The sequence below is a fragment of the Williamsia serinedens genome (assembly GCF_024171725.1).
GTDB classification, from domain to species: Bacteria; Actinomycetota; Actinomycetes; order Mycobacteriales; family Mycobacteriaceae; genus Williamsia_A; species Williamsia_A serinedens.
In genome coordinates this window covers 515,515-573,185 of the sequence record NZ_JAMTCG010000004.1, presented here as the reverse complement: position 1 = coordinate 573,185, position 57,671 = coordinate 515,515, and the positions used below count along the sequence as shown (strand labels likewise).

At 69.7% G+C, this 57,671-nt stretch carries 56 protein-coding genes (2 of these 56 only partly in view); 33 read left to right on the top strand and 23 right to left on the bottom strand.

The window, feature by feature from the left end; all coding sequences use genetic code 11:
• The 4 genes from LX12_RS13500 to LX12_RS13485 form a co-directional block, all read right to left on the bottom strand.
• Window positions 1–790 carry the 5' portion of an EAL domain-containing protein gene (locus LX12_RS13500; protein WP_253655056.1) on the bottom strand. The gene continues 386 nt to the left of window position 1, outside the view, so 790 of the gene's 1,176 nt are visible here — the first part of the coding sequence; it begins with the start codon at window positions 788–790; its stop codon lies beyond the left edge, outside the window.
• 60 nt (window positions 791–850) lie between these two features.
• The gene (locus LX12_RS13495) at window positions 851–1,708 is read right to left on the bottom strand and encodes a GAF and ANTAR domain-containing protein (RefSeq protein ID WP_253655055.1); all 858 of its coding nucleotides are present in this window, start codon (window positions 1,706–1,708) and stop codon (window positions 851–853) included.
• Between the two features lie 130 nt (window positions 1,709–1,838).
• Window positions 1,839–3,443: an AMP-binding protein gene (locus tag LX12_RS13490; protein ID WP_253655054.1), complete on the bottom strand. Its 1,605-nt coding sequence runs from the start codon at window positions 3,441–3,443 to the stop codon at window positions 1,839–1,841.
• A 53-nt stretch (window positions 3,444–3,496) separates the two neighbouring features.
• Complete coding sequence (locus LX12_RS13485) at window positions 3,497–4,174, bottom strand: class I SAM-dependent methyltransferase (protein WP_253655053.1); 678 nt, start codon at window positions 4,172–4,174, stop codon at window positions 3,497–3,499.
• 49 nt (window positions 4,175–4,223) lie between these two features.
• On the opposite strand from LX12_RS13485, the gene LX12_RS13480 reads away from it, so the two are divergent.
• A complete protein-coding gene (locus tag LX12_RS13480) occupies window positions 4,224–5,195 on the top strand; it encodes an NADPH:quinone oxidoreductase family protein (RefSeq protein WP_253655052.1) in 972 nt (323 codons plus the stop codon).
• A 24-nt stretch (window positions 5,196–5,219) separates the two neighbouring features.
• Complete coding sequence (locus LX12_RS13475; protein WP_253655051.1) at window positions 5,220–5,501, top strand: DUF2277 domain-containing protein; 282 nt, start codon at window positions 5,220–5,222, stop codon at window positions 5,499–5,501.
• 24 nt (window positions 5,502–5,525) lie between these two features.
• On the opposite strand, the gene LX12_RS13470 is transcribed toward LX12_RS13475, so the two are convergent.
• From LX12_RS13470 to LX12_RS13445, 6 genes are read right to left on the bottom strand one after another with little or no spacing between them, the layout of a single operon-like run.
• Window positions 5,526–6,782, bottom strand: a complete 1,257-nt coding sequence (locus LX12_RS13470) for a cytochrome P450 (RefSeq protein ID WP_253655050.1) — start codon at window positions 6,780–6,782, stop codon at window positions 5,526–5,528.
• Window positions 6,779–7,423, bottom strand: coding sequence for a PaaI family thioesterase (locus tag LX12_RS13465; RefSeq protein WP_253655049.1), 645 nt, complete (start codon window positions 7,421–7,423; stop codon window positions 6,779–6,781). Before LX12_RS13465 ends, LX12_RS13470 begins: the two co-directional genes overlap by 4 nt.
• Entirely contained in the window at window positions 7,420–7,797 is a 378-nt protein-coding gene (locus LX12_RS13460; RefSeq protein ID WP_253655048.1) for a carboxymuconolactone decarboxylase family protein, read from the bottom strand. Before LX12_RS13460 ends, LX12_RS13465 begins: the two co-directional genes overlap by 4 nt.
• Window positions 7,794–8,645, bottom strand: coding sequence for an NAD(P)-dependent oxidoreductase (locus LX12_RS13455; RefSeq protein WP_253655120.1), 852 nt, complete (start codon window positions 8,643–8,645; stop codon window positions 7,794–7,796). The genes LX12_RS13460 and LX12_RS13455 overlap by 4 nt, the downstream gene beginning before the upstream one ends.
• A 44-nt stretch (window positions 8,646–8,689) precedes the next feature.
• Window positions 8,690–9,427 carry an SDR family oxidoreductase gene (locus tag LX12_RS13450; protein WP_253655047.1) on the bottom strand — a complete coding sequence of 246 codons (738 nt, stop codon included), beginning with the start codon at window positions 9,425–9,427 and terminating at the stop codon, window positions 8,690–8,692.
• A gap of 37 nt (window positions 9,428–9,464) precedes the next feature.
• Window positions 9,465–10,988, bottom strand: a complete 1,524-nt coding sequence (locus LX12_RS13445) for an aldehyde dehydrogenase (protein ID WP_253655046.1) — start codon at window positions 10,986–10,988, stop codon at window positions 9,465–9,467.
• 65 nt (window positions 10,989–11,053) lie between these two features.
• On the opposite strand from LX12_RS13445, the gene LX12_RS13440 reads away from it, so the two are divergent.
• The 9 genes from LX12_RS13440 to LX12_RS13400 are packed head-to-tail and all read left to right on the top strand — an operon-like array spanning window position 11,054 to window position 19,634.
• Complete coding sequence (locus tag LX12_RS13440; protein WP_253655045.1) at window positions 11,054–11,641, top strand: TetR/AcrR family transcriptional regulator; 588 nt, start codon at window positions 11,054–11,056, stop codon at window positions 11,639–11,641.
• Window positions 11,642–11,670: 29 nt separating this feature from the next.
• Window positions 11,671–12,882: a cytochrome P450 gene (locus LX12_RS13435; protein ID WP_253655119.1), complete on the top strand. Its 1,212-nt coding sequence runs from the start codon at window positions 11,671–11,673 to the stop codon at window positions 12,880–12,882.
• The gene (locus tag LX12_RS13430) at window positions 12,882–13,688 is read left to right on the top strand and encodes an SDR family oxidoreductase (RefSeq protein ID WP_253655044.1); all 807 of its coding nucleotides are present in this window, start codon (window positions 12,882–12,884) and stop codon (window positions 13,686–13,688) included. Before LX12_RS13435 ends, LX12_RS13430 begins: the two co-directional genes overlap by 1 nt.
• Entirely contained in the window at window positions 13,685–15,031 is a 1,347-nt protein-coding gene (locus LX12_RS13425) for a cytochrome P450 (protein ID WP_253655043.1), read from the top strand. Before LX12_RS13430 ends, LX12_RS13425 begins: the two co-directional genes overlap by 4 nt.
• 5 nt (window positions 15,032–15,036) lie before the next feature.
• Window positions 15,037–15,228 (top strand): ferredoxin, encoded by a 192-nt coding sequence (locus tag LX12_RS13420; RefSeq protein WP_253655042.1) that lies wholly within the window; start codon window positions 15,037–15,039, stop codon window positions 15,226–15,228.
• A 38-nt stretch (window positions 15,229–15,266) separates the two neighbouring features.
• Window positions 15,267–15,818, top strand: a complete 552-nt coding sequence (locus tag LX12_RS13415) for a nuclear transport factor 2 family protein (protein WP_253655041.1) — start codon at window positions 15,267–15,269, stop codon at window positions 15,816–15,818.
• Window positions 15,819–15,822: 4 nt separating this feature from the next.
• On the top strand, window positions 15,823–17,076 hold the full coding sequence (locus LX12_RS13410) for a hypothetical protein (protein WP_253655040.1): 1,254 nt from the start codon (window positions 15,823–15,825) through the stop codon (window positions 17,074–17,076).
• A gap of 12 nt (window positions 17,077–17,088) precedes the next feature.
• On the top strand, window positions 17,089–18,717 hold the full coding sequence (locus LX12_RS13405) for an AMP-binding protein (RefSeq protein ID WP_253655039.1): 1,629 nt from the start codon (window positions 17,089–17,091) through the stop codon (window positions 18,715–18,717).
• Complete coding sequence (locus LX12_RS13400; protein WP_253655038.1) at window positions 18,714–19,634, top strand: SDR family NAD(P)-dependent oxidoreductase; 921 nt, start codon at window positions 18,714–18,716, stop codon at window positions 19,632–19,634. Before LX12_RS13405 ends, LX12_RS13400 begins: the two co-directional genes overlap by 4 nt.
• Here the strand turns inward: LX12_RS13400 and LX12_RS13395 are convergent.
• Window positions 19,628–20,077, bottom strand: a complete 450-nt coding sequence (locus LX12_RS13395; protein ID WP_253655037.1) for a nuclear transport factor 2 family protein — start codon at window positions 20,075–20,077, stop codon at window positions 19,628–19,630. The two genes, LX12_RS13400 and LX12_RS13395, sit on opposite strands and share 7 nt — an antisense overlap.
• Window positions 20,070–21,257, bottom strand: a complete 1,188-nt coding sequence (locus tag LX12_RS13390; protein WP_253655036.1) for a cytochrome P450 — start codon at window positions 21,255–21,257, stop codon at window positions 20,070–20,072. Before LX12_RS13390 ends, LX12_RS13395 begins: the two co-directional genes overlap by 8 nt.
• Window positions 21,258–21,411: 154 nt before the next feature.
• On the opposite strand from LX12_RS13390, the gene LX12_RS13385 reads away from it, so the two are divergent.
• Window positions 21,412–21,960 (top strand): TetR/AcrR family transcriptional regulator, encoded by a 549-nt coding sequence (locus LX12_RS13385; RefSeq protein WP_253655035.1) that lies wholly within the window; start codon window positions 21,412–21,414, stop codon window positions 21,958–21,960.
• A 34-nt stretch (window positions 21,961–21,994) separates the two neighbouring features.
• Here the strand turns inward: LX12_RS13385 and LX12_RS13380 are convergent, their stop codons facing one another.
• On the bottom strand, window positions 21,995–22,621 hold the full coding sequence (locus tag LX12_RS13380; RefSeq protein ID WP_253655034.1) for a TetR/AcrR family transcriptional regulator: 627 nt from the start codon (window positions 22,619–22,621) through the stop codon (window positions 21,995–21,997).
• 105 nt (window positions 22,622–22,726) lie between these two features.
• On the opposite strand from LX12_RS13380, the gene LX12_RS13375 reads away from it, so the two are divergent.
• The gene (locus LX12_RS13375; protein WP_253655033.1) at window positions 22,727–23,746 is read left to right on the top strand and encodes an aromatic ring-hydroxylating dioxygenase subunit alpha; all 1,020 of its coding nucleotides are present in this window, start codon (window positions 22,727–22,729) and stop codon (window positions 23,744–23,746) included.
• A 14-nt stretch (window positions 23,747–23,760) separates the two neighbouring features.
• On the top strand, window positions 23,761–24,849 hold the full coding sequence (locus LX12_RS13370) for an NAD(P)H-dependent amine dehydrogenase family protein (RefSeq protein WP_253655032.1): 1,089 nt from the start codon (window positions 23,761–23,763) through the stop codon (window positions 24,847–24,849).
• A gap of 15 nt (window positions 24,850–24,864) precedes the next feature.
• Here the strand turns inward: LX12_RS13370 and LX12_RS13365 are convergent, their stop codons facing one another.
• The 3 genes from LX12_RS13365 to LX12_RS13355 form a co-directional block, all read right to left on the bottom strand.
• Window positions 24,865–25,887, bottom strand: a complete 1,023-nt coding sequence (locus tag LX12_RS13365) for a DUF6297 family protein (protein WP_253655031.1) — start codon at window positions 25,885–25,887, stop codon at window positions 24,865–24,867.
• Window positions 25,888–26,019: 132 nt separating this feature from the next.
• Window positions 26,020–26,631: an ABC transporter ATP-binding protein gene (locus tag LX12_RS13360; RefSeq protein ID WP_253655030.1), complete on the bottom strand. Its 612-nt coding sequence runs from the start codon at window positions 26,629–26,631 to the stop codon at window positions 26,020–26,022.
• Window positions 26,632–26,710: 79 nt separating this feature from the next.
• On the bottom strand, window positions 26,711–27,061 hold the full coding sequence (locus LX12_RS13355) for a hypothetical protein (protein WP_253655029.1): 351 nt from the start codon (window positions 27,059–27,061) through the stop codon (window positions 26,711–26,713).
• Between the two features lie 52 nt (window positions 27,062–27,113).
• Here LX12_RS13355 and LX12_RS13350 point away from each other — a divergent pair, with 52 nt between their 5' ends.
• From LX12_RS13350 to LX12_RS13310, 9 genes are all read left to right on the top strand, one after another.
• On the top strand, window positions 27,114–28,034 hold the full coding sequence (locus tag LX12_RS13350; RefSeq protein WP_253655028.1) for a PaaI family thioesterase: 921 nt from the start codon (window positions 27,114–27,116) through the stop codon (window positions 28,032–28,034).
• A gap of 332 nt (window positions 28,035–28,366) precedes the next feature.
• Window positions 28,367–29,164 carry a TIGR03084 family metal-binding protein gene (locus LX12_RS13345; RefSeq protein WP_253655027.1) on the top strand — a complete coding sequence of 266 codons (798 nt, stop codon included), beginning with the start codon at window positions 28,367–28,369 and terminating at the stop codon, window positions 29,162–29,164.
• Complete coding sequence (locus LX12_RS13340; RefSeq protein WP_253655026.1) at window positions 29,161–30,888, top strand: acyclic terpene utilization AtuA family protein; 1,728 nt, start codon at window positions 29,161–29,163, stop codon at window positions 30,886–30,888. Before LX12_RS13345 ends, LX12_RS13340 begins: the two co-directional genes overlap by 4 nt.
• Complete coding sequence (locus LX12_RS13335; protein WP_253655025.1) at window positions 30,885–32,045, top strand: acyl-CoA dehydrogenase family protein; 1,161 nt, start codon at window positions 30,885–30,887, stop codon at window positions 32,043–32,045. The genes LX12_RS13340 and LX12_RS13335 overlap by 4 nt, the downstream gene beginning before the upstream one ends.
• Window positions 32,042–33,640 (top strand): acyl-CoA carboxylase subunit beta, encoded by a 1,599-nt coding sequence (locus LX12_RS13330; RefSeq protein ID WP_253655024.1) that lies wholly within the window; start codon window positions 32,042–32,044, stop codon window positions 33,638–33,640. Before LX12_RS13335 ends, LX12_RS13330 begins: the two co-directional genes overlap by 4 nt.
• Window positions 33,641–33,650: 10 nt before the next feature.
• Window positions 33,651–35,642, top strand: a complete 1,992-nt coding sequence (locus LX12_RS13325) for an ATP-binding protein (RefSeq protein ID WP_253655023.1) — start codon at window positions 33,651–33,653, stop codon at window positions 35,640–35,642.
• Window positions 35,639–36,835: an acyl-CoA dehydrogenase family protein gene (locus LX12_RS13320; protein WP_253655022.1), complete on the top strand. Its 1,197-nt coding sequence runs from the start codon at window positions 35,639–35,641 to the stop codon at window positions 36,833–36,835. The genes LX12_RS13325 and LX12_RS13320 overlap by 4 nt, the downstream gene beginning before the upstream one ends.
• Before the next feature lie 5 nt (window positions 36,836–36,840).
• Entirely contained in the window at window positions 36,841–37,662 is an 822-nt protein-coding gene (locus tag LX12_RS13315; protein ID WP_253655021.1) for an enoyl-CoA hydratase family protein, read from the top strand.
• A complete protein-coding gene (locus LX12_RS13310; protein WP_253655020.1) occupies window positions 37,659–38,261 on the top strand; it encodes a TetR/AcrR family transcriptional regulator in 603 nt (200 codons plus the stop codon). The genes LX12_RS13315 and LX12_RS13310 overlap by 4 nt, the downstream gene beginning before the upstream one ends.
• A 181-nt stretch (window positions 38,262–38,442) precedes the next feature.
• Here LX12_RS13310 and LX12_RS13305 read toward each other — a convergent pair whose 3' ends face one another.
• Genes LX12_RS13305 through LX12_RS13275 form a run of 7 tightly spaced genes read right to left on the bottom strand, consistent with a single transcriptional unit; the run spans window position 38,443 to window position 45,129 of the window.
• Window positions 38,443–38,889 carry a nuclear transport factor 2 family protein gene (locus tag LX12_RS13305; protein ID WP_253655019.1) on the bottom strand — a complete coding sequence of 149 codons (447 nt, stop codon included), beginning with the start codon at window positions 38,887–38,889 and terminating at the stop codon, window positions 38,443–38,445.
• Window positions 38,879–40,666, bottom strand: coding sequence for an N-acyl-D-amino-acid deacylase family protein (locus tag LX12_RS13300; RefSeq protein ID WP_253655018.1), 1,788 nt, complete (start codon window positions 40,664–40,666; stop codon window positions 38,879–38,881). Before LX12_RS13300 ends, LX12_RS13305 begins: the two co-directional genes overlap by 11 nt.
• 57 nt (window positions 40,667–40,723) lie before the next feature.
• On the bottom strand, window positions 40,724–41,092 hold the full coding sequence (locus tag LX12_RS13295) for a DUF427 domain-containing protein (RefSeq protein ID WP_253655017.1): 369 nt from the start codon (window positions 41,090–41,092) through the stop codon (window positions 40,724–40,726).
• Window positions 41,093–41,129: 37 nt separating this feature from the next.
• Window positions 41,130–41,900, bottom strand: coding sequence for a phytanoyl-CoA dioxygenase family protein (locus LX12_RS13290; protein ID WP_253655016.1), 771 nt, complete (start codon window positions 41,898–41,900; stop codon window positions 41,130–41,132).
• Between the two features lie 49 nt (window positions 41,901–41,949).
• Window positions 41,950–43,044: a glycosyltransferase gene (locus LX12_RS13285; protein WP_253655015.1), complete on the bottom strand. Its 1,095-nt coding sequence runs from the start codon at window positions 43,042–43,044 to the stop codon at window positions 41,950–41,952.
• 35 nt (window positions 43,045–43,079) lie between these two features.
• The gene (locus LX12_RS13280) at window positions 43,080–44,126 is read right to left on the bottom strand and encodes an alpha/beta fold hydrolase (protein WP_253655014.1); all 1,047 of its coding nucleotides are present in this window, start codon (window positions 44,124–44,126) and stop codon (window positions 43,080–43,082) included.
• 31 nt (window positions 44,127–44,157) lie between these two features.
• Complete coding sequence (locus tag LX12_RS13275) at window positions 44,158–45,129, bottom strand: DMT family transporter (RefSeq protein ID WP_253655013.1); 972 nt, start codon at window positions 45,127–45,129, stop codon at window positions 44,158–44,160.
• A 437-nt stretch (window positions 45,130–45,566) separates the two neighbouring features.
• Here LX12_RS13275 and rpsL point away from each other — a divergent pair, with 437 nt between their 5' ends.
• The 10 genes from rpsL to LX12_RS13225 all read left to right on the top strand — a co-directional run.
• The gene (gene rpsL, locus LX12_RS13270; protein WP_253655012.1) at window positions 45,567–45,941 is read left to right on the top strand and encodes a 30S ribosomal protein S12; all 375 of its coding nucleotides are present in this window, start codon (window positions 45,567–45,569) and stop codon (window positions 45,939–45,941) included.
• Window positions 45,941–46,411, top strand: coding sequence for a 30S ribosomal protein S7 (gene rpsG / locus LX12_RS13265; RefSeq protein ID WP_253655011.1), 471 nt, complete (start codon window positions 45,941–45,943; stop codon window positions 46,409–46,411). Before rpsL ends, rpsG begins: the two co-directional genes overlap by 1 nt.
• Window positions 46,412–46,495: 84 nt before the next feature.
• Window positions 46,496–48,601, top strand: coding sequence for an elongation factor G (gene fusA / locus LX12_RS13260; protein ID WP_253655010.1), 2,106 nt, complete (start codon window positions 46,496–46,498; stop codon window positions 48,599–48,601).
• A 112-nt stretch (window positions 48,602–48,713) separates the two neighbouring features.
• On the top strand, window positions 48,714–49,904 hold the full coding sequence (gene tuf, locus LX12_RS13255; RefSeq protein WP_253655009.1) for an elongation factor Tu: 1,191 nt from the start codon (window positions 48,714–48,716) through the stop codon (window positions 49,902–49,904).
• 264 nt (window positions 49,905–50,168) lie between these two features.
• Window positions 50,169–51,461 carry an NDMA-dependent methanol dehydrogenase gene (mdo, locus tag LX12_RS13250; RefSeq protein ID WP_253655008.1) on the top strand — a complete coding sequence of 431 codons (1,293 nt, stop codon included), beginning with the start codon at window positions 50,169–50,171 and terminating at the stop codon, window positions 51,459–51,461.
• A gap of 84 nt (window positions 51,462–51,545) precedes the next feature.
• A complete protein-coding gene (locus tag LX12_RS13245) occupies window positions 51,546–52,814 on the top strand; it encodes an AAA family ATPase (RefSeq protein WP_372505007.1) in 1,269 nt (422 codons plus the stop codon).
• A 3-nt stretch (window positions 52,815–52,817) separates the two neighbouring features.
• On the top strand, window positions 52,818–54,347 hold the full coding sequence (locus LX12_RS13240) for a VWA domain-containing protein (RefSeq protein WP_253655007.1): 1,530 nt from the start codon (window positions 52,818–52,820) through the stop codon (window positions 54,345–54,347).
• Window positions 54,344–55,450, top strand: coding sequence for a Nickel transporter NicT (gene nicT, locus LX12_RS13235; protein ID WP_253655006.1), 1,107 nt, complete (start codon window positions 54,344–54,346; stop codon window positions 55,448–55,450). The genes LX12_RS13240 and nicT overlap by 4 nt, the downstream gene beginning before the upstream one ends.
• Before the next feature lie 88 nt (window positions 55,451–55,538).
• The gene (locus LX12_RS13230) at window positions 55,539–56,756 is read left to right on the top strand and encodes an iron-containing alcohol dehydrogenase (protein ID WP_253655005.1); all 1,218 of its coding nucleotides are present in this window, start codon (window positions 55,539–55,541) and stop codon (window positions 56,754–56,756) included.
• A protein-coding gene (locus tag LX12_RS13225; protein ID WP_308214006.1) for a MadS family sensor histidine kinase crosses the window boundary here: on the top strand, window positions 56,743–57,671 show its 5' portion. Its footprint extends 430 nt past the window's final position; only the first 929 of its 1,359 coding nucleotides appear in the window; it begins with the start codon at window positions 56,743–56,745; its stop codon lies off the right edge, out of view. The genes LX12_RS13230 and LX12_RS13225 overlap by 14 nt, the downstream gene beginning before the upstream one ends.

Below are 57,671 nucleotides of genomic sequence, written 5' to 3'. Positions count from 1 at the left end.
GCGACTTGCCCCCTCGGCGCGGGCGATGCGTCGCCGCGACGATGCCGAACGGTGTCCGGTCGTCGCGCCCCGGCGGGACACGGTGCCGGGGGAGCGGGAACGCCGATCCGCGGACGATCGGGCGGACGGCCGTGAAGTGCGCGCCGACGCCGTAGTGGGCACCGAGACTGATCGCGGTGTCGACATCACCGTCGCCGTCGATGCCCTCGGCCACGACCGCCGCCGTGGAGCTCTCGAGGTGCGCGGCCATCTCCTGGACGAGCCGGGCGACGGCGGGGTCACCCACGCGCCGGACCACCTCGGCCCGCAGGATCACCACGTCGGGGTCGACGACGGGGAGCACCGCCGGCCCGAGGTCGTCGAGACCGATCCGGACGCACACACGCCGACCGTCGACGCGCGCCGCGTCGACGGCCTCGACGGATCGTCGCGGTCGCATCGCGACGTCGTGGGCGTCCACCGACATCGACAGCTCGATCGAGTGGTCCCGGCGTCGGGCAAGCGTCTCCGGATCCACCAGCGTCATCACCGGGAGGTCGTCGGGCAGGCTCAGGTCACGACGGAACCCGATGGCGTAGTCGTCGAGCGCCGCGGTCTGCTGCATCACGGCCGCGACGCGTCGGAGGGCGTCCTGCGACTCCAATCGGCTGCCGACCGGCCCGGACAGTCCCACGACCCGCGCCGCGAGGGCGCCGTCGGACAGGTGGTGGACACCGCGGACGCGGGCGGTCACACCGAGTGCGGCGAGAGAGGAGTCGGCGGCATCGCTGGGTGTCCCGTGAGCGGACATGTCCCACCTCCTCCGACGACGGTGCCCGTGGCGCCGTCGTGGGGAAGAGGCCTCGTCAGCTTACGGTGCGTCGGTGGTGCGGGAGGCGATGAGGTCGTCGGCGATGTCGCGGACCCGACGGTTCGTGTTCTGGGACTGCGATCGCAGCACCGCGAAGGCCCGGTCCGCGTCGACCCCGTGGTCGGCCATGATGATGCCCTTGGCCTGCTCGATCGGTGCCCGGTTGTGCAGGGCAGCGCGCAGCGCGTCGGCGACGTCGAGGGCGGAACGGAAACGCGCGAAGTCCCCGATGGCGCGACTGACGGTGGTCGTCAGCAGGTCCAGGATGTCGGCGTCGAGTCCGTCGAAGGCGGCCGCGGCGCCGCCGTACAGGTTGAGCGCCCCCAACGACTGCCCGCCCGCGGACAGCGGTGCCGCGAGGAACGAGTGGATCCCTTCGTCGGCCGCGGCGGCGGCGAACCGTGGCCACCGCTGTTCGGAGGCGGTCACGTCGACCCGGACGACCTCACCCGCGTGCGCGGCCTCCAGACAGGGGCCGTCGCCGGCGTCGTACTGCTCGGTGTCGACGCGCAGCGTCCGTGTGTCGGTGTGGACGGCGGTGAAGGTCCGCCCGCCGAGGTCGATCGTGATCCCGGCGCAGTCGGCGCCGTCGATCACGTCGTGGGCGACGTCGACGACGCGCTGCAGCAGGACGACCAGGTCGTCCTCGTCGGCGATGCTGCCGCCGAGGGCGACGAGCATCGCGGCGAGCGACGCCGCGTCGGGCGCGGTGTGCGCCGCTGCCTTCGCGACCTGCGCGGCGTGCTCCGTGGTGCCCTCGGGGGTCGCGGCGAGCAGGGACTGGCTCGTCCGCGGGTCGAAGGCGGGATCCTCCGCCGTGGTGTCCTGTGTCCGGTCGTTCGCTCCCGGTGCGGTCATCGTCGACGACCTCCCGTCTCGACGTCGGCGACGAGGATCTCCCGTCGCTGCCGTCTGTGTAGTCGCAGGCGGAGGGGTCGAGGGCACGCTGCGGCGGCGGTGATGTCGGACACCGCCGGGGTCACGGCTGTCAGGCCCGCGCGGTGGCGCGCAGATGCGGCTTGTTCACCTTGCCGGCGGGGTTGCGGGGCAGTTCGTCGACGACGAGGACGTCGGCGGGGTGCTTGTAGCGGGCGAGGCGGGTGTCGAGGAACGCACGCAGGTCGGCGACCGTGGGCGACGCGGCGCCCGCATGCACCGCCACGACGGCGACGGCGACCTCTCCCCAGCGGTCGTCGGGGCGGCCGATCACGGCGACCTCCCGGATGGCGGGGTGTGCGGCGAGGGCGTTCTCGACCTCGACGCAGTAGATGTTCTCCCCGCCGGAGATGATCATGTCCTTCGCCCTGTCGACGACGTACACGAAACCCTCGTCGTCGAGGCGGACGAGGTCCCCGGAGTGGAACCACCCGCCGGCGAAGGCCTCCGCGGTCGCGTCCGGTCGGTTCCAGTATCCGCTCATCAGGTTCGGCCCGCGGTAGACGATCTCGCCGACCTCGCCCGGGGCGACGTCGTGCATGTCGGGGTCGACCACGCGCGCGGCGATCGTCCGCAACGGTCGTCCCACCGACCCGATCTTGCGGTGCGTGTCCTCGCCGGTGAGCGCGCACGTCACCGGCGACATCTCCGTCTGCCCGAAGACGGCGCAGATCGTGGCGTCGGGGAACGTCTCCGCCATGGACGCGAGCAGCGTCCCCGACGCCGGGGCCGCACCCCACCACAGGAAACGCAGCGCCAGATCCCGCGGGCGCTCGCGCTGTTCGGCGATGACCAGCTGCCACTGGGCCGGGACCATGAACATGGTCGTGATCTGTTCGCGCTCCATCGCGTCCAGGGTCGCCGCGGGGTCGAACTGTCTCAGCGGGAACAGGATCGTGCCGACACCGTCGAGCAGACACGTCGACAGGACGCCGAGGGCGGCGATGTGGAAGACGGGGACCGCGATCGCCGAGATGGCCTCGTGGTCGACGACACCGGGCGCGACCATGTTGTGCATGGCCTGCGCCTGCAGGTTGATGTGGGTCAGCACAGCGCCTTTCGGGCGGCCGGTGGTGCCGGAGGTGTACATGATCGCGGCGGGAGTCGTCTCGGGGACGTCGACGGCCCGCAGGTCGAGACCCTCTTCGACGAGGGACTCGTAGTCGACGGCGTCGCCGCGCCCACCGTCGACACGGATCCGGAGATCCACGGCGCCGCCGGGCGACTCGACCACGGCGTCGACGAGGGCGTCGAAGGCCGGCTCGTACACGATCGCGCGGGCCGTCGTGTCCGTGACGAGGTGCAGCACCTCCGGTGGGGCCATCCGGAAGTTGACCGGCACGACGATGGCACCGAGGGCGTTGACGGCGAGCACCGTCTCGAAGAACTCGACCCGGTTGAGCGTGAGCACCAGGACGCGGTCGCCGAAGCGGACCCCGCGGGCGTCGAGTGCCGCGGCGAGCCGGCTCATCCGCGACTCGAGGTCGCGCCACGTGACGGTGCGTCCCTCGAAACGGATCGCGAACTCGTCGGGACGCATGATCGCGTGCATCCGCACCTGGTTGACCCAGGTGTGGCGTTGGGAGATCAGTGGCTCGGCATCACGCGGGAAGGGCTCTGCGGAGGGAGCGGCGGTGGGGTCCGTGACCGAGGTCATGGTCGGACGGTAGCGCCGTCGACCCGTCCGGCGAGCGCGTTCGGGCGAGACCCTCAGGAGGCCGGTCGGACCCGTTCCAGGACGCGGAGCGAGCCGCGGACGCCGACCTCGGTGAAGTCCCCCGAGGCGAGGGCCTTCTCGTAGATCTCGAAGGGCGGCCGACCGCCGTCGGCGGGGTCCGGGAAGACGTCGTGGATGAGCAGCGCGCCGCCGAGGCGGACCCACGGCGCCCAGCCCGCCAGGTCGTTCTGCGCGGCCTCCGAGCTGTGGCCGCCGTCGATGAACACGAAGTCGGCGGGTCGTCCCCAGACGCGGGCCGTCATCGTCGACGACGCGAGGACGCCGATGACCGTGGACTCCAGGCCGGCGTCGTACATCGTGCGTCGGAACCGCGCCGACGTGTCGAGCGTGCCGGTGTGCGGGTCGACCAGAGCGGTGTCGTGGTACTCCCAGCCGGGCTGGTGTTCCTCGGATCCGCGGTGGTGGTCGACGGTGACGACGAGAGCGCCGAGCGGTTGCGCGGCCGCGCCGAGCCAGACCGTCGACTTCCCGCAGTAGGTGCCGATCTCGACGCCGAACCCGACGGCGTCGGCATCGGACAGGTATTGCCGTGCGACCGCGTGCAGCGCGGTCGCCTCGTCGACCGGCATGAACCCGGGGGCCTCGTCGAACGCCCGTCGTTGCGCATCGGACAGGGCGGTGGCGGGGGCGTCGGCGCCGGTCGGACTCATCCCGCGATCCTATCGGCCGGGCCACGCCGCCCCGCGTAGCGTGACCGGCGTGAAAGCGCAGATCCTCACCGCCGAGACCGGTCCTGACGCCCTCGAGCTCCGCGACGTCGACGACCCGACGCCGACCGACGAGCAGCTCCTCGTCGACATCCGTTCGTGCGGGGTGTGTTTCCCCGACCTGCTGATGTCGCAGGGGAAGTACCAGATGCGCGTGCCGGTCCCGTTCACGCCGGGAACCGAGGTCGCGGGGGTGGTCGCGTCGGCGCCGGCGTCGTCGCGGTTCTCCGAGGGCGACCGGGTGGTGGTCACCTCGCTGATCGGCGGGTTCGCCGAGCGCGTCGCCGCGGTGGACTCGCAGGTGCTGCCGTTGCCCGACGACCTGTCGTTCGACGAGGGTGCGGCCCTGGGCATCAACTTCCAGACCGCGCTGTTCGCCCTGGACACCCGCGCACAGCTGCAGCCCGGTGAGACCGTCGGGGTGCTCGGCGCGGCCGGCGGTGTGGGCGTCGCGACCATCGCGGTCGCCAAGGCGCTCGGTGCACGCGTCATCGCGATCGTGCACCGCGAGGGTGCGCAGGACATGCTGCGCGAGGTCGGTGCCGACGAGGTGGTCCCGCTGCGGGAGGGCTGGGGTGACCGGGTGAAGGAACTGACCGGCGGCGGCCTCGACGTCCTGATCGACCCCGTCGGGGGTGAGGTGTTCGACGAGGCGCTGCGACAGGTCGCGCCGGACGGACGGTTCGTCGTCGTGGGGTTCGCCGCCGGTGGGATCCCGAGCGTCAAGCTCAACCGCGTGCTGTTCCGCAACATCTCCGTCGTGGGTGCCGCGTGGGGCGAGTATGTTCGCACCCACCCCGACCTCCCCGAGCAGCTGCACGAGCGCCTCTCGGCGATGGTCGCCGAGAAGGGTCTCCGCCCGCCGGTGAACGTCACCTACCCGCTGTCGGATCTGCCGCAGGCCTTGCAGGACCTCGCCGACGGGAAGATCCTGGGCAAGGCGGTCATCCGCATCAGCGAGTGACCCACCGTCACCGGAGGAGCCCCCATGTGCCGCAACATCACCGAGCTGCGCGGGCTGGAGCCGCCCGCGTCGGCCGTCGAGATCGAGGCCGCCGCGCGCCAGTACGTCCGCAAGGTCAGCGGCGTGCAGAAGACGTCGGGCGCGAACGCCGAGGCCTTCGAGAAGGCGGTCGCCGCCGTCACCGAGGTGACCCGCGAACTGCTGTCGACGCTGCCCGCCCGACGCCAACCGCCGAAGACGGTCCCGCCCCTGCGACGCCCCGAGGTGCAGGCGCGGATCGCCGCACGGGCGGCCGCGTCGTCCTGACGGGTCAGGACGCGGTGTGGGAGTTCAGGGCGCGGTGTAGGACACCTGCAGGTCCTTGACCCCGTTGATCCATCCCGATCGCAGCCGCTGCGGTTCGGCGAGTTTCGTGATGTCAGGCGCCAGGTCGGCGATGGCGGTGAACATCAGCTCGATCTCCATCCGTGCGAGGTTCGCGCCGATGCAGTAGTGCGCCCCGCTGCCGCCGAAGGACAGGTGCGGATTGGGGTTGCGGGTCACGTCGAAGCGGTGCGGGTCGACGAACACCTCCTCGTCGAAGTTGGCCGACGAGTAGAACATCCCGACGCGCTGGCCGGCGCGCACGGTGACGTCGCCGAGCTCGATGTCGCGGACCGCGGTGCGCTGGAAGCAGTGCACCGGCGTCGCCCAGCGGATGATCTCGTCGACGGCGGTCGACGGGCGGTCCCGCTTGAAGAGCTCCCACTGGTCGGGGTTGTCGAGGAAGGCGTTCATCCCGGCGCTGATCGCGTTGCGGGTGGTCTCGTTGCCGGCGACGGCCAGCAGTACGACGAAGAACCCGAACTCGATCTCGGTCATCGCCTCCGCGCCGTCGGGGCCGCCCTCGGTGTGCACGAGCATCGACACGATGTCGTCGGTCGGGGTGGCCCGACGGGCCTCGGCCATCGCGTAGGCGTACCCCATCAGCTGCGCGTTGGCCTCGGCCGGGTCGACTCCGGCGAACTCGGGGTCGTCGGTGTTCATCACCGCGTTGGACCAGGCGAACAGCTTCTCGCGATCCTGCTCGGGCACACCGATCAGGTCGGCGATGGCCGACAGTGGCAGGTCGACGGCGACATCGTGGACGAAGTTGCCGGTGCCACCCGCGACGGCCTTGCCGACGATCGCCCGCGCCCGTTCGTCGAGGATCGTGTGCAGGGCGTTCACCGCGCGGGGGGTGAACAGTCGCGACACGACCTTCCGAAGCCGGGTGTGCTCGGGCGGATCGTGGTTGATGAGAAGCGCTTTGGTGTACTCGAGCAGTTCCGGCGTCACACCGTCGGGCAGGCGCATGACCGCGCCCTGCGTGGTCGTCGACCAGTCCACGCTGTTCTTGGAGATCGCTCGGATGTCCGCGTGGCGGGTCACGACCCAGTAGCCGTCGTCCTGGAAGGGGGTGCTGCCGGGCTCCTGGTCGATCCAGAAGATCTTTCGAGCCGCCCGCATCTGCGCGAGTTCGTCGACGGGGAGACCCCTCTCGAGGAGTCCGGGATCGGTGAGATCCCAGCCGGCGCCGAACGGGCAGCGGGTCGGTAGATCGGTCACTGCGGTGCCTCCTGAGGGGGTGTGGCGCGAGCCCAGCGGGGGATGACGAAGACGGCGTCGGCCACGACGCTGGGGCCGTCGGCGTCGGAGAGGGTGCCGGTGACGAACTTCTTCGGCCCGTCGTAGCGGTCGGTGCGGGCCTCGAGATGTACCGGGCCCAGGCGGGTCTCGCGCAGGTACCGCACCGAGATGGTGCCGGTGAACGAGGGCGTCCCGTCGGCGCCGGCCGCCTCGCCGAGGAGGTGGTCGAGCAGCAGCGCGCAGATCCCGCCGTGGACGAGTCCGGGCGGCCCCTCGTAGGCGGCGCCGAGACGGACGTCGGCCCAGCGCAGTCCGTCGTCACCGGCCTGGACACGCATGGGCGGTGCGACGGCGTTGCGGACGCCGACGGCCGGGTTGCCCCAGGGCATCCCGGTCCCGGCGCGGGTGTAGCGCACGCCGTACGGGCCGTCGCTCTGGCGCGACCGCAGGCGCTCGGTCACCGCGCGGACCGCAGCGGTCACGTCGGGGATCTCGCCCTCGGCGACCTCGGTGCGGATGACGGCGTCGACGAGGTCGCGGACGGCGTCGGTGAGCGGTTCGACGACCGACCGCCGCCGTTCCATCTCGACGTCGTCGATGTCCTCGAAGACGAACGTCACGACCGGGACTTCTTCGCGTGCTGGTCGATGACCTTCCCGAACGTGAAGTTCAGCTTCGTGCCCAGTGGCCACCCGATGTAGTAGCAGAGGAACAGGGCGATCTCGCGGAGCTGCTCGGGTTCGAGCTCGCCGTTGCCGAGGGCCGCGCCCGCCTGGATCTCGGCGACGTCGTCGAGACCCGACGCCGCGAGGGCACCGATCAGCAGCAGGCGACGGTCCCGGATGGACAGGCCCTCCCGCGACCAGACCTCGCCGAAGAGGTGGTCGCAGGTGTGGGCGAAGTAGTCGCCCGGACCGTCGCTCATCTCCCAGCCGTAGACCTCGGACATCTTCGCCAGACCGCGGGCGCGACGGTCGTCGGGTGTGTCGCTCATCGTGTCGCCTTCTCTCGTGCGGCCGCAGCCAGCGGTCCGGGTCCCACGCCGAGGCCGTCGCCCAGCTGGTCGAGTGCGAGTCGGCCCAGGGGGAGGTCGACGCCGAGCTCGGCGGCCAGCGCCAGCGCGAGGGAGACGTCCTTCTCCCCGAGGCCGCGCACGTGTGTGAAGACCCCGTGCCAGAAGTCGTCCTCGGCGATCGGGGCGGTGGTGTCGCGCAGCATGATCGCGCCGGCGCCGCCGGTGATCGCGTCGGTGTGGCGGACGACCTTGCCCAGCTTCACGAGGTCGACCCCGGCCGCCTCGGCGAGGCGGCTCGCCTCGGCGGCGGCGGTGAACGAGATGAAGTGGAGCAGGTTGCGGGCCACCTTCATCCGCGTGCCCGCCCCGACCGGCCCGGCGTGCATCGTCATGTCGGAGGTGAGGGCGAACACCGGCTTCACCGTCTCGTAGGCACTGCGCTCACCGCCGACCATGATGGCCAGTCGCCCCTGTTCGGCGCCGGGCGCCCCGCCGGACACGGGGGCGTCCACCAGGTCGACGCCCTTCTCCGCGCACGTCGTCGCGAGCGCGACCGCGGTGTCCGGGGCGATGGTGGAGTGCACCGCGACGACGGTCCCCGGTCGCGCCGTCTCGAGGACGCCGCCGGGCCCGGTCACGACCGATCGCACCTGCTCGTCGTCGACGACGGTGATCGACACGACATGGGCGACCGCGGCCACCTCGGCGGGTGTCGCCACCGCGCGGGCGCCCGCACCGACGGCCTTCTCGGTCGCCTCCGGCCGGGCGTCGCACACCACGAGTCCGCCGGGCCACGCCGTGAACCGTTGTGCGATGGGAGCACCCATGCTGCCCAGGCCGATGAAGCCGACCGGGTCGGCGGAGCTGACCGTCACGATCGGATGATCTGTCCGCCGTCGACGTTCAGGATCTGACCGGTGATCCACGACGCGTCGTCGGACAGCAGGAACAGGAGCGCGTCGGCCATGTCGTCCGGGGTGCCCATCCGGGACAGCGGCAGCTTGGACACCATGTCCTTCACCATGTCGCCGGGTGTCGTCGACTTCGTGGCCTCGGTGTCGGTCGGTCCGGGGGCGATCGCGTTGACCCGGATGCCCTGGCCGCCGAGCTCGGTGGCCAACTGCTGCGTGAGGCCGTTGATCCCGACCTTGGCCAGTCCGTAGAAACCGCTGTAGAGCCATGCGGCGGTGGAGGACTGATTGACGATGGCCGAACCCCGTGGCATGTGCGGGTAGACCGCGCGCGTGACGTTGAGCGCGCCGTCGAGGTTCACGCCCATGAACTTCTTGTAGTAGTCCCACGGCACGGTGATGAGGAAGTCGAGCTTCATGCCGCCGTAGATCGCGGCGTTGTTGACGAGGCCGTCGATGCGGCCGTGTGCCTCGACGGCGGCCGCGGCGAGCTGCTGCGCGGACTCCGGGTCGGAGACGTCGCAGTGGACGTAGGTCCCTCCGATGTCGGCGGCGACCTTCTCGCCCGGCTCGTCGGCGACGTCGGCCACGACGACGCGCGCCCCCTCGTCGGCGAGGCGTCGGGCGTACACCTCACCGATGCCGCCGGCCGCGCCGGTCACGATGACGACCTTGTCGTCGAAACGCTGTTGTGTCACTGGGTGTCTCCTCGATGGGTGAGCGGGCGTGTGGTCGTCACTTCGGTGTGGCGACGGCCTTGGTCTCGAGGTACTCCTCGAAACCGGCCACGCCCATCTCGCGGCCGATGCCGGATGCCTTGTAGCCGCCGAACGGGACGTCGGCGGAGTACCAGATGCCGCCGTTGACGCCCATGGTCCCGGTGCGGACCGAGTCGACGACGTGCTGGATGCGGCCGGGGTCGCTGCCGTAGACCATGCCCGACAGGCCGTAGGTCGACTCGTTGGCGATGCGGATCGCGTCGTCGTCGCCGTCGTGCGGGATCACGACCAGGACGGGTCCGAAGATCTCCTCCTGGGCGACGCGAGAGGTGTTGTCCAGGCCGGAGATCAGGGTCGGCTCGATGAACCAGCCCTTCTCCTGTCCCGCGGGTCGGCCGCCGCCGACCTCGATGGTCCCGCCCTCGCTGACCGCGAGGTCGATGTAGGACTGGACGCGATCCCGCTGGCGTTCCGAGATGAGCGGCCCACACACGGTGCGCGACCGCCGCGGGTCGCCGGGGGCCAACCCCGCCATCGTGTCGCGGGTCGCGGCGACGGCCTCGTCGTACCTCTCGCGCGGTACGACGAGTCGCGTCGTGATCGCGCACCCCTGACCGGCGTGGGTCGCGACCGCGAATCCGGCCATGGCGCAGGCACCCTGCAGGTCCGCGTCGTCGAGGACGATGAACGCCGACTTGCCGCCGAGTTCGAGGAACACCTTCTTCAGGGTCGACGCCGCCGACGCCATGACCGTGCGGCCGGTCTCGGTCGACCCGGTGAAGGAGACGATGTCGACACGCGGGTCGGTGCACAGCTGAGCGCCGAGTTCGTGGTCGGTCGAGGTGACGACGTTGAGGACGCCCGGCGGCAGGTCGGTCTCGCGGGCTGCGATCGCCCCGACGACCGCGGCGCACCATGGGGTGTCGGGGGCGGGCTTGAGGACCACGGTGCAGCCGGCGGCCAGCGCGGGACCGATCTTGGCGAAGTTGATCTGGTGCGGGAAGTTCCACGGTGTGATGGCCCCGACGACACCGACCGCCTCACGCTGGGTGTATCGGGTGGTGGGGATCCCCATCGGGGAGGCGTCACCGAGTTCCGTTCGCCACGAGTAGCTCTCGGCGAGATCGGCGAAATACCCGAGGTCGGCGATGGGGCCCTCGAGCTGCGGACCGCTCGTGAGCATCTTCGGGGCGCCGACCTCGGCGATCGTGATGTCCCGCAGTTCCTCGATGTGTCCCTGCAGGGCATCCCGCAGTTGCCGCAGGCAGTGGGCGCGGAACGCCGGGTCCCTCGACCACGACGTCGTGTCGAAGGCGGTGCGCGCGGCGGCGATCGCCGCGTCCATGTCGTCGGCGGAGGCGTTTGCGGCGTGGCCGATGACCTCCTCGGTGGCGGGGTCGACGACGGCGAAGGTGCCGTTCGCGCCGGGGCGCAGCTCGCCGTCGACGAGAAGAGACGACGTCCCGTCGGGAAGCAGCGACGACGCCCCGTCGGTGACCAGGGGAGTAGCCGAGCGGTGCTGGTCGGCGGTGGTGGACATCGTGGTCGACTCCATTCTGGACACGTGTCTGGACTGGTGCTCAAACGTAATGTAGCGTGGCCCACATGTCCAGCCCCTCGTCCCACGAGTCGACCCGTCGCCGGTTGACCGACCAGCAGGCCGAGACCGTCCGCCGACTGACCGAGGCAGCGCGAGAAGTGCTGCACGAGGACGGTTTCGAGGCGATGACGGTCCGCATGGTCGCCAAGCGCGCGGGCGTCGCCCCCGCCACGGCCTACACCTACTTCAGCTCGAAGAACCACCTCGTGGCCGAGCTGTTCTGGCGGATGCTCGTGTCGTCGGTGCCCGCGCCCGACCCGTCTCTCGACATCACCGAGCGCGCGGCCGTGGTGCTGCGCGACGTGGCACTCGTCGTCGCCGGCGAGGAGCAGTTGGCGGGTGCGGTGACCGTCGCGCTGCTCGGGTCGGATCCCGATGTGGCGCACCTGCGCATCCGCGTCGGCGGCTTCATCCGCGAACGGCTCGCCACGGCTCTCGGTCTGCCGGTCGACACCGACGACGAGCGCGTCGAACTGCTCGAGATGCTGTACTCCGGGGCGCTGGTGCGCGCCGGGATGGGCTATCAGACCTACTCCGACATCGCCGACAGGCTGGCCTCGGCGGCCAAGCTGCTGCTCGAGGAGCACCGGTGACCACGGGGACCGAGGCCGGCGTGCCCGGCATGCAGGACCGGGTCCCGTTCGACCCCTACGACTACGCGTTCCACGACGACCCGTACCCGACGTACGCACGGCTGCGCGCGCAGGCGCCGGTGTTCTACAACGGTGCCCTCGACTTCTGGGCGTTCAGCAAGCACGAGGACGTGCGCACGGCCTTCCGTGACGCGCAACGGTTGTCGAACAGCTGGGGTGTCTCGATGGACCCGGCTGCCTACGGACCCGACGCCCACCTGTCGATGTCGTTCCTGGCCATGGACGACCCGAAGCACATGCGCATCCGCAAGCTCGTGTCGAAGGGGTTCACCCCGGCGCGGGTCAACCACCTCGCCGACCGCGTCCGCGAGATCACCCACCAGCACTGGGACAAGTGCCTGGAGCTCGGCGAGTTCGATTACGTCGCGGAGTTCGCCGGGCTGCTGCCGATGGACGTCGTCAGCGAGCTGATGCTCGTCCCCGTCGCCGACCGCGCGCGACTGCGGGAACTGTCCGACGCGCTGATCCATCGGGACGAGGGTGTCTTCGACGTCCCCGAGGCGGCGGTGAATGCCTATTTCGAGCTCGTCACCTACTACGCCGACCTGATCGCCGACCGCCGACAGAACCTCGGCGACGACCTGGTGTCCGCGCTCATCCGCGCGGAGATCGTCGACGACGAGACCGGTGAGCCGACGACGCTCACCGAGGGCGAGATCATCGGCTTCATGATCCTCATGATCGTCGCCGGCAACGAGACGACCACGAAACTGCTTGCGAACGCGGCGTACTGGGGCTTCCGCAACCCCGAGGAGCTGGCCAAACCGCTGACCGACCCCGATGCGGTCCCGCAGTGGACGGAGGAGACGCTGCGCTACGACAACTCGACGCAGATGGTGCTGCGTCGGGTCATGGAGGACGTCGAGTACGGCGGGTACACCATCCCGGCGGGACAGCGCGTCCTGCTCCTGGTCGGCTCGGCCAACCGCGACGAGGACGTCTTCGACGCACCCGACGAGTACCGCATCGGCCGGGACAGCTCACAGACCCTCACGAGTTTCGGTCTGGGGACGCATTTCTGCCTCGGCGCGCACCTCGCGCGACTCGAGGCGAACGTCGCGCTCGGTGAGATCGTCCGGTCGGTGCGCTCGTTCGAGCTCGACCTCGACCGCGCCGAGCGGTTCCACTCGATCAACGTGCGCGGTTTCGCGACGTTGCCGATGTCGGTGAGCGTGCGCTGATGCCGCGGTTCGGACCTCATCCGGAACGCCGCCCGGTGCTGATCGCCGGCGGGTCGTCGGGGATCGGCGCCGCGACGGGCGTCATGCTCGCCGCGGCAGGGTATCCCGTCGCCCTCGGTGCCCGCCGTCTGGAGAAGTGTCAGGAGTTCGTCGACCAGATCACCGACGCCGGCGGCGAGGCCGTCGCGGTGTCCCTGGACGTGACCGACCCGGCGTCGATCGACGACTGCGTGCACAAGGCGGAGGCCGCGCTGGGCGCGGTAGAGGTCGTCGTGTCGGGAGCCGGGGACATGGCACCCGGCCGGACGTTCGAGGCGACCACCGACGAGTTCGCCGCACAGGTCGCCATCCACCTCACCGGTGCGCAGCGACTCTTCCGACGCGTCGTGCCCGAGATGATGGACCGTCGCCGTGGGGATTTCGTGTTCATCTCCTCGGACGTGGCGGTCGACCCCCGCCCGCACATGGGCGCCTACGCGGCCGCCAAGGCAGGCCTCGAGGCCTTCGCGCTCACCGCGCAGATGGAGGTCGAGGGCTCCGGTGTCCGCGTGAGCCTGGTCCGTCCCGGACAGACGCTCACCGGGATGGGGATGAACGTCGACCCCGAGGTCACCACCGCGATGCTCAACGACTGGATGCCGTTCGGCTTCGCGCGCCACGGCAACTTCATGCGCCCCGAACATCTCGCGCAGGCCATCACCGCGGTCGTCGGCATGCCTCGGGGAGCGCACATGCGACTCGTCGAGGTGGAGGCCGAAGCCGCCCTCACCCGAGTACCCGACCCCGAGTCAGGAGACCCCCGATGACACTCACCAAGCCCGCCCGCGTCTCCGGCGGCGAGGGCGAACACGGCCATCTCGAGGAACTCGCGACGGATCCGATCGGCCTGTTCTGGCGTGTCCGCGAGGAGTGCGGCGACGTCGGCCAGTTCCAACTGGCCGACCGCGAAGTCGTCCTCGTCAGCGGTGCCGCGGCCAACGAGGAGTTCTTCCGCGCCCCCGAGGAAGACCTCGACCAGGCGGCCGCGTACCCGTTCATGACACCGGTGTTCGGTGAGGGCGTCGTGTTCGACACGAGTCCCGAGGAGCGGTCGTCGGCGATCCACAACGCCGCCCTCAAGGCCGACCACATGAAGCGTCACGCCGTCACCATCCCGAACGAGGTCGAGCGGATCATCGCCGACTGGGGCGACGAGGGCGAGATCGACCTGCTCGAGTTCTTCGCCGAGCTGACGCTCTACACCTCGTCGTCGTGCCTGATCGGTGGGAAGTTCCGCGAGCAGCTCGACGGACGGATCGCGCATCTGTTCCACGACCTGGAGAAGGGCACCGACCCGATCGCGTACGTCGACTTCCACGCCGACATCGAGAGCTTCCGCAAGCGTGACGAGTCCCGCGCGGAGCTGGTCGAATTCATCGAGGGCGTCATGCGCGAGCGGATCGCGAACCCGCCGGCCGAGAAGGCCGATCGAGATCTGATGGACGTGCTGGTCTCGGTCGGGTTCGACGCGAACACGATCACCGGGATGTTCATCTCGATGATGTTCGCCGGCCACCACACCACGTCGGGTACCGCCGCGTGGACCCTCATCGAGTTGCTCCGGCATCGCGAGTACATGGACCAGGTCATCGCGGAACTCGACGAGATCTACGGCGACACACCGGCGGGGGACAGGCCGGAGTACACCTTCGCCCACACGCGGCAGATGCCGAAGCTCGAGGCCGCGCTGAAGGAGTCGCTGCGCCTGCACCCGCCGCTCATCGTGCTGATGCGGGTCGTGCAGAACGACATCCACATCGAGGACGTCGAGATCACCGCCGGGCAGACGGTCGCCGTGTCGCCGGCGGTGAGCAATCGTCTGCCCGAAGACTTCCCGGACCCGGACGCCTTCGACCCCGACCGGTACCAGAAGCCGCGCCAGGAGGACCTGGCCAACCGGTGGACGTGGATCCCGTTCGGTGCCGGTCGGCACCGCTGTGTCGGGGCGCAGTTCGCCATGATGCAGCTCAAGGCCATCTTCTCGGTCCTGTTGCAGAACTACGACTTCGAGATGCTGCAACCCTCGGAGTCGTACCGCAACGACCATTCGAAGATGGTGGTCCAGCTGCAACAACCGTGCCGGGTGGCCTACCGGCGTCGGGCGCGGTGACCGGGGTGAGGATCGAGGTGGATCTCGACCTGTGTCAGGGGCACGGGGTCTGCGAGATGGAAGCCGCCGAGTACTTCCGCGCCCACAAGGACCACGTCGAACTGCTCCGCACCGAGGTGGACACCGACGACGTCGACGACGTGGAACGCGCCGTCGCCTACTGCCCGACGCAGGCCCTCCGGCTCGTCGGTGACTGACAGACACATCCCCGACGAAGTGGAAGGTGCCCATCCCCATGGCTTTCGATCGCGCTGAGATGGACGAGATGGTCGAACGGTGGCTGCAGGCCAACCGGGACGCCGAGAAGGCCGGCGACTGGCGTCCGCTGGCGGAGTTCTACGCCGAGGACGCCACCTACGGGTGGAACTACGGGCCGAACGACGACTTCATGGCCGTCGGCCGCGACGAGATCCGGGACTTCGCGATCGGCTACGAGATGGACGGTCTCGACGGCTGGACGTACCCCTACCAGTCGTGGGTGATCGACGAGAAGTCCGGCGACATGATCGGCTTCTGGAAGCAGATGTACGACGGAAAGCGACCCGACGGCACGCAGTACGGGCTGGAGGGCATCCAGGGCAGCTGGTTCAAGTACGGCGGGAACTTCCAGTTCGTCTGGCAGCGTGACTTCTTCGACTACGGGAACGTCATCGCGCTCTTCATGGAGATGATGAAGAACGGCGACCTCTCCGAGGGGATGAAGGGGCGGATGGACCGCGTCGCGAACGCGAAGGAGCCGCTGCCGGGGTGGTACCCGCTCGGCAAGACCCCCGTCCCGTTCTGGTGAGTCGATGACCTACAGCGACCTGAGTCGGGAGCAGCTCGCGATCCTGCTCCCCGAACTGCTGCTGTCCGGTCAGTTGATCGACCGCAGCGGAATGGCCCATGTCATCGGCGCCTTCGGGCGTGAGGAGATGGCGCAGGTGGCCATCGAGGAGTGGATGGCGGCGAGCCCGGTCTACACGGCCCGGATGCGTGCCGCGATGGGCGTCGCCGGGAACACCGTGCCGGACATGTTCAAGTGCCTGCAGCTGGACATCGGTGCGCCACCGCAGTTCATGGACTTCCGCTACGAGGTGGTCGACGACCACACCGGCCGGTTCGTCCTCGACCACTGCGGGGCCCTGCTCGACGTCGAACCACTCGGCGACGACTACGTGACGTCGATGTGCCACACGATCGAGGACCCGACGTTCGACGCCACCGCGGTCGCGACCAACCGCAAGGCGCGAATCCGTCCGGTCCACCGGCCCCCGCGCCGTCCCGCGGACCGGACGCCCCACTGCGAGTGGACCGTCACCATCGACGAGAGCCGCGAGGACCTGGAACTGCCGGACTACACGGCGGCCATGTTCGACACCGCGGCGGCGAGCCTGACGCTGTCCGCCATCGACCACGACGAGCCCGGGTGGACGGACTACTCCGGCGACCTCCTCGACGACCTGCAGTTCCGAGACTGGGCGCGCAGCACGCTCATCCGTGCTGCGGAGGAGGTGGCGCTGCAGCATCAGCTGCTGGCCCTCGGCTACATCTGGGCCGTCCGTCGCCGTACCGACGAGGCCGGCGTCGACAAACTCGTCCGCAAGCAGCTGACCGGCATCTCTGGGCTCGCGGCCGACCGCATCCGCGCCGCACTCGACCTCCCTCGTGACGCCGAGGGACTCGCGCGGGTGTTCGAGCTCCACCCCGTGCTCGGCCCGCATCAGTACGTGGGGATCGACGTCGAACGGTCGGCCGACGAGAAGTCGGTGTCGGTGCGCATCCCGCAGCGCGGTCCTGCCGTGGACGACCGCGGCTGGGTCACGTTCATCGACCCCGACCATCTCGGACCGCTGCAGGCGATCGCGACCGCCGTCGACCCGCACTGGGTGATCGAGGGCGCCCGCGTCGACGACGGTGCCCTCACTGTCGACTTCGGTTGGCAAGACGACGAACTCGCCGAATCCGGCGAGGTCGCCGTGGCCCGATTCAGCGGGGGCGCGACCTTCGCGTTCACCGACCGTGGGACGCCGCGACCGCTGCTCCCGATCACCCCTGTCGGCTGACGAGGAGGCCCGGTGGCCCAGAATCTCGCGGACCTGTTCGAGCATGCCGTCGACGCGGTCCCCGATCGTGTGGCGGTGATCGACAACGGTCGGCACCACACCTTCGCCGACGTCGAGGGCCGGGCCAACCGGCTCGCGCATCTCCTGGCCGAGTCCGGGGTGGGCGAGGGCGACCACGTCGCGGTGCACATGCACAACGACGTCGATGCGCTCGTCGCGTTCCTGGCGTCGTACAAGCTGCGTGCCGCGGCAGTGAACGTCAACCACCGCTACCGCGTCGAGGAGGCGCGGCACGTCTACTCCGACGCCGCAGTCAGGGCCGTCGTCACCCAGCCGGATCACGCCGACGTCGCACATGCCGCTGCCACCGCGATCGGTGCCACCGTGGTCGTCAGCGGCACGGAACTCGACACCGCGCTCGAGGCGCAGTCGTCGGAGCGGGATTTCGGCGAGCGTCGCGACGACGATCGCTTCCTCATGTACACGGGTGGGACGACGGGCGCGCCGAAGGGCGTCATATGGAACCACTCCGACATCTGGCGGGTGCTCGGCGGCGGGATCGACTTCTACTCCGGGGAACTGCTCGCCGACGAGTGGCAGCAGTCGAGATCGGCTGCGGAGTCCGCGGCCGCCGGCGCCACGCAGGGCATGCGGTTCCTGATGCTGCCACCACTCATCCACGTCTCCGGCCTGCTGCCGTCGCTGGGGGCACTGTTCTCCGGCAACACGGTGATGTACGAGCCGCGGTTCGACGCCTCGTCGGTGTGGGACGTCGTCGCCCGTCAGGAGGCGAACATCCTCGTGATCACGGGCGACGCGATGGCGTTGCCCCTCATCGAGGAACTGCGTTCGCGTGCCGCGGCGGGCACAGCCGTGTCGGTGCCGTCGCTGCTCGCGATCAGTTCCGGTGCGGCACTGTTCTCCCCGGCGCTCAAGGCGCAGATGCTGGAGCTGCTGCCGACCGCGGCGATCAGCGACTCCATCGGGTCGTCGGAGACCGGCTTCGGTGGCATCACCGTCTACTCGTCGGCGGACACCTCGTTCGCACGGTCCGCCTACAGCGGCGGACCGCGCGTGCCTGCCGGTCGGGGCGCGACGGTGATCGACGACGACGGCGTCCTGGTCGACGCACCCGGCGAGGGATGGTTCGCCAAGACGGGTTTCCTCCCTGTCGGATACCTGAACGACCCGGTGAAGACGGCGACGATCTTCCGCGAGCACGACGGTGTCCGGATGGTCGTCAGCGGCGACCGCGCGCGCCTGGAGTCCGACGGGTCGATCACGTTGCTGGGCCGCGGTTCCCAGGTGGTGAACACCGGTGGGGAGAAGGTCTTCGTGGAGGAGGTGGAAGGCCACCTCAAGGCGCACCCGGGGATCGTCGACGCCACGGTGGTGGGCGTGCGTGACGAGAGGTTCGGGCACCGTGTCGCCGCGGTGGTGAGCGTCGTCGGTCCCGCCGTCGACTTCGCCGACGTGGAGGCCCACCTGCGGGACAGGCTCGCGGGGTACAAGATCCCGTGTGCGTACTGGGTGGTCGACCAGGTGCAGCGGACCCCGAGCGGCAAGCCGGACTACCGGTGGGCCACCGAGATCTCGCGGGGTGGCGCCCCGACGCACGACCGACTCCACCCGGCCACGTGACCGACGCCCCCGACACGTTGTCGGGACAGGTCTTCGCCGTCGCCGGGTCCAGCCGTGGGATCGGGGCCGCGCTGGTGGTGCGTCTCGCGGAGCTCGGTGCGGCCGTCGTCGTGAACGGCCGTGATCGGTACGTCGTCGAGGCGACGGTCGAGGCGATCCGGTCGTCGGGCGGTCGGGCGGAGCCGGTCGTCGGCAGTGCCTCCGATGCCGCGGTGGCGCACGCGCTGGTCCGGACCGCGGTCGAGTCGTTCGGTCGCCTCGACGGTGTGGCGAACTGCGCGGGAATCGCCGAGCCGCCGGGGTCGTCGGTGCTCTCCATGGACTCCGAGGTGTTCGCCGACGTCGTGGCAAGCCATCTCACCAGCGCTTTCGAGGTGACCCGGGCCGCGGCGCCGGTCCTGGCCGAGGGCGGCGGAGGATCGATCGTCCTCAGCGGATCCGCCGCGGCGCTGGGGATCTTCGGCGGGTCGGCGTATCCGGCCGCCAAGGCCGGGGTCACGGGCCTCGCGCTGGCCGCGGCCGCAGATCTCCGGCATCTCGGGGTGCGGGTGAACGTCGTCATGCCCGGCGCACGCACGCGGTTGTCGACCGGTGAGGACTACCACCGCCACATCGACGGCCTGCGGGACCGAGGGATCCTGGATGCCGGGACACACGCCGCTGCAGCCGATCCCGCCCCGGCGGCGTACGTGACGAGCACGTACGCACAGCTGCTGTCCCGGATGTCCGCGCCGATCACCGGCGAGGTGTTCAGTGCGGCAGGCAACTTCATCGGGCGCTACGCGCCGGCCGAGTTGCAGCTGCTCGCCTACGCCGACCATGTCGAGACCCCGCCGATGACGCTCGCCCAGGTGGGGCAGGCGATGGCGGCCGTGTCCGGCCCCGAGGTCGTCGGTCGGGCGTCCGCCGATCACTGAGGCTTCTGCGGGGCGCGGAGATGTCGGGAGGTGTCGCCGACGTAGGTGATGTGGCCGTAGTCGCGGCTCGCAAAGCGCCAGGCGCCGTTCTCGACCGTCATCACGTCGTGGTGGTGCCCGACCATGACGACGTGTGCCCCGACAGGACTCGCCTGCAGCACGGTGTACTGCGACCGAACCGTGGCGCGAGAACTGTCCGCGACGTCGATCGCGGGCTGCGCGATGACGTGCCGGGTCCGCGGGGTCCCGTCGGCGTGGATGATCACGGCGCTCCGCAGGAACTCCTCGACGAGGCCCCGCCCGGATCCGATCTCGGTGCCGGACACCAGGATCTCCGCTCGGGCGAGCAGGTCCGCCACGCCGCCGAAGTCTCCCGCGTCGAGGCGGCGTGCGTAGTCGTGCAGCAAAGACGTGATGCCCGAGAACGCCGGGACTCTAGGCACCGACCTGCACCGGCAGATGACGGAGTCGACGCACGAGCAGGCTGCGTTCCCAGTCGGGGTCCTCGGTGTCGACGGTGAAGCCGTTCGGGGTCCGGTCGAGGAGATGGTCGATCGCGACCCGTCCCTCGAGGCGTGCCAGGGCTGCTCCCACGCACAGGTGCAAGCCCTTCCCGAACGCCATGTGCGAACGTCGTGCGGCCGGATCGAGGTCGATGTCGTCGGGCTGGTCGAAGGTCGCGGGGTCCCGGTTCGCCGCGCCCCACATGAGATAGAGATGCGAACCGGCGGGCAGGTCGACCTCACCGAGGGTCGTGTCGGCCACGACGTGGCGGTAGTGCCCACGGAACGGGGACTCGAGACGGAGCGCCTCCTCGACGAACACCGGCACGAGATCGCGGTCGTCGCGGATCGTCTCGACCACATCGGGATTTCTGCCGAGGAGGTACACGGCGCTCCCGAGGAGGCTGACGGTCGACTCCGCGCCGGCGGCGACGAGCTGCAGGCTGATCATGACAGCGGTGCCGTGGTCGAGCGTCCCGGCGACGACGAGACGGGCGAGATCGCCCAGGACGTTCTCGCCCGGGTTCGCCATCGCGCCGTCGAACGCCTGGGAGAGGTACACGCTCAGCTCGCCGACCGCGTCGGTCGCGGTCTCGAGTTCGGCGGCGGTGACGACGCCGTCGAGCAGGATGGTCGCGGCGAACGACCACCGGACGAGGTCGTCGATGTCGTAGGTGGGGAACCCGAGGAGTTCGGCCACCACCGCCATAGGAAGACGCTGTGCGACGTCGGTCATCCAGTCGAGTCGGTTCCCGTCGACACCGTCGGTCCACAGTCGTTCGAGGGTGTGGTCGATGAACGGTTCGAGGGCACGGACACGCTTGGCCACGAGCGACGGCATGACCACCGCACGGTGGGCCTTGTGCTCGGGGTCGTCGGCGGTGGCCAGGACGTGGATCGGCGAGCCGAGTTCGGCGATCGGGTACTCCTCGACCGTCCCGTCCTCCTTCCAGACCATGGTCGCCGTGAGATTCGACGAGAAGTCGTCGGTGCGGGCGACGGCCTCGGCGATGAGGTCCCAGCCGGTGACGGTGAAGAACGACGAGTCACCGATGCGGCTCACGGGCTCGGTCTGCGTCAGCCGCCGCAGACCGGGGTAGGGATCATCGAGATCGAACACGTCACCAGCGTGGATGCCGTACAGCCCCGAGCGCAACGGTGTCGGCGATGTCGACATCGCACTGTGCGGGGTCGGTGCGTCGCGCGTCTCGTCGCGCCGCGCTGACCGGCCCCCCTCCTTGCGACATCCCGAGTATCTGTCTCACCATGAGATCGTGACTCGCGACTGGCTGGTGGACGACGATCGAGCGGATCGCGCCCGCGAGCGTCTCCTGGGCGAAGCCGCGGCGATGATCCGGCAGAACGGTGTGGACCGGTTCGACATCAACGAGTTGGCGCGTCGCGCCCATTGCTCCCGTGCGACGGTCTATCGGCACGTCGGCGGGAAGGACGCGATCATCGAGGCCGTGCTGACGATCTCATCCGCGACCGTCACCACCGCGGTCGCCGAGCGCATCGCGGGGCTGTCAGGCCGGGAACGCGGGGTCGTCGCGATCGCCGCGGCGCTGCGGGAGATACGCGCCGACACGCTGACTCGTCAACTCCTGACGTCGCGGCGGCTGCAGAGCGCGGTGCCGGCTGCGGTGGCGTCAGCGACGATCATCGGCATCGCGATCGAGTTGATGGGTCTCGAGTCCGGAGACGTCGTCTCGGCCCAGTGGCTGATCCGCGGGTTCCTCGCCCTCGCCCTGTGGCCGTTGCCCCCCGACCACGAGGCCACGGCCGTGCGGGCGTTGGTGGCCGGTGTGATCGGCGAGGGGTGATCAGGCTTCGACGGCCCGTCGACACCGGACTCTGTCAGGCCGTTCCTGGGTCGAGGTAGGCCACGATGGCGTTCGTGAGTCCGGTGCGCGCGAGGTCGAGGTCGCTGTAGGACCCCAGCTGCCGCTCGGAGACGATGCCCCGCATGGCGCCCGGGATGAAGGCGGCCACCTCGGCCAGGCGGTCGGGGTCGACGCCGAGTCCGGCGAAGGCGCGGCGACACGTGTCGAGCCACGCCTCGCGCCAGGACGCGAATTCGGCTGCGGTGAGCGGGAACAGGCGCTCGAACTCGTCGCGGTCACGGGGCATCGCCGCGCGCAGTGTCTCGATGGCGCGGGAGTCGGTGCCGGACAGGCCGTCGTACAGGTTGTCGACGATCGTCGCCACGCGCTCGTGCAGGGTCGCGCCCGGGGCTGTCCTGGCGGGGAGGTCACCGCGGCGCTCGGCGGTGTACCGCAGGACCGCTGCCCACAGGCCGTCGATGTCCCCGAACTGGTATTTGATCGCGCCCCACGTCGCTCCGGCGTCCTTGGCGATCCGGTTGCCCGACACCGACGCAGGGTCGCCGGTGGCCAGAGCGTGCAGCGCCGCGTCGAGCATGGATTCACGCGTCGCCTGGCCGCGCTTGTTCGCGCGGCGTTCCGCCACGCCCGTCTCGACCATGCCCGAAGACTACTGGTCACGGTGTTTCGAAGACACCTCTGTCTTTTTTTTCACAGACCCTTCTATGGTCGAGGTCGTCGCACGCACGTGAGCGGAAGGACACCGATGGCGAAGACGCCCCTGCCGATGAAGCCGACCGGCTGGTTCCAGGTCGCGTGGTCGGCCGAGATCGCTGTCGGCGCCGTGCATCGAATGCACTACTTCGACACCGAGATGATCGCCTGGCGATCGGCCGCCGGCCAGGCCACCGTCATGGACGCCTACTGCGAACATCTCGGCGCCCACCTCGGATTCGGCGGCACGGTGGACGGGGAGATCATCCGGTGCCCGTTCCACGGATGGGAGTGGAACTCCGAGGGCCGCAACGTCTGTGTGCCCTACGAGAAGCGTCCGAACAAGGGTCGGAGGATCCGCACCTATCCGGTCGAGGAACACAGCGAGTCGATCTTCATCTGGTACGACGAGCAGCGCCGGGATCCCTACTTCGGCGTCGCCGCGGCGCTCACCGGGTTCGACGACGGGAAGAGCGAGGCCGACTACTACCCCGCGTACGGCCACAGCACGCTGTACGAGCCCGGCGTCGAGATCCATCCGCAATACGTGATGGAGAACGGGGTCGATTTCGCGCATTTCAAGTACGTGCACGACACCCCGCTGGTCCCGGAGTTCACCCGACACGACTTCGACGCACCGGTGTCCTACGTGGACTTCACCGTCGCTTTCGACGATGTGCCCGCCGACGAGATCAACAGCGGTGTCCAGGCGATCAACTCGGGGATCGGCGTCGCGTGCACCAAGAGCTGGGGGATGATCGACAACAGGACTCTCACCGCGGTCACCCCGGTCGACGCGACCACGTCCGACGTGCGGTTCACCACCTGGATCGGCCGCAAGCCCGGTGACGACAGCCCGGAACCCACCAGTCGGGCGCTCCGGCACGCCGCGGGTGTCATCGAACAGTTCAGCAACGACGTCCACATCTGGAAGCACCAGCGCTACTCCGACCCGCCGGCTCTGTCCCCGAAGGAGTTCGCCGGCTTCACCGCCATCCGACGCTGGGCGACGCAGTTCTATCCCGACGACTTCGACCCCGTCGCCGCCGCGCGGGCCCACACCACCCGCTGACCGAGAGGCTCACCATGACAACCACATCGACCCCGATCCGTGTGTTCCAGGTCGCCACGGGCAACGTCGGCTCCGAGATGATCAAGCGGATCGCCACCCACCGCGACCTCGAGCTGGTCGGCGTGCACTGCTACTCGCCGGAGAAGATCGGTCAGGACGCCGGCGTGCTCGCCGGCCTCGAGCCGAACGGGGTCATCGCCACGGGCAGCATCGACGAGATCATCGCCGCTGAGCCGGATGTCGTGACGTTCCACGGCGTCTTCCCGGACGAGGACCTTTATGTGCCGGTCCTCGAGGCGGGAATCGACATCGTCACCACCGCCGACTTCATCACCGGGCACCACCGCAACGCCAACCACAGCCACGCGTCGGGCAGGCCGATCACCCAGGTGCTCGAGGAGGCCTGCCAGAAGGGCGGATCCACCTTTTACGGCACCGGGATGAACCCCGGTCTCGCGCAGATCCTCGGCATCGTCCACACCGCCGACGTCGCCGAGATCGAGAACATCACCGTCACCGAATCGGTCGACGTCTCCTGCCACCACTCGGTCGAGACGTGGAAGGAAGTCGGCTACGGCCGACCGATCGACGACCCGACCATCCCCGACTCGCTGTACAAGTACACCGCCGTGTTCGAGGACAGCGTGCGGCTCATGGCCGACGCCTTCGATCTCCCGCTCGACGAGGTGAAGTTCTCCTACGAGCTCGGCGCCTGCACGAAGGACGTCGACCTCGGGTGGTACTTCATGCCGAAGGGCTCACTCGGCGCCAACTACATCAAGTATCAGGGCATCGTCGACGGGATCCCGCGCGTCGAGACCCACCTCGAGTGGCAGATGACACCGCACACCGATCCGGCGTGGGACATCAAGGGCTGCTACATCACCCACATCAAGGGCGACCCGAACATCTACAGCAAGCACATGATCTTCCCCAAGCCCGGTGTGCGGCTCGACGACCCGAGCGATTTCGCGTCGATCGGCATGACCGTCACCGGCCTGCCGGCGATCAACTCGATCCGATCGGTGCACGAGGCCCGCCCCGGGATCATCACCAGTGCCGACCTCCCGCTGCGGGCCTTCGCCGGACGGTTCCAGCGCTGAGAGCCGAGCTCGGGTTCAGACCACGCACGCGAGTGCCGCGACGACCGCTGTCGCGATGTGGCCCCGGAGAAGTGCCAGCAGCAGAAGTGGTTGCGCCACACCGCCCTGCCCCGTGATGTAGACGGGTGCGTCCCAGGGCGTTTCCGGGCGGGTCGCCCGACGGGCCGTCGCGGCGATCGCACCGATCACGATGAGGCACCACCCGACCGGGGTGACCCCGCCGATGGTGGTGATCCCGACACACGCCCACCCGACCACCGCGACAGCCGGGATGGCACCGTGCGCGAGCAGGATCTGGGTGGCGGTCGCTCGCAGGGCACGGCGGAGTGCCGGTGTCGTCGTGAGGGTGCGCAGGCCGGACGCGACCGCACTGCCGGCACGGTAGGCGAGCAGCGCCGCGATCGCCGGTGCCACCGAGTGCATCGTCGTAGTCAGGCCCACCGCGATCGTGACCGCGACGACGGCTGTCCAGACACCGAGATCCCCAGGCCGGCGTCGCAGACGGACGACGTCTGCCCGGAGCATCGTGGCCACCGGCGACGCGGCCGCGACCGAACGACGCGGTGCCGCGGAACGACCTGCGCACCATCGCACCCGCCGGGCATGGTCGACGAATTCGGTGTCGGCTGTCAGCAGCAACAGCCGGGACGTCGCAGCGAGGCCGTCGGCGGGCGCCACGACGTCGCGATGCCACCGGGCGATCGGATGGACCGCCCGCGCGGTGGTCGAGGCGCGGGCACTGCGGCGCATCTGCGCGGCACAGGCGATCGCGACGACGAGAGCGGCTGCGACAGCACCGGATGCGGTTTCGGTGCCCACGTCGACGAATGGCGTCGACGAGCGTGTCAGGGCCCCGACCGCAAACCCGGCCGCAGCACCGCACGCGACGACGACGCCGAGGGTGCGACGCAGAGATCGGCCCAGCGCGGGCCCACGATCGGTCGGACCCGCCAGCGCCCACCGCATCCGTGGCCTGGTCACCCGCACGGCGCCCCACCACCACGCCGGGACCCCCACGACGCCGACGGTGATCGCCACCGCCCATACGCAGGCCCCGACGAGTCCGCCGGATACGACGACGATCCCGCCGAGGACGTTCGGTCCGAGCAGGTTCCACAGGAGACCGGCGCCGACGACGGTCGAGGGCCACGCCGGGCGCGTCGCCGCGCGTCATCGACCCATCTCCAGGGTGACCGGTGCGAGGTCGGTGAACATCTCGGGGCGGTGGGTGGCGACGACGACGACCGATCCGGCGTCGCACGCGGCGCCGACGAGGCGGGCGACCCACGCGCACCCGTCGTGGTCGAGTCCGGTTTCGGGCTCGTCGAGCACGACGAGCGCCGTTCCGGGCAGCATCGTCGCGCAGAGATCGAACCGTGCCCGCTGGCCTGTGGAGAGCGCGTGAGGGAAACGGTCGGCGAGGTGGTCGATCCCGGCGGTGACCAGCAGGTCGTCGCCGATGTGGGCCGCGAGTCCCCGCGTCGCGCAGAGCAGTTCGAGGTGCTCAGCCACGGTCAGCTCGGGGAACACGGCGTCGTCGCCGAGATGGGCGGCGACGAGTCCGCGGAAGTGAGGGTCGGTCTCGTCGGCGGTGATGCCGCTGACGCTGATGGTGCCGCCGTCGACGGGTCGCAGGCCTGCAATGCATCGCAGCAAGGTCGATTTGCCGCTGCCGTTGGGGCCGGTCACCGCCAGGACGGTCCCGGGCTCGGTGGTCAGGGTGAGGTCGGAGACGAGGGACAGGTCGTCGATCGCGAGATCGACATGGTCGAGGGACAACATGGGTGCACTCCGGAGGAGACGACGGCGAACGCCGTCGGGGTGGGCGAGGGCGCGGGGTGCGACGGCCTCGCCGAGAAGTTCAGACCGTCGCGGGGGCGGCACCCGGGGCGCGGGTGCGGCGGACGGTCTCGACGGCGCGGAGTGCGATGGCAGGCGGAGGTGGGGCGGTGCCGACAGGGCGCGGGCGCGGTGGCGTCGGGGCGGGGCGATAGACGAGGACGCGGAAACGCACCGCCATCGCGGCCCGCGTCGGCGAGTGGCCGAGCGCGGTCACCCCGGCGGCGACCGCGACGGTCACGAGCACCGCAGATGGAGACACGTGGCTCGCGAGCAGGATCGCCGACCACCACGAGAGGGTCACGAGGAGCGCCGACGCCATGCCGTCGGCGCGCAGGAGCGACACGACGTCGGGGTGTGGTGTCCGACTCATTCACACCTCCTCGCGTCGGGACTGCGTCTTTGCTGCTGGTAAGCATCCTGACATGACCCGAGCCGATTCCGCCGCGCAGACGATTGGCGACGACCCCCTCACCGTCTTCGGTGTCGGCGGCGAACCACCCACGGCGCCGGCGACCCGGATGCGTCAGCGCCTCGGCGGGGCTCTCGCCGACCACCGCGGACGCATCGACATCGCCTCCTGGGCCGTCCTCGTCGACTCCGCCGCCGGCGCGCCCTTCGTCGCCCAGACGCCGTCGGATCAGGGGGTGGTGCAGGCGAGTCTCGCGTTCGCCACCACCGGTGTGGAGGTCGCACCGGACGGTGTTCTCACCGCGGTCGCGACGTTGCGGCACGACGCGGGCGCCTTCGGGCTGACCACCATCGATGTGACCGCCGGCGGGGATCTCGTCGCCACCGTCCTCGCGCGCAGCGCGCGTACGGGACGGGTGTTCGACGCCGCACTGCTCGACCGGCTCACCGGCGCGTCCGGCGCCGCGCGCGGCTGGCCCGTGCCGGCATCGCTCCCGTCCGACGCCCCGGCACCCCCGGCCATCGATCCCGTGCTGACCGGCGAACAGATCGTCGCGGCCATCGTTAACGGCAGGATGGGTGCCGGTCCGATCGCCGACCTGCTCGGCGTCACGCCGACATCGGGTGGCGCACGGTTCCGGCCCGAGCCCTGGATGGCCAACGCGCTGGGGTCGATGCACGGGGGAGTGGTCGCCGCTGCAGTGGCACAGGCCTGTTCGTGGGCCGGCCAGTCGCGGACCGGAGCGGGTCAGGAGTACCGCCTCGCCGACCTGTCCGTCGACTTCTTCCGCTCGCCACCTGTCGACGTCGACGAGCTGACCATCGCGACCCGCTTCGTGCGCGTAGGACGCCGGGTCGTCTCGATCGCCGCCGAGCTGCGCGACCCCGATGACACCCTGCTCGTCCAGGCCTCCGCCGCCGTCCACCTCACCTAGACCCTCCGGCCCCGCCCACCACCGCCCAGCGACACCCCGTCGAGTGGGCGTTTCCGGACGTCGAGTGGGCGTTTCCGGACGTCGAGTGGGCGTTTCCGGACGTCGAGTGGGCGTTTCCGGACGTCGAGTGGGCGTTTCCGGACTCGAGTGGGCGGTCGCAAGCGCGCCGACGAAGGAACCGCCCAACCGACGTCGGTAACCGCCCAACCGACGTCGGTAACCGCCCAACCGACGTCTGGAACCGCCCAACCGACGGGTGATCAGGGCGTGCAGTGGGAATAAAACAAGCAAGCATGCTTGCTTTTTTGATCGGCGGATGGTGTGGTCGAGCCATGACGGTTCTGCGCGCGCTCGTCGACGACATGACCGCCGAGGGCGCAGCGCTCGACGACCTCGTCGCCGGCCTCGACGACACCGGATGGCAGACGCCCACGCCTGCGGAGGGCTGGACCATCGCCGATCAGATCGGCCACCTCGCCTGGACCGACCACGTCGCGACGGTTTCCGCGACAGACCCCGATCGTTTCGCCGTCGTCCTCGCCGAGGGTGCGGCGGACCCCGCCAACTTCATCGACGACGCCGCCCGCGAGATGGCGGCGCACCCCGACCTGCTCGATCGGTGGCGCCGCACCCGCTCCGAGCTGGCGGAGGCGTTGCTCGCCGTCCCCGACGGCACCAAACTCGCGTGGTTCGGCCCGTCGATGTCGCCCGCGTCGATGGCGACGGCTCGGATCATGGAGATGTGGGCGCACGGGCAGGACGTCGCCGACGCCCTCGGCGTCACCGTCGAGCCCACCGATCGCCTCAAGGCCGTCGCACACATCGGCGCACGCACCCGCGACTTCGCCTACGTCCTGCGCGGCAGGACACCGCCTGCCACTCCGTTCCGCATCGAGCTGACCGCCCCCTCGGGGGAGTCGTGGACGTGGGGGCCGGAGGACGCGACCGACCGCGTCACGGGCAGCGCACTCGACTTCTGTCTGCTGGTCACCCAGCGCCGGGCACCAGAGGACCTGGGGCTCACGGTCGTGGGCGACGACGCCGCCGAATGGGTCCGTATCGCACAGTGTTTCGCCGGCGCACCCGGGCCCGGACGGGCACCCCGGGGCGAGCAGGCGGCGACCCGATGAGCGCCCCGTCCGTCGTCCGCATCGGCAACGCGTCGGGCTTCTACGGCGACCGTTTCGCCGCGGTCCGCGAGATGCTGGAGGGCGGCGAGCTCGACTTCCTCACCGGCGACTACCTCGCCGAGCTGACCATGCTCATCCTGGGCCGCGACAAGATGAAGCACCCCGACCGCGGCTACCCGTCCACGTTCCTCCGCCAGATGCGCGAGAACCTCGCGCTCGCCCACGAGCGCGGCGTGCGGATCGTGACCAACGCCGGCGGCCTCAACCCGTCCGGTCTCGCCGACCAGATCCGTTCCGTGGCAGCGGAGCTCGGGCTCGAGATCCGTGTCGCCCATGTCGACGGCGACGACCTCGTCGGCCGCGCCGCCGAGCTCGGCCTCGGCTCACCGCTGACCGCGAACGCCTACCTCGGCGGGTTCGGCATCGCCGCGGCCCTCGACGCCGGCGCCGACGTCGTCGTGACCGGTCGGGTCACCGACGCATCGCTCGTCGTGGGCCCCGCAGCCCACCACTTCGGCTGGCAGCCCACCGATCTCGACCCCCTCGCGGGGGCGGTCGCGGCCGGCCACGTCATCGAGTGCGGCACCCAGGCGACCGGTGGCAACTACGCTTTCTTCGGCGAGATCGCCGACCTCACGCACCCCGGTTTCCCCCTCGCGGAGGTCGCGGCCGACGGCTCGTCGGTGATCACGAAGCACGCCGGCACCGGAGGTGCGGTCACCGTCGGCACCGTGACCGCACAGCTGCTCTACGAGATCACCGGACCGCGGTACCTCGGCCCCGATGTCACCACCCGCATGGACTCGATCCACCTCGAGCAGGTCGACGTCGACCGCGTCCGGATGAGCGGGGTGCGCGGCGAGCGCCCCCCGACCACTACGAAGGTGTCGCTGAACTTCCTCGCCGGGTTCCGCAACGAGGTGACGATGATCCTCACCGGCCTCGACATCGAGGACAAGGCGGCGCTGGCCCGCGAGCAGTTCGAGTCGTCCCTGCCGACGAAGCCGGACTCGGTCACGTGGGAGCTCAGCCGCCTCGATCGGCCGGATGCACCCACCGAGGCGCAGGCCAGCGCACTGCTGAGGGTGGTCGGCCGCAGCACCGATCCCGAGGCCGTCGGACGCGGGTTCTCGGCCGCCGCAGTCGAACTCGCGCTCGCCAGCTACCCCGGCTTCAGTCTCACGGCGCCCCCGACCGCCGGCGCCCCGTTCGGTGTCTACGAGCCGGGGTACGTCGACGCCGACCTCGTCCAACACCGGGTCACCCTGCCCGACGGGACGGTCGCCACGATCCCGCCGAGCCCGGTCCGCGGCAGCCTCGACCCCCTCGACCCGGGGCCCGCGACAGGCCCGGGTGACCGGGGCCCGACGACCCGCGCTCCGCTCGGCACGATCGCCGGTGCCCGCAGCGGCGACAAGGGCGGCAGCGCCAACATCGGCGTCTGGGTCCGCGACGAGGAGCAGTTCGCCTGGCTGGACGAGACGCTCACCGTCGACGCGCTGCGCGAACTCCTCCCGGAGACCACCGATCTGACGGTCACACGCCACCGCCTGCCGAACCTGCTCGCGGTGAACTTCGTCATCGAGGGCATCCTCGGGCGCGGCGTAGCCGACAACGTCCGCTTCGACCCGCAGGCCAAGGGACTCGGGGAGTGGCTTCGCTCCCGGGTCGTCGACATCCCCGTCTCGTTCATGACACACACAGGAACCGAGGACCGCGCATGACCCTGGCCACCGCCACCTGGGAGACCGACGAGCGACGCGAACTGCGCTCGACCGTCACCGGTTTCGTCGAGCGGCACATCCTGCCCTACCAGGACTCCTGGGAGGCCGACGGACTGATCCCGCGGGAGGTCCACAAGGAGGCCGCCGCCCTGGGTCTGCTGGGCATCGGGTTCGACGAGGCCGTCGGCGGCAGCGGCGGAGACCTCGTCGACGCGACCATCGTCGGCGAGGCGCTGCACGAGGCCGGCGCAGCCGGCGGCATCTACGCCTCACTGTTCACGCACGGGATCGCGCTGCCGCATCTCGCGATGGCAGCCGACCCCGAACAGATCGAGCGGTGGGTCCGTCCGACCCTGGCCGGCGAGAAGATCGGCAGTCTCGCGATCACCGAACCGGGCGGCGGGAGCGACGTCGGCCACCTGCGCACCACCGCGGTCCGCGACGGCGACCACTACGTCGTCAACGGCTCGAAGACCTACATCACCTCCGCGGTCCGCGCCGACTTCGTCGTCGCCGCCGTCCGGACCGGTGGGCCCGGCGCCGGCGGGGTGTCACTGCTGGTGATCCCCACGGACACGCCCGGTTTCGCGGTCACGCGCAAGCTCGACAAGATGGGGTGGCGCTGTTCGGACACGGCCGAACTCGGGTTCACCGACGTCCGTGTTCCGGTGGAGAACATCGTGGGCGCCGAGAACTCCGGGTTCGCCCAGATCGCGCTCGGCTTCGTCACCGAGCGGGCCGGTCTCGCGACACAGGCCTACGCGAGCGCCCAGCGCTGCCTCGACCTGACCCTGGCATGGGTGCGCGAGCGCGAGACGTTCGGCAAGCCGCTCATCGCCCGACAGTCCGTGCAGGACACCGTGACCGAGATGGCGCGAAAGGTCGACGTGGCGCGCACCTACACCCGCGCGGTCGTCGAACGGCGCGTCCGTACCGGCGACGACCTGATCGCCGAGGTCTGCTTCGCCAAGAACACCGCCGTCGAGGCCGGCGAGTGGGTCGCCAACGCCGCGGTGCAGCTGTTCGGGGGACTGGGCTACATGACCGGCACCGAGGTCGAGCGGCAGTACCGGGACATGCGCATCCTCGGGATCGGCGGCGGCACCACCGAGATCCTCACCGGTCTCGCCGCCAAGCGGCTGGGGTACCAGGCATGACGGCGCTGCGGTCCACCGTCGACGCCGCCGACCCGGCGTTCGTCGACAACGCGTCGACGATGACCGAGAAGCTCGCGGGCCTGGAGGCCGAGTTCGCGAAGGCCCTGGCCGGCGGCGGCGAGAAATACGTCGAGCGCCATCACAAGCGCGGCAAGCTCCTCGCCCGCGAGCGCATCGAGCTCCTCATCGACCGCGACACCGCATTTCTCGAGCTGTGTCCGCTCGCCGCGTACGGATCCGACTTCGCCGTCGGCGCCTCGATGGTCGTCGGCATCGGTGTCGTGTCGGGCGTCGAGTGCATGATCGTCGCCAACGACCCCACCGTCCGCGGCGGGACGTCGAACCCGTGGACCCTGCGCAAAGGATTCCGCGCCAACGAGATCGCGATGGCCAACCGCCTGCCGTGCATCTCGCTGGTCGAGTCGGGCGGCGCCGACCTGCCCACGCAGAAGGACGTCTTCATCCCCGGCGGACGCATGTTCCGCGACATCACCCAGCTCTCGGCGGCAGGCATCCCGACGATCGCGCTCGTGTTCGGCAACTCCACCGCCGGCGGCGCCTACGTCCCCGGCATGAGCGATCACACCGTGATGATCGAGAACCAGTCGAAGGTGTTCCTCGGCGGTCCGCCGCTGGTGAAGATGGCCACCGGCGAGGACAGCGATGACGAATCCCTCGGCGGCGCAGCGATGCACGCACGGCAGAGCGGCCTCGCCGACTACTACGCCCGGGACGAACAGGACGCCATCCGCATCGGGCGACGCATCGTCGCACGGCTGAACTGGCGCAAGCAGGGGCCCGGTCCGGCCGCCCCGGTCCTCGAACCGCGCTACGACCCCGAGGAACTGCTGGGCATCGTCCCCGGTGACCTGAAGATCCCGTTCGACCCCCGCGACGTCATCGCGCGCGTCGTCGACGACAGCGACTTCGACGAGTTCAAGGCCGAGTACGGCTCGTCGCTGTGCACCGGCTGGGCACGCATCCATGGGTACCCGGTCGGCATCCTCGCCAACGCGCAGGGTGTGCTGTTCAGTGCCGAGTCGCAGAAGGCGACCCAGTTCATCCAGCTCGCGAACCGGTCGAACACGCCACTGCTGTTCCTGCACAACACCACCGGCTACATGGTCGGCAAGGAGTACGAGCAGGGCGGCATCGTCAAGCACGGCTCGATGATGATCAACGCCGTCTCGAACTCGACGGTGCCGCACATCTCGGTCCTCGTCGGCGCGAGCTACGGTGCCGGGCACTACGGCATGTGCGGACGCGCGTTCGATCCCCGGTTCCTCTTCGCATGGCCCAGCGCGAAATCCGCGGTGATGGGTGCCCAGCAGCTGTCGGGCGTCATCGCGATGGTGTCGCGGTCGGCGACCGAGGCGCGCGGTGGAACCGTCGACGCCGAGGCCGAAGCCGGGATGCGAGCGATGATCGAGGCGCAGATCGAGGAACAGTCGTTGCCGGCGTTCCTGTCGGGGATGCTCTACGACGACGGTGTCATCGACCCCCGGGACACCCGCACGATACTCGGGATCGCGCTGTCGGCCATCGATTCCGCACCGGTCGAGGGGACGTCGAACTTCGGCGTCTTCCGGATGTGAGGGGAGAGCAGTGATCACATCCGTGCTGGTGGCCAACCGCGGCGAGATCGCCCGCCGGGTCTTCGCCACCTGTTCACGACTGGGCCTGTCGACGGTCGCGGTCTTCTCCGACCCCGACGCCGGGGCCCCGCATGTCGCCGAGGCCGATCGGGCCGTGCGCCTGCCGGGAAGGACCTCGGCCGAGACCTACCTCGACGTCGACGCGATCATCGCCGCGGCGCGTGCTGCCGGCGCCGACGCCGTCCACCCCGGGTACGGGTTCCTCTCGGAGAACGCAGCATTCGCGCAGGCGGTCGTCGACGCCGGTCTCACATGGATCGGACCACCGCCGGCGGCGATCACCGCGATGGGGTCGAAGGTGAACGCGAAGGCGATCATGGCGTCCTCGGACGTGCCGATCCTGGGCGACCTCGACCCGACGTCGATCGAAGCCTCCGACCTGCCGGTGCTCGTGAAGGCGTCGGCCGGTGGCGGCGGCCGTGGCATGCGCATCGTCCGCGACATCGCGCGCCTCGGCGAGGAGGTCGAGGGCGCGGCGCGCGAGGCGGCGTCGGCGTTCGGTGACCCGACGGTGTTCTGCGAGCCCTACGTCGAACGTGGACACCACATCGAGGTGCAGGTTCTCGCCGACACGCACGGCACGGTGTGGGCGGTCGGGGAGCGCGAGTGCTCCATCCAGCGGCGCCACCAGAAGATCGTCGAGGAGGCCCCGGCACCGCTCGTCGAACGCATCGGCGGCGACCTGCGCGAACGGCTTTACGCCGCAGCACGGTCGGCGGCCTCGGCCATCGACTACGTCGGTGCCGGGACCGTCGAGTTCCTCGCCGACGGCGCGGGCCGGTTCTACTTCCTCGAGATGAACACCCGCCTGCAGGTGGAGCACCCGGTCACCGAGGCCACCACCGGCCTCGATCTCGTCGAGTGGCAGCTGCGCATCGCCGACGGCGAGCCACTCGACGCCGAACCCCCGTCGACGCAGGGTCATTCGATCGAGGTGAGGCTGTACGCCGAGGATCCCGCGGCGGACTGGGCCCCGCAGTCGGGGACGGTGCACCACGTGCACATCCCGGCCGACGTGCGGTTCACGGGTCTCGACCGTCCCGGTGTCCGCGTCGACTCCGGCATCGCCGACGGCAGCGAGATCTCGGTCTTCTACGACCCGATGCTGGCCAAGGTCATCACGTGGGCACCCACCCGTCGGCGTGCCGCAGCCATGCTCGCCGACACCCTGGTGCGGTCGCAGGTGCACGGCCCGGGCACGAACCGCGATCTCCTGGTCCACATCCTGCGTGACGCGACCTTCCTGACCGGCGACACCGACACCGGGTACCTCGATCAGGTCGGCCTCGACGTCCTCGCACGACCGCTGCTCGACGACGACGCGGCGCGCAGGGCGGTCGTCGCGGCGGCACTGGCGGCGTCGGCACGGGAACGCTCGACGGCGTCGGTGCAGGCCGGCGTCCCGGCCGGGTGGCGGAACCTGGCGTCGGCACCGCAGAGCCGGTCCTTCGTCACCGCAGACGGCGACGAGGTGACGGTGCGCTACCGCGCGACGCGGTCGGGTGTCGACCTCCCCGACGACCCGAGGACGGCGGTGGTCTCGGCTGCCGGGGATCTCGTCGTCCTCGAGGTCGACGGGGTGCGTCTCCCGCACCGCGTGGCGGCGTATCCCGACGCGGACGGCATCGCGACCCTCCACGTCGACACCCCGGCCGGGTCGCTGACGGTCACCGAGGCGCCGCGTTTCGTCGACCCGACCGCGGTCGGCGCGCCGGGGTCGCTGTTGGCCCCCATGCCGGGGGCGGTGGTCCGCGTGGCGGTCGCCGTCGGCGACCGCGTCGTCCAGGGACAGCCCCTGCTGTGGCTGGAGGCCATGAAGATGGAACACACGGTGCACGCCCCGGCCGACGGCGTCGTGACCGAGCTCGCAGTGTCGGCCGGACACCAACTCGCGGTGGGTGATGTACTCGCCGTGATCAGCGAAGAGGAAGTGACCGCATGACCGCGACATCCGAGCGTCCCACCGAGACCCCGGCCAACCCGTTCCTGGAGACCCCCGAGCGCGCCGCACTGCGTGCGTCGGTGGCCGCGCTGGCCACCCGGTACGGGCAGGACTACTTCCAGAAGTGCGCCCGCGAGGGCCGCAAGACCGACGAGCTGTGGGCCGAGGCCGGCCGACTCGGCTTCCTGGGTGTCAACCTGCCCGAGGAGTACGGCGGCGGCGGCGCGGGCATGTACGAGCTGGCGATCGTCATGGAGGAGCTCGCGGCGTCGGGCACAGGGCTGCTCATGATGGTCGTGTCGCCGGCGATCTGCGGCAACATCATCGCCCGTTTCGGCACCGAGGAACAGCGGCAGCGCTGGCTGCCCGGCCTCGCCGACGGCACCATCACGATGGCGTTCGGCATCACCGAGCCCGAGGCCGGCTCGAACTCGCACCAGATCACCACGACCGCCCGCCGTGACGGCGACGAGTGGCTGCTCACCGGCCGCAAGGTGTGGATCTCCGGCGTCGACCAGGCCGAGGCGGTGCTCATCGTCGCCCGCACCGAGGACGCCAAGACGGGCAAGCTGAAGCCCGCGCTGTTCATCGTCCCGACCGACGCGCCGAACTTCGAGTTCCGGCAGATCGAGATGGAACTGATCAACCCCGAGAAGCAGTTCCAGCTCTTCCTCGACGACGTGCGGCTGCCGTCGGACGCCCTCGTCGGGTCGGAGGACGCGGCGCTCAGCCAGCTGTTCGCCGGCCTCAACCCCGAGCGGATCATGGCGGCGGCGTCGGCGATCGGCATGGCACGCTTCGCCTTGAGCAAGGCCGTCGACTACGTGACCACCCGGACGGTGTGGAAGACGCCGATCGGCGCGCACCAGGCGATCGCACACCCGTTGGCCCAGGGCAAGATCGAGCTCGAGATGGCCAAGCTGATGATGCAGAAGGCCGCCTCGTTCTACGACGCCGGTGACGACTGGGGTGCGGCGGAACCGGCCAACATGGCGAAGTACGCCGCCGCCGAGGCGTGCGTGAAGATCGTCGACCAGGCCGTGCAGTCCATGGGCGGCAACGGATTGTCGACCGAGTACGGCATCGCGCCGCTGCTGAACCTGTGCCGCATCGCGCGCGTCGCGCCGGTCAGCCGCGAGATGGTGCTCAACTTCGTCGCGCAGACCAGCCTGGGTCTGCCGAAGTCGTACTGAGTCCCGTGACCGAGCCCGCCGACGTCGTCGTCACCCGGTCCGACTCCGGGGGCGTCGCGACCATCACGCTGGACTCGCCCTCGAACCGGAATGCCTTGTCACCGGCGCTGACCGGTCAACTACGGGAGCACCTCGCCGCGGTCGACAAGGACCCGTCGGTGCGGTCGGTGGTGCTGACCCACGCCGGCGGCACGTTCTGCGCCGGAGCCGACCTGTCGGCGGCGATGGCGTCGGGCCTGTCACCGGAGGAGGCGTCGGCGGCGGGGACCGAGGCGATGACCGCGATCCTGCGCGCCGTCATCACGTCGTCGAAGCCCGTCATCGCGAGCATCGACGGGCACGTCCGGGCCGGCGGTCTGGGCATCGTGGGTGCCTGCGACATCGTGGTCGTGGGACCGTCGACGACGTTCGCGCTCACCGAGGCCCGACTCGGTCTCGCGCCGTCGATGATCTCGTTGACGCTGCTGCCGAAGATGGACTCCCGCGCGGCGAGCCGGTACTTCCTCACCGGCGAGAGGTTCGGGCCCGCCGAGGCACAGGCGATCGGGTTGGTGACCGTGGCCGTCGACGACGCCGACGAGGTGCGAACCGTCGTCTCGGAGCTGACCGCGAACATCGCGAAGGCGTCGCCGCAGGGTCTGCGGGAGTCGAAGAAGGTCGTCAACACGCTCACCACCGAGCTGTTCGAGCGTCTCGCCGATCAGCGCCGCGACGAGTCCGCCGCGCTGTTCGCCTCCGACGAGGCGCGCGAGGGCATGACGGCGTTCCTGCAGCGCCGGGATCCGTCGTGGGTCTCCGGATCAGGGGTGTCCGGGGTGACGGGGTGACCGTCGCCGGGGCGCGCGAGCCGCAGCAGAGTCGGTCGCGGGCGACGCGCAAGCGATTGCTCGACGCGACGATCGACATGCTCGCCGCCGAGGGGTGGTCGGCGACGACCGTCGCGCTCGTCGCCGAGCGTGCCGGGGTGTCGAGAGGTGCTGCGCAGCATCACTTCCCGACGCGGGAGAGTCTCATCACCGCGGCCCTCGAGGCCACCTTCGACGAACTCACCGCCCGGGCCTCCGCCGTCGACGACACGATCCCCGACGGGCCCGGACGCGTCGAGGCCGTCGTCTCGCGGGCCGTCGACGTCTACACCGGTCTGCATTTCAAGGCCGCACTGCAGGTGTGGAGCGCGGCGGCGTCGGATCCCGTTCTGCGGGAGATGATCCTGCCGCTCGAGCAGCGCTTCGGCTCCGCGGCGCATCGGATGACGGTGGAGTCGCTCGCAGGTCCGGCAGCGCCGCCGCACGTGCATCGTCTCGTCCAGGCGACGCTCGACATGGCGCGCGGACTCGGCCTCGCCGACACGTTGTCCGACGACTCCGCCCGCCGCAAGCAGGTCGTCGCCACCTGGTCCGAGGTGCTCGCCGCCGCCCTTCGCTGACCCCGGGTCGACGTCGCCGAGCGTGCACCAGATCTCCTCGACCGTGCAGTCGATCTCCTCGACCGTGCAGAGGTGCACGTTCGGCGGGATCTGGTGCCCGTTCGGCGAGATCTGGTGCACGCTCGGGGAAGTCACCGAGCGCGTCCGAAGGGCGTTCGGGGTCTCGCGCGGCGGGTTGCTGTCAGACGAGGCCGGTGGCGTCGAAGATCCAGGAGGTGTCGGCGGTGCCGAGTTCCTCGAGCCACGTGGGCGGGGCGGTGTTCGCGAGACCGCCGAAGTCCCAGTAGTCCTTCCACAGCGTCACCTTGCCGTCACGGACGCGGTGCACCGAGACGAACGGCAGCTCGGCGGTCTCACCGGTCGCCCACTCCCACGACTCGGAGTGTTCGTACATGACGACCTCGCCGTCGGAGACCAGCGTCCCCGGGTGGTTCCGATAGGCCGCCAACGGCGCGATGCCCACCTTCAGTCGCTTCACGATGTCGACCGGGCCGCGGGCGGCCAGTGCCGGACCGACGGGCATGTCGACGTAGATGCAGTCGTCGGCGAGATGTGTCGCGAGACGGTCCCAGTCGCGGTCGGACAGGGCAGCCCACAACCCGGTGACCGCATCGTGCTCAGACGGCACCGACGACCGCCCGCGTCGTGCCCGCGGCACGCGTCCGCTGTCCGGCCCGCAGGAAGTGCCCGGTCCGCTCGGTGCCGACGACGTCGGTCGGCACGCCGTCGCGGACCACCGCCGTCCCGCCGACGAGGACCGCGTCGACGGCCTCGTCGTTGCGGTTGACCATGCGCGGCAGTCCGCCGAACGCCGCGACGGGGCTCTCGTGGTACTCCTCGAGCCGGTCGTCGAGGGCGGCCGGGTTCACGACGACGAGATCGGCGCGGTCGCCGACGCGCAGGTGTCCCGCGTCGATGTCGTAGAAGTCGGCGAGTTCGCCGGTGAGGCGGTGCACAGCCTGCTCGACCGTCAGGAACTCGCGGCCGGCTCGTCGCTCGTCGCGCACGTGCCGCAACAGTCGCAGCCCGAAGTTGTAGAAGGCCATGTTGCGCAGGTGGGCGCCGGCGTCGGAGAAGCCCATCTGGATGCCCGGCTCGCGGGCCATCTGCCGGAGCACCTCCGGCCGGTGGTTCGAGATGGTGGTGCGCCAGCGCAGATCTCGGCCGTGCTCGACGACGAGGTCGAGGAAGGCGTCGACCGGGTGCAGTCCGCCGCGCTCGCGGCCCACCTCGCCGAAGGACTTCCCCACGACGGTCTCGTCGGGGCAGGCGACGATCTGCGCGTCGAAGAGATCGCGATGCCACACCCGGGGCCCGTACTTCTTCTCGTAGTCGGTGCGGAAGCGGCGCCGGTACTGCTCGTCGCGGATCAGGGAGTCACGCGCGACGTCGTCGCGGAGATGCAGAGCCGCTGCGCCGGCGCCGAACTCCTCGAAGATGACCAGGTCGATCCCGTCGGCGTAGACCTCGAACGGCACGGGCAGGTGCTGCCAGCGGAAGTCGCCGCCGAACCGGTTCACGAACCCGGCGAGCGGGCCCATGATGCGCACGGCCTGCGGGTTGGCCTTGATGTCGGCGGCCGAGAGCAGGCTGGTCTTCAGCCGCGGGCGCCCGATGCCCAACGACTGCAGCGCCTGCGACAGCACGTTCAGGGGGTGGGTGATGTCCGGACCCGACTGCAGGACCCGTCCGGTGCGCCGCACCAGGTCCTTCAGGCGTCGCAGCTCGCGCGGTCGCGCATAGGTCGACGGCAGGGTGCGCGACCGACAGGTCTCGCCGTCGAGCTTGTCGAACAGCAATTGCTGCGACGACAGCCCGACGAACCCGGCGTCGAGCGCGTCGGCGAGCCACCGCTCCATCTGCGCGAGCTCGGCCCGCGTGGGCCGGGTGTCGGATCGGGTGGCGCGGTCCAGACCCATCGCCGCGGCCCGCATGTCCGAGTGTCCGAGGAACGCGGCGATGTTCGGCCCGAGCGGCCGCGATTCGAGGGCGTGGATGTACTGCTCGCAGCACCGCCAGGACTTGTTGCGGTCCACTGCGGCGATCACGTGGTCACGAGGGATCGCCTCGACGCGTCCGAAGAGGTCACCGGCGTCGGTGCCACCGACGTGCACCGTCGACAGCGAGCACGACCCGAGGAGCACCGTCGTCACGCCGTGGCGCAGTGACTCCGACAGTCCCGGCGCGTCGAGTACCTCGATGTCGTAGTGGGTGTGGATGTCGACCATCCCCGGGATGACCCAGCGTCCCCGGGCGTCGATCACCTGGGGGCAGTCGGTGGCGTCGAGTGGACTCTCGCTGACATCCGACACCACGCCGTCACGGATGCCGAGATCACGCACGGAAGGAGCGGCGCCGGTGCCGTCGAACCACAGCCCACCGCGGACGATTGTGTCGTAGCTCACATGACCACGGGACCACCCGGCGATCGCGATGTCAAGACGTCTGTCTGGACACGTGTCTCACTCTGCGTCGACGGTCACCTTGTCCGGGTAGAAGGCGACGTGGCCGCGGATCTGCCCGACGGCGGGGAACGGGTCGGTGTAGGTCCACACCGCATCGGTCATCGTGTCCTCACCGACGGCGAGGTCGAAGTAAGACGCCTCACCCTTGTACGGGCAGTACGTCGTCGTCTCCGACGTCCGCAACACCGCGGGGTCGACGTGGCCGAGCGGCACGTACTGGACGGCGTCGTACCCGGCTTCGCGGAGCGTCACCGCGCTGTCGCTCTCGGCGATGACGGTGTCACCGACGCGGACGGTGACGTGGCCGGCGGTCGGCTCCACCGTGATGGGGTGGTCGGGTCCGGGGACGAGGTGTTCACGCTGCATGACGTCACGAACGCCACGCGTCGCCGCGACGTTCCCGTCAGCGGAGTGCGTCGACGATCGCGGTCTCCACCGGTGACCTCGGATGCGCCAGGTCGAACTGATCGCGCAGCATGATCCCGGGCTGGCTCATGAACCGGGGCCGACCGCGGTGATTCACCTGCGCGGCGTGAACCAGGAACGGGTGGCAGAGGAACACGTCGCCCGCCGCGCCGGTCGCGAGCACCTCCGTGCGATCGGGTGATCCGAGGACGCCCGCGCGGTCCATCTTCGCGCACACCGTGAACATGTCGACACCGTCGTCGCCGTAGGGCTCCAGGAACCGCGGGACGTCGGCGTGCGACCCGACCCGGATGCGGGTCGGCGCGTCGTGCTCGTCGACGTCGGAGACGAGGAACAGGGCGAGCAGTCCGCGGTCTCGCGACGACACCGACACCCGATACTCGGAACCGTCGGGCGCGGGGTAACTCGCGTCGATGTGCCAGCCGGTGTCGTGCGACTCGCGACCGGCCGGGAACCGCACGGGCACCGTGCCCAGTTCGACCCGCTGGACCCAGCGACCGGGTCCGATCAGGGCGTCGTAGGCCGCGACGAGTGCCGACGACGCGGCCGCCCGCGCGAACACGGGCGTCATCGGGCTGTCGACCCAGCGGACCGGCTCGGTCCACGTCGTCGGGTCATCGGGTGACTCGGGGATGGCGTCCCAGAGCTCGGCGCGGCACTCGTCGATCGTCGCGCGGTCGACGGCTCCGCGGAGGACGACGAACCCGTCGCGGACGAAGGTCTCGATGTCGGTGTCGCAGAGGGTCATCGACGAACAGTGTCGTCGCGGGGCCGCGCCCTGGCCAGCGAATATCGCTTCAGCCCACCGCGGCGACGATGCCCGGGAGATCGGGCGAGACATCCGCGGGCGACGGCATCGCGGCGATCTCCGCGGCGACGTCGGCACACGCCGAGCGAACGGCTCCGTCGGGCACCATGAGTCGGTCGACGGTGCCGGAGATCGTCGCGGCGGTGACGTCCGCGGGCAGCACCTGCTCGCCCAGGCCCCGGGTGACGACCGCCTCGGCGTTGCGGAACTGGTCGGCTCCCTGGGGGACGACGAGGTGCGGGACACCCGCGGCGCAGGTCCCGAGCGTCGTGCCGGCACCCCCGTGGTGGACGACGAGTGCGGCGCGGGCGACGACGGCGGCCTGCGGTACCCAGGTGGCGACCTCGACGAGGTCGGAGTACCCCCGCAGCGATGCCTCGTCGATCGTGGGGCCGGCGGCGACGAGGACGCGTCGGTCGCCGGTGTCGACCGCGCGCACGATCGTGTCGAGCACTGTCGCGCTGCCGAACTCGGTTCCGAGCGTCACGTAGACGAGGGGCAGCGACGGGTCGGTGTCGACGATCCGTGGGAGCGGCCCGCCCGCGGTCGCCGACACCGGGCGCAGTGGTCGGTAGCCGGGCAGGTCGAGCACCTCGGGGTCCTGCATCGACGGGGGATACACGTCGAGGTGCGGGAGTCCACCGGCGACGTACCCGAACGTGAGCCCCCGACCGATGCCGTGCCGGACGCAGGGGACACCGGCATCCTCGGCGGCCTGCATGGCGCCGATGCACCCCGCCTCGGCGACGACGAGATCGGGGCGGTCTCCGTCGATCACGGCGAGCAGGTCTCGGCGGTACGCGTCGGGGAGGATCTCGCCAAAGGCCCGCGCGATCGTCGACTCGATGCCGGGGATGCGGGCGCGGTCGGGAGGGGCGACGTCGGCCAGGCCCAGCTGCGCGAAGGCGTCGCGGATGGGGATGCCCGCGGCGACGGCGGTCAGACCCGCCGCGGCGAGCGTCGGTTCCATCGCCTCGGTGCTCGCGAACAGGACGTCGTGGCCGGCGTCCGCGGTCGCGCGGGCGAGTGGGACGAGCGGGAGGGTGTGCCCGTAGGACCCCAGGGACGAGAACAGCACACGCATGACAAAAGGTTAGCCGGACTAAGCGGCATGGGGCCTCAGTCGGGGACGTACCCCGGTCGCGCCAGCAGCTCGCGCAACCCGGCGTCGATGAAGTCGGTGTCGACGGGGTTCGCCCCACCACCGGCGAAGTGCCCCCAGTTGCCGGGGATCACCCGCACCTCACCGTGCTCGATGTACTGGCTCGCCCAACGCTCGTCCTCGGGCGGGAAGTACAGGTCCTTCTCGGCCGGCATCGCGAGGAGCGGACAGCGGATCGACGCCAGGGCCTTCGTCACGTCGCCGTCGAAACCGGGGGTGGCACCCACGTTCCCGGCGTGCCAGGTACGCAGCATCGCGATCAGGTTGTTCGGGTCCCGTCCGTCGCGGAAGAAGTTCTCCCAGAACCCGACCAGGAAGTCGTCTAGCGAGGTGAACCCCAGCTCCCTCCAGGTCTCGTTCCAGTAGAACGCCTGCGAGTAGCCCCAGCCCGAGTAGACCCGCGCGAAGGCACGGAGCCCCTTCACAGGCCATCTGTCCGGCGCGTAGTCGCCCTCGGAGAACACCGCGTCCGCGGTGAGCGCGGCGACGAGAGATTCCAGGAACACCTTGTTGTGCGGGGCGGTGATGCTGGAGCCGCAGAACGGGGCGGCACGCTGCACCATCTCAGGGTGGCTGACCGCCCACTGGTAGGTCTGCCCGGCCCCCATCGACCATCCCGTGACGAGGGAGATCGACGAGACCCCGAACTTCTCGGTGACCAGTCGGTACTGGGCCTCGACCTGGTCGTGGAAGGTGATCGTCGGGAACCGCGGGCCGTCGTGGGGGGACGGCGTGTTCGACGGCGAACTGGAGAGCCCGTTGCCGAGCATGTTCGGGATGATGACGAAGCGCTCGGCCGGGTCCAGCGCTCGTCCGGGCCCGATGAGCCACTCGTTGTCGGAGTGCCAGCCGGAGTACCAGGTGGGGTAGACGACGACGTTCGACCTGTCGTCGGCGAGGGTGCCGAACGTCTTGTACGCCAACCTGGCCCCGCGCAGCGTGATCCCGCTCTGCAGCGTGATGTCGCCCAGGTCGAAGTACTCGGCATCGGTGGGTGCGGGCATCGGCACGCCTCTCGTTCGCGGTGCCGGGAGCCTATCCGCCGGAGAGGGATCCGGCGCGGTCTCGCGCCGACGCGCGGGCCTCCCGCACCCCCATCGCGGTCACGGTGATCGCGATGACCGCGAGGCCGGTCCACTGCGACCACGTGAGGCTGGTGCCCAGCAGCAGCGCGCCGACGACGGCCGCGGTCGCGGGGAAGGCCAGTTCGGCCAGCGTCGCCCGGGACGCGGGGGTGGACTGCAGGGCCCGGTAGTAGAGCGTCAGCGCGAGCAGGCCCGGGATGAGGGCGAGCAGCACCAGGCCGACGGCGTCGCCCCATGTCGGGAGCACGGGTGCGCCGGTCACCCCGACGACGCCGAACGCCCCGACGGTGCCGAACGCGAGCCGCAGGGTGGTGAGGTCCCGCGGGCTCACCGACGGCGACACCAACCGCCCGAGCACCGTGCCCGCTGCCCAGAGCGCGGCGGCGCCGAGCGCGAGCAGTGCCGGTTCGAGCTCGGACACCCGTAGGTGGGTGGGGTCGGCGAAGGCGAGCAACCACGCGCCGGCGAGCGCGGGGATCACGTACAGCCCGAACCGCGGCCGGAGGCGTTCGCCGAGGACGAGCACCGCCAACGCGATGGCCAGCACCGGCTGCAGTTTCTGCAGGACCAGCGGGGTGATGAAGTCGCCGCGCTCCCCGGCGATCGCGAACGCCCGGGTGAACAACGCCGTCGCGACGGCCGAGGCACCGACTCCGATGACGACGACCGCGGCCTTGTCGCGCAGGCCGAGGCGGAGGAACGCGCGGACCGCCGCGGGGAGGAACGGCGCCAGCACCACGATCGGGATGATGTGCTCCCACAGCACGACGGTGCCGGCGGCAAGGTCGGTGGCGAGCGGTTTGCGGAGCAGGCCGTCGAGGCCCCACAGCGCCGCGGAGACCGCGACCAACCAGGTCGCGTCGCGCCGACCGCGCGGGGTGGACGACCGGTCGGGGCGGGTGACGACGACGGTCTCGCTCACGGGGATCCCTCGGGTTCTCTCATCGGTCTGGGGCGTACGACGTGACAGCGCTGTCCGCAGGGGAACACGCAGGACGGTCCGGACGTTCCACTGCCGTCGGACCTCACCGAGAGCAGCGTCGTCAAGGATTTTGACCGCATGAAATGCGGTCGGTAGAGTCGAGCGCTGGTGTCCGGCCCAGGCCGGGCAAGTCCGCGTGCCCGCAATCGTCCACGGAGACCCTCCGAGGGCGGGAGTGTGCCCCGGACTGAGGTGACATCCGGTCGCGGGCAAGCATGACACGCCCGACAACGGGGTGAGCAAACAACGACTGACCAGCGCTTTCGGGCCTGGTGGGGCGATCTGTGGAGTCACGTGCCGACGACGTCGGTCGCGACTGCCCGGAGCACCAACCACAGAGAACGACGAACATCGCCGACACAGAGGATGAATTTTCAGTGCCAACCATCAACCAGCTGGTCCGCAAGGGCCGTCACGACAAGGCTGCCAAGCAGAAGACGGCAGCCCTGAAGGGCAGCCCGCAGCGCCGCGGGGTCTGCACCCGCGTCTACACGACGACGCCGAAGAAGCCGAACTCCGCGCTGCGCAAGGTCGCGCGCGTGCGTCTGACCAGCTCGGTCGAGGTCACCGCGTACATCCCGGGTGAGGGCCACAACCTCCAGGAGCACTCGATGGTGCTCGTGCGCGGCGGTCGTGTGAAGGACCTCCCCGGTGTCCGCTACAAGGTCATCCGTGGCTCGCTCGACACCCAGGGCGTCAAGAACCGCAAGCAGGCGCGTAGCCGGTACGGCGCGAAGAAGGAGAAGGGCTGATGCCACGTAAGGGACCCGCTCCGAAGCGTCCGCTGATCAACGACCCGGTCTACGGGTCGCCGCTGGTGACCCAGCTGGTCAACAAGATCCTGCTCGACGGCAAGAAGTCGACCGCCGAGCGCATCGTCTACCAGGCCCTCGAGCAGGCCCGGGACAAGACCGGCACCGACCCGGTCATCACCCTCAAGCGCGCGCTCGACAACGTGCGCCCCGCGCTCGAGGTCAAGAGCCGCCGCGTCGGCGGCGCCACCTACCAGGTGCCCGTCGAGGTCAAGCCGAACCGCGCCAACACCCTGGCGCTGCGCTGGCTCGTGACCTTCAGCCGCCAGCGTCGTGAGAAGACGATGGTCGAGCGCCTGGCCAACGAACTGCTCGACGCGAGCAACGGCCTGGGCGCCGCCGTGAAGCGTCGGGAGGACACCCACAAGATGGCCGAGGCCAACCGGGCGTTCGCGCACTACCGCTGGTGACGACGTCGGTCCGCGGACGGACGACGTAGTCCGCCCGCGGACCACACACCACACACCCTCAACGCGAAAGAGCGAGGAAAAGACGTGGCACAGGACGTGCTGACCGACCTGAACAAGGTCCGCAACATCGGCATCATGGCCCACATCGATGCCGGCAAGACCACGACGACCGAGCGCATCCTCTTCTACACCGGCATCTCCTACAAGATCGGTGAGGTCCACGACGGCGCGGCCACGATGGACTGGATGGAGCAGGAGCAGGAGCGTGGCATCACGATCACCTCCGCCGCCACCACGTGCTTCTGGAACGACAACCAGATCAACATCATCGACACCCCGGGCCACGTCGACTTCACCGTCGAGGTGGAGCGGTCGCTGCGCGTCCTCGACGGCGCGGTCGCGGTGTTCGACGGCAAGGAGGGCGTCGAGCCCCAGTCCGAGCAGGTGTGGCGTCAGGCCGACAAGTACGACGTGCCGCGTATCTGCTTCGTCAACAAGATGGACAAGCTCGGTGCGGACTTCTACTTCACCGTGCAGACCATCAAGGACCGCCTCGGCGCCAAGCCGCTGGTGATCCAGCTGCCGATCGGTGCCGAGAACGACTTCGAGGGCATCGTCGACCTGGTCGAGATGAAGGCCAAGGTCTGGTCCGGTGAGACCAAGCTGGGCGAGAAGTACGACGTGCAGGAGATCCCGGCGGATCTGGCCGAGCGCGCCGAGCAGTACCGCCAAGAGCTGCTCGAGACCGTCGCCGAGTCCGACGAGGAGCTGCTCGAGAAGTTCTTCGGTGGCGAGGAGCTCACGATCGAGGAGATCAAGGGCGCCATCCGCAAGATGACGGTCGCCTCCGAGATCTACCCGGTGCTCTGTGGCTCGGCGTTCAAGAACAAGGGCGTGCAGCCCATGCTCGACGCCGTCATCGACTACCTGCCGTCCCCGCTGGACGTCGAGTCGGTGCAGGGCCACGCGGTCGGCGACGAGGAGAAGATCCTCACCCGTCGTCCGTCGGCCGACGAGCCGTTCGCGGCGCTGGCGTTCAAGATCGCCTCGCACCCCTTCTTCGGCAAGCTGACCTACGTCCGCGTCTACTCGGGCAAGGTCGACTCCGGTGCCCAGGTCATCAACTCGACCAAGGGCAAGAAGGAGCGTCTGGGCAAGCTCTTCCAGATGCACTCGAACAAGGAGAACGCGGTCCCGACCGCGTCCGCCGGACACATCTACGCCGTGATCGGACTGAAGGACACCACCACCGGTGACACCCTGTGCGATCCGCAGGATCAGGTGATCCTGGAGTCGATGACGTTCCCGGACCCGGTCATCCAGGTCTCCATCGAGCCGAAGACCAAGTCGGACCAGGAGAAGCTGGGCACCGCGATCCAGAAGCTCGCCGAAGAGGACCCGACCTTCTCGGTCAAGCTCGACGAGGACACCGGCCAGACCGTCATCGGCGGCATGGGCGAGCTCCACCTCGACATCCTCGTGGACCGCATGAAGCGCGAGTTCAAGGTCGAGGCCAACGTCGGCAAGCCGCAGGTGGCCTACCGCGAGACGATCCGCAAGACCGTCGAGAAGCACGAGTTCACCCACAAGAAGCAGACGGGTGGCTCCGGCCAGTTCGCGAAGGTCATCGTCAAGCTCGAGCCGCTCACCGACGCCGAGGACGGCGCCACCTACGAGTTCGCCAACGAGGTCACCGGTGGTCGCGTCCCGCGCGAGTACATCCCGTCGGTCGACGCCGGTGCGCAGGACGCCATGCAGTACGGCGTGCTCGCCGGCTATCCGCTGGTGAACCTCAAGCTGACGCTGCTCGACGGTGCGTACCACGACGTCGACTCGTCGGAGATGGCGTTCAAGATCGCCGGTTCGCAGGCGCTGAAGGAGGCCGCGAAGATGGCGGGCCCCGTCATCCTCGAGCCCCTCATGGCCGTCGAGGTCATCACGCCCGAGGACTACATGGGCGACGTGATCGGCGACCTCAACTCCCGCCGTGGCCAGATCCAGGCCATGGAGGAGCGCAGCGGTGCCCGTGTCGTGAAGGCACTGGTCCCGCTGTCGGAGATGTTCGGCTACATCGGAGACCTCCGGTCGAAGACCCAGGGCCGAGCGAACTACTCCATGGTGTTCGACTCGTACGCCGAGGTTCCGGCGAACGTGTCGAAGGAGATCATCGCCAAGGCAACGGGCGAGTAATCACCGCTGCCGGGGCGCGATCCCTCGCACCACGGCGACAACGTAAGAGAGAAAATTCCAGTCCCTCACCGGGATCCCCCCGGTGAGAGCAACAGTCCAGGAGGACACACAAGTGGGCAAGGCGAAGTTCGAGCGGACCAAGCCGCACGTGAACATCGGCACCATCGGTCACGTCGACCACGGCAAGACCACGCTGACCGCGGCGATCACCAAGGTTCTGCACGACAAGTACCCGGACCTCAACCAGAGCTTTGCGTTCGACCAGATCGACAAGGCGCCTGAGGAGAAGGCCCGCGGCATCACGATCAACATCTCGCACGTCGAGTACCAGACCGACAAGCGTCACTACGCTCACGTCGACGCCCCCGGTCACGCGGACTACATCAAGAACATGATCACCGGTGCCGCCCAGATGGACGGCGCGATCCTGGTGGTCGCCGCGACCGACGGCCCGATGCCGCAGACCCGTGAGCACGTGCTGCTCGCCCGCCAGGTCGGCGTGCCCTACATCCTGGTCGCGCTGAACAAGGCCGACATGGTCGACGACGAGGAGATCATCGAGCTCGTCGAGATGGAGGTCCGCGAGCTGCTGGCCGCCCAGGACTTCGACGAGGACGCGCCGGTCGTCAAGGTCTCCGCTCTCAAGGCCCTCGAGGGTGACGAGAAGTGGGCCGAGTCGATCGCCGAGCTCATGGCCGCCGTCGACGAGTCGGTACCGGACCCGGTCCGCGAGACCGACAAGCCGTTCCTGATGCCCGTCGAGGACGTCTTCACCATCACCGGTCGTGGCACCGTCGTCACCGGTCGTGTGGAGCGCGGCGAGATCAACGTGAACGAGGACGTGGAGATCGTCGGCATCCGCGAGAAGTCGACCAAGACCACCGTCACCGGTATCGAGATGTTCCACAAGCTGCTCGACTCGGCGCAGGCGGGCGACAACGCCGGTCTGCTGCTGCGCGGCCTCAAGCGTGAGGACGTCGAGCGCGGTCAGGTCATCGTCAAGCCGGGCACCACGACCCCGCACACCGAGTTCGAGGGCCAGGCGTACATCCTGTCGAAGGACGAGGGTGGTCGTCACACCCCGTTCTTCAACAACTACCGTCCGCAGTTCTACTTCCGCACCACGGACGTGACCGGCGTCGTGACCCTCCCCGAGGGCACCGAGATGGTCATGCCGGGCGACAACACCGAGATGAGCGTCAAGCTCATCCAGCCGGTCGCCATGGACGAGGGCCTGCGCTTCGCGATCCGCGAGGGTGGCCGCACCGTCGGTGCCGGCCGCGTCACCAAGATCAACAAGTGACACGCGCCCGCTCATAGAGCGCGGGGCACATCACCGAGAACGCCCGATCCCCATCAGGGGGTCGGGCGTTTTTCGTGTGCTCGTCCGGCTGTTGGGAGCCGATGGGGCGAGACGAGGGGCCAGGCACGCGCTATCCGATCGGACAGTCTTCGTCGGCGGAGCCGACAGTTGGCGACCAGACACCGATGTGGCGACGGTCACGGACCCTAGCGTTCGTCTGGTCATCCGCGGAACCCCGCGGCCCGTCGTCACAAAGGACAAGACATGCAGGTCGACGAGCTCCTCAAGCCGTTCCCCATCAAGGAGTTCCATCCCTTCCCGCGCGCCATGATGGGTCCGGGTGCCCACGAGATGATCGGCCCCGAGGCCCTGAAGCTGGGGTTCAAGAAAACCCTGGTGATGACCTCCGGTCTGCGCGGGACGGACACCGTCCACAAGATCGTCGAGTCCATGCGGTACCACGGTCTCGAGGTGGTGGTCTACGACAAGGTCGAGTCGAACCCCAAGGACTACAACGTCATGGACGCGGTGGCCATGTACACCGAGGCGAAGTGCGACAGCTTCGTGTCCATCGGGGGCGGGTCGAGCCACGACGCGTGCAAGGGTGCGCGGATCGCCGTCGCGCACGACGGACGCAACGTCAACGAGTTCGAGGGCTTCAACAAGAGCGAGAACCCGAAGAACCCGCCCCACATCGCCGTGTCCACCACCGCTGGAACGGGTTCGGAGACGTCGTGGGCCTACGTCATCACCGACACCACGACAGACCCCGACAACCCGCACAAGTACGTCGCCTTCGACGACGCGAGCGTGACCACGCTGGCGATCGACGATCCGGTGCTCTACTACACCTGTCCCACCGACTACACCGCGCAGTGCGGGTTCGACGTGCTGGCCCACGCGAGCGAGCCCTACGTCTCGCGACTGGACTTCGAGCCGTCCAAGGGAAACGCGTTGCACGCCATCAAGATGACGGCCGACAACCTGCGTGCGGCCACCTGGAACGGTGAGGACCTGGCCGGGCGCGAGGGAATGATGTACGCCCAGTACATCGCCGCGCAGGCGTTCAACTCCGGTGGGCTGGGCATCATCCACTCCATCAGCCACGCGGTCAGTGCGTTCTACGACACCCACCACGGCCTGAACAACGCGATCGCCCTCCCGCGCGTGTGGGCCTTCAACATGACCGCCGACTATCGCAAGTTCGCCGACATCGCCGTCGCCATGGGCATCGACACCCACGGCATGTCCGACCAGCGCGCGTCGCATGCCGCGCTGGAGGCGGCGATCCAGCTGCTGCGCGACGTGGGCATCCCCGAGCGGTTCGTCGACGTGCACGCCGACAGCTACAGCAAGAACCGGCTCGGCACGGGTCCGACGAAGTACTACGAGAACGCGAAGACGATCACCGGCGACGACAAGGACGTCGCGCGCATCACGAATCACGTTCTCGGCGACGCCTGCACGCCCGGCAATCTCAAGGAGTGCACGTTCGAGACCGTCTACCCGGTGGTGGAGCACGCGATGACCGGCGACCTCGACGACCTGATCGGCTGACCACCTCATGATCCCGGCGTCCCGCCCGACGGGCGGGACGCCGGCTCCATCCCCTCGCACACCCCACCCAGGAAGGCCGTTCCAGTGACGCCTGACAGCATCGTCCGCGTCGACGACGAGAAGACAGCTCCCGCAGCCGATCTCGGATCCGAACACGACTTCGACTCCGTGCAGGACGTCATCGCCCGGTTCGGCGAGACGGGCTACATCATCGACGAGCGTCTCGCGACCACGGTCTTCCTGCAGACCCGGCTGGACAAGCCGGTGCTGCTCGAGGGACCGGCCGGGGTGGGCAAGACCGAACTGGCGAAGGCGCTGGCGCAGGTCACGGGGCGCCGGCTGCTCCGCCTGCAGTGCTACGAGGGCCAGGACGAGACGAAGGCCCTCTACGAGTGGGACTACGGCAAGCAACTGCTCTACACGCAGGTGCTCAAGGAGAAGATCGGCCAGCTCGTCGCGGACGCGGAGTCCCTGGGTGAGGCGGTGGACCGGATCTCGGCACAGGAGAGCGTGTTCTTCTCCGAACGCTTCCTCGCCCCTCGGCCACTGCTGGAGGCGATCCGTTCGCCCGAACCGGTCGTGTTGCTCGTCGACGAGGTCGACCGCGCCGACGAGGCCCTCGAGGCGGTGCTCCTGGAACTGCTCGGCGAGAACCAGGTGTCGGTGCCGGAGATCGGTACGTTCTCGGCGACGGTCCGGCCGTACGTCGTGCTGACGTCGAACAACACGCGCGACCTGTCGGCGGCGCTCAAACGTCGCTGTCTGCACAACTTCCTGGGGTATCCGACGGCCGACCGCGAACTCGAGATCGTGGTCTCCAAGCAAACCGGGCTCGCGGAGACCCTCGCCGCGCAACTCGTCGACGTCGTCCGCGGTCTGCGCGACCTCGACCTGCGCAAGTCGCCGAGCATCTCCGAGACCGTCGACTGGGCGCGGACGCTGGCGGTGCTCGGCGCCACCGAGCTGACCCCGAAGCTGCTCAACGACACCGTCTCGGTGGTGGTGAAGTACGACAAGGACGTCACCAAGGCCACGTCCGTCATCCCGGGGCTCGTCGATCCGAACGCGGTGATCGACGAGCACACCCACGGGCACCATCACGGACACGGAAGCCACACGCACGGGGACCACACACACGGGCCAGGGCACCACCACGACCACGACCACCACGACGACGCCGGCCCGTCAGGCCAGGCGATCCGCGCCGCCAAGGACACCCCCGGCAGAGACGGCGACAACTATTACGGGGGCAGCGCCGGGGCGAGATCCTCACCGGCGGTGGCGTCGCCCCGGAAGTCCTCCTTCGCGCGCGGGTTCGGGCCGAAGAAGTCGACGTCCTCGGCCGGGGACTGATCGGTGGAGCAGAGCCTGCACCGGTTCGTCCGTCTGCTGCGCCTGCGTGGTCTGCGGATCTCCACCCCCGAGACCGTCGACGCGATGAACGCCGCAGCCGTGCCGGGGGTGCTCGCGAACCGGTCGCTCCTCAAGGAGGCGCTGCGGACCGCGCTCGTGAAAGACGTCGACGGTGACGCCTTCTACGACGCCGTCTTCGATCTCTTCTTCGCGCTCGTCCGTGTCCAGCCGTCCACCGACGACCACGGCCACACCCACAGTCACGACGACCTGTCCGACGACGGGGTCCTCGAGCAGTTCACGCTCTCGGACGAGCCGGGTCAGCTCCCACAGCAGGGGCACGAACACGGGGCACCGTCGGACATCCGGGAGTACTTCGACCCCGACGACCTCGCGACGCAGTACAACCTGCACCAGGAGGCCAACAAGATCGACCTCGCCTCGATGACCGACGAGATCGTCTTCTCGCAGGACGCCGTGTCGGTCCTGGGTGAGGGGAACCGGGTACAGATCGAGACCGACCACCTGCGGGGCGCGTCCGCCCCGGGTGACATCTCCACCTCCAGCGGCACACGCGTCGACGCCGATCTGTCCGTCGCCCAGCAGGACGCCCTCTTCGGGTGGCTCGACGACGTGCCCGACGATGCCCAGACCGACGGTCTCGACGCAGCGGCGGACCTGCGCAGGCGATTGGCCGGTGTGTTGGAGAACCTGCCTGCCGCGCTGAAACGACACCTGGAATCGCTGCTGGCACTGGACAGTCGGGTGGTGGAGGGACACGGGGACGACGCCGTCGCCACCGTGGACCATGTCGGAGAGCAGGAACGCGCGGAGCTCGAGGAGGTACTGCGGCGCCTGACCGCGAGTCTGCACGGTGCGCTCACACACCGCCGCCGAGCCGGCGCGCGGGGACGGGTCGACTCGTCTCGGACGATGCGGCACAACATGCGCTACGACGGGGTCCCGTTCCACCCGGTCACCGTCGCACGCAGCGAGGACAAGCCCCGGTTGGTGCTGCTGGCCGACGTCAGCCTGTCGGTCCGCGCCACCGCCCGGTTCACGCTGCATCTCGTGCACGGCCTGCAGGACCTGGTGAGTCAGGTGCGGACCTTCGTCTTCGTCTCCGAGCTCGCCGAGGTGACCGACCTGTTCAGCGACCACTCCGTGGAGAAGGCACTGGGCCTGGTCTTCGGCGGCGACGTGATCGACGTCGACGCCAACTCCGACCACGGCGCCGCGTTCGGACAGTTCCTCGACGAGCACGGCAACGCGGTGAGCCGGCGGACGACGGTGCTCGTGTTGGCCGACGGCCGCAGCAACGGCCTGAACCCGAACGTCGAGGCGTTCGCCGAGATCTCGCGACGGGCCCGCGAGACCATCTGGCTCACACCGGAACCCCGGTACTCGTGGGGACTCGGTTCCTGCGATCTGCCGCTCTACGCCGAGCACTGTCAGCGAGTGCGCGTCGTACGCGATCTCACCGGACTCTCCAGCACCGCCGACGCACTGGCAACCGAACAGGTAGGACGATGACCACCCTCACCCACGTCGAGACCCCAGCCCGACAGAGCCGCTTCACCCGGGACGAGCTGCCGCGGCTGGCGGCGATCGTCGGCTTCATCGTGGCCCTGCACGTCATCGGGTGGGGGCTGTTCACCCACTACAACGCCATCCCCAGGATCCACGGGCTGACCGGTTCGGACGGGAGCCTCGTCTACGCCGGCGCCGGTCTGCTCGCCTACACCCTCGGAATGCGTCATGCGTTCGACGCCGACCACATCGCGGCGATCGACGACACGACCCGCTATCTCCTGCAGAAGGGCCGGCGGCCGCTGGCGGTCGGTCTCTTCTTCTCGCTGGGTCACTCGACCGTGGTCCTGGTGTTCGTCACCGCCATCGCTGTCGTCGCCGCGAAGGCCACGGCATTCCAGGAGGCCTTCGCGGGGCCCGGCGGGATCGTGGGCACCCTGGTCTCCGGGACGTTCCTGTACCTCATCGCCGGCTTGAACGTCGTCGTCCTGGTCGGGATCGTCAAGGTGTGGCGCGGCGCCGCCGCCGGCCGCTTCTCCGACGAGACACTGGACGAGCTCCTCGCCAAGCGGGGACTGATGAACCGCCTCTTCCGCGGTCGGTACGCGAATCTCATCAACCACTCGTGGCAGATGTATCCGCTGGGTCTGCTGTTCGGACTGGGGTTCGACACGGCGACGCAGGTCGGTCTCTTGGCGATCGCCGGCACGTCGGCCATCGCGGGAGGACTGCCGCCGCTCGCGATCATCGCGCTGCCCATCCTCTTCGCGGCGGGGATGTCGACGATGGACACCATCGACGGGATCGTCATGTCGAAGGCCTACGGCTGGGCGTTCGTCACGCCTGCACGCAAGATCTACTACAACATCACCATGACCGGCCTCTCGGTGTTCCTCGCGTTCGTGGTCGGGACCGTCGAACTGCTGTCGTTGATGGGTGAGCAGTTCGGTCTCGCCGGGGGCATCTGGGATGCCGCGGGCGCGGTGGACCTCGAGCACGTCGGTGAGTTCGTCGTCGGCACCTTCGTGGTGGTGTGGGTCGTGGCCGTCGTCTACTACAAGGTGGCGGGTGTCGACGACCGTTTCCCGCCGGGTGACGGCGGCTGACCCGACCGTGCGCCTGTGCGGCCGGGGGCGGCCCCACCTGCCCGAACGGGCAGGTCCGCCAGCGGAGTTCGGCTGTAAGCTGGATCACATGCGTTCTCGACTGGCGCCGGCACATGCGCAGTCGGTCACCCGTGTGGCCGGCCCCTTCGCCGAGGAGGGTCGCGTGGTCAAGTTCCACGCCCCCGAGATCGTGTTCGGCGTCGACTCGACGGTCGAGGCGGCACACGCGGCTCGTCGACTGGGCGGGTCCCGGCCCCTGTTGGTGACCGATCCGGGGCTCGTCGAGGCCGGATGGGTGCGCGAGGTGCAGGCACATCTGCGTGGCTGTGGTCTCGAGCCGACGGTGTGGAGTGGGCTCACCGCGAACCCGAAGGACCACGAGATCACCGACGGCCACCGCGTCTACGAACAGGCCGGGTGCGACGTCCTGGTGGCGCTCGGCGGGGGATCGGTGATGGATGCGGCGAAGGGGATCGCCATCCTCGCCGGACACGGCGGGCACATCCTCGACTTCGAGGGTGTGGACCGGGTGACCGGGCCCATCCCGCCTCTCGTGATGCTGCCGACCACCGCGGGGACCGGTGCCGACGTCTCCCAGTTCTGCATCGTCACCGACACCACGCGCGGCACCAAGATCACCATCCTGGGTCGCGCGCTCGTACCCGACATCACGGTGATCGACCCGCGTCTGCTCACGACGATGCCCGAGTGGTTGAGTGCGGCAACGGGACTGGATGCACTCACGCACGGCGTCGAGGCGTTCGTGTCGCGCGCCCACAACCCACTCACCGACCACCACGCCCTCCGGGCGGTCAACACCGTGGTGGGGACGCTCGACGCGAGCATCTCCGACCCGTGGGGGGTCAGGACGCGATCGGTGATGGCACAGGCCAGCCTCGATGCGGGTCTGGCGTTCACCAACGCCATCCTCGGGGCCGCACATGCGCTGAGCCACCAGGTCGGCGGGCTCCTGGACCTCCCGCACGGTGTCATCAACGGCGTCCTGCTGCCGCACGTGATCAGGTTCAACGCCGCGACAGACCCGACGCCGTTCGTGACGATCGCCGACGGGCTCGGGCTCGACGAGGCGCAGGGTCCGCCGGACGAGGCCGCCCTGGCAGTCGCCGACGCGGTGGAGGAGCTGGCCCGGTCGGTGGGGGTGCCGCGACGGCTCGGGCAGCTGGGCGTTCAGGAGTCCGACATACCGCGGCTGGCCACGTCGGCGCTGCGAGACGCCTGCATGGCCACCAACCCCCGGCCGGTCGGGCTCGCGGACGCGGAGGCGCTGTTCCGTGCCGCCCTCTGAGCTGCGGGACGTCTCCGACCTGGTGGCGGCGATACCCGACCAGGCGGACCTGACCCGACTGACCGGACTGCGCACCGGGAAGTCGACCTTCTACACGCAGTACCGCGGCGCCACCGAGCGCCTGCAACGAACGGTGTCGTCCCTGGGCCTGATCGCGGAGGCCCTCGTGCGCACGTCGGAAGGACCCGAACGGCTGATCTGTTCGGTGGTGGAGGCCGCGCGCGTCCACCTCGAGGCCCGGTGGACGGTCTTCGCGCTCGCCGACGGTGAGTTCGTCGACGCCGGACCCCGGCGGCTGGTCCTCGGGCCCGACGGCACCCCGTTCCTCGTCGGCGACGTGGAGGGTCCGCCGCTGCCCGAGGACGTCCTCGACCGCCTCGATCGCATCCGGCGTTCGGAGGTGGACGCAGAGGTCGTCGCGACGGCCGGATCCGTCTGTGTGCCCCTCGCGCTCGACGGTCGACACGTCGGCGCTCTCGCCGCCTGGACGCAGCGTCCGCTCGACGCGACCGATGTGTCCGTGGTCAGCATCCTGGCGTCCCAGACGGCCGTCGCGCTGCACAATTCCGCGGTGCTGGAGCATGTTCGTCGTACCGCGGTCGACCTCGAGTGTCGGAACGCCGAACTCGTCGCGACGCAGCGCGAACTCGGTGCAGCGCAGCGCAACCGGGTGCTCGACGAGGAGCGTCATCGGATGGCCCGGGAACTGCACGACAGCGTGACCCAGGCCGTCCTGTCGGCCGGGATGCAGATCGAGGTGTGCCGCAGTGACATCCCCGACGACGAACGGCGAGATCGGTTGGACGTCGCCAAGGACCTCACCCGCCGAGCCGTCGACCAGTTGCGTTCTGCCATCTACGCGTTGGAACACGCCGCCGACGACAAGAAGTCGGCCCTGCCCGACATGCTGGCGCG

Excerpts from the sequence above, each read along its gene's own strand:
- LX12_RS13360 (WP_253655030.1), bottom strand. The coding sequence starts at position 26,631 with ATGTTGTCCCTCGACCATGTCGATCTCGCGATCGACGACCTGTCCCTC.
- LX12_RS13435 (WP_253655119.1), top strand. The coding sequence starts at position 11,671 with ATGCAGGACCGGGTCCCGTTCGACCCCTACGACTACGCGTTCCACGAC.
- mdo (WP_253655008.1), top strand. The coding sequence starts at position 50,169 with ATGCAGGTCGACGAGCTCCTCAAGCCGTTCCCCATCAAGGAGTTCCAT.
- LX12_RS13330 (WP_253655024.1), top strand. The coding sequence starts at position 32,042 with ATGACGGCGCTGCGGTCCACCGTCGACGCCGCCGACCCGGCGTTCGTC.
- LX12_RS13370 (WP_253655032.1), top strand. The coding sequence starts at position 23,761 with ATGACAACCACATCGACCCCGATCCGTGTGTTCCAGGTCGCCACGGGC.
- LX12_RS13340 (WP_253655026.1), top strand. The coding sequence starts at position 29,161 with ATGAGCGCCCCGTCCGTCGTCCGCATCGGCAACGCGTCGGGCTTCTAC.
- LX12_RS13410 (WP_253655040.1), top strand. The coding sequence starts at position 15,823 with ATGACCTACAGCGACCTGAGTCGGGAGCAGCTCGCGATCCTGCTCCCC.
- LX12_RS13445 (WP_253655046.1), bottom strand. The coding sequence starts at position 10,988 with ATGTCCACCACCGCCGACCAGCACCGCTCGGCTACTCCCCTGGTCACC.
- LX12_RS13350 (WP_253655028.1), top strand. The coding sequence starts at position 27,114 with ATGACCCGAGCCGATTCCGCCGCGCAGACGATTGGCGACGACCCCCTC.
- LX12_RS13380 (WP_253655034.1), bottom strand. The coding sequence starts at position 22,621 with ATGGTCGAGACGGGCGTGGCGGAACGCCGCGCGAACAAGCGCGGCCAG.
- LX12_RS13230 (WP_253655005.1), top strand. The coding sequence starts at position 55,539 with ATGCGTTCTCGACTGGCGCCGGCACATGCGCAGTCGGTCACCCGTGTG.
- LX12_RS13375 (WP_253655033.1), top strand. The coding sequence starts at position 22,727 with ATGGCGAAGACGCCCCTGCCGATGAAGCCGACCGGCTGGTTCCAGGTC.
- LX12_RS13355 (WP_253655029.1), bottom strand. The coding sequence starts at position 27,061 with ATGAGTCGGACACCACACCCCGACGTCGTGTCGCTCCTGCGCGCCGAC.
- LX12_RS13490 (WP_253655054.1), bottom strand. The coding sequence starts at position 3,443 with ATGACCTCGGTCACGGACCCCACCGCCGCTCCCTCCGCAGAGCCCTTC.
- LX12_RS13475 (WP_253655051.1), top strand. The coding sequence starts at position 5,220 with ATGTGCCGCAACATCACCGAGCTGCGCGGGCTGGAGCCGCCCGCGTCG.
- LX12_RS13335 (WP_253655025.1), top strand. The coding sequence starts at position 30,885 with ATGACCCTGGCCACCGCCACCTGGGAGACCGACGAGCGACGCGAACTG.
- LX12_RS13485 (WP_253655053.1), bottom strand. The coding sequence starts at position 4,174 with ATGAGTCCGACCGGCGCCGACGCCCCCGCCACCGCCCTGTCCGATGCG.
- rpsG (WP_253655011.1), top strand. The coding sequence starts at position 45,941 with ATGCCACGTAAGGGACCCGCTCCGAAGCGTCCGCTGATCAACGACCCG.
- LX12_RS13455 (WP_253655120.1), bottom strand. The coding sequence starts at position 8,645 with ATGGGTGCTCCCATCGCACAACGGTTCACGGCGTGGCCCGGCGGACTC.
- LX12_RS13285 (WP_253655015.1), bottom strand. The coding sequence starts at position 43,044 with ATGCGTGTGCTGTTCTCGTCCCTGGGGTCCTACGGGCACACCCTCCCG.
- LX12_RS13495 (WP_253655055.1), bottom strand. The coding sequence starts at position 1,708 with ATGACCGCACCGGGAGCGAACGACCGGACACAGGACACCACGGCGGAG.
- LX12_RS13425 (WP_253655043.1), top strand. The coding sequence starts at position 13,685 with ATGACACTCACCAAGCCCGCCCGCGTCTCCGGCGGCGAGGGCGAACAC.
- LX12_RS13320 (WP_253655022.1), top strand. The coding sequence starts at position 35,639 with ATGACCGCGACATCCGAGCGTCCCACCGAGACCCCGGCCAACCCGTTC.
- LX12_RS13430 (WP_253655044.1), top strand. The coding sequence starts at position 12,882 with ATGCCGCGGTTCGGACCTCATCCGGAACGCCGCCCGGTGCTGATCGCC.
- LX12_RS13460 (WP_253655048.1), bottom strand. The coding sequence starts at position 7,797 with ATGAGCGACACACCCGACGACCGTCGCGCCCGCGGTCTGGCGAAGATG.
- LX12_RS13345 (WP_253655027.1), top strand. The coding sequence starts at position 28,367 with ATGACGGTTCTGCGCGCGCTCGTCGACGACATGACCGCCGAGGGCGCA.
- LX12_RS13290 (WP_253655016.1), bottom strand. The coding sequence starts at position 41,900 with ATGACCCTCTGCGACACCGACATCGAGACCTTCGTCCGCGACGGGTTC.
- LX12_RS13280 (WP_253655014.1), bottom strand. The coding sequence starts at position 44,126 with ATGCCCGCACCCACCGATGCCGAGTACTTCGACCTGGGCGACATCACG.
- LX12_RS13440 (WP_253655045.1), top strand. The coding sequence starts at position 11,054 with ATGTCCAGCCCCTCGTCCCACGAGTCGACCCGTCGCCGGTTGACCGAC.
- nicT (WP_253655006.1), top strand. The coding sequence starts at position 54,344 with ATGACCACCCTCACCCACGTCGAGACCCCAGCCCGACAGAGCCGCTTC.
- LX12_RS13415 (WP_253655041.1), top strand. The coding sequence starts at position 15,267 with ATGGCTTTCGATCGCGCTGAGATGGACGAGATGGTCGAACGGTGGCTG.
- LX12_RS13295 (WP_253655017.1), bottom strand. The coding sequence starts at position 41,092 with ATGCAGCGTGAACACCTCGTCCCCGGACCCGACCACCCCATCACGGTG.